The sequence below is a fragment of the Streptomyces sp. NPDC017225 genome (genome assembly GCF_044331465.1).
Lineage (GTDB): Bacteria > Actinomycetota > Actinomycetes > Streptomycetales > Streptomycetaceae > Streptomyces.
Genome location: NZ_JBIRNE010000028.1, coordinates 6,053 through 63,723 on the forward strand (window position 1 = coordinate 6,053; position 57,671 = coordinate 63,723).

44 protein-coding genes, 10 tRNA genes, 1 other RNA gene and 1 riboswitch (1 of these 56 cut by a window edge) are annotated in these 57,671 nt (G+C 70.5%); of the genes, 29 read left to right on the forward strand and 26 right to left on the reverse strand.

The genetic code is table 11. From position 1 onward, the window contains the following. Nucleotides 1-160: 160 nt before the first annotated feature. The 4 genes from ACH4NX_RS34940 to ACH4NX_RS34955 form a co-directional block, all read right to left on the reverse strand. Nucleotides 161-3,310, reverse strand: coding sequence for a type I restriction endonuclease subunit R (locus ACH4NX_RS34940; RefSeq protein WP_398130061.1), 3,150 nt, complete (start codon nucleotides 3,308-3,310; stop codon nucleotides 161-163). Between the two features lie 4 nt (nucleotides 3,311-3,314). Continuing rightward, nucleotides 3,315-4,304, reverse strand: coding sequence for a hypothetical protein (locus ACH4NX_RS34945; RefSeq protein WP_398130060.1), 990 nt, complete (start codon nucleotides 4,302-4,304; stop codon nucleotides 3,315-3,317). Nucleotides 4,305-4,498: 194 nt separating this feature from the next. After that, the gene (locus ACH4NX_RS34950) at nucleotides 4,499-6,469 is read right to left on the reverse strand and encodes an N-6 DNA methylase (RefSeq protein WP_398130059.1); all 1,971 of its coding nucleotides are present in this window, start codon (nucleotides 6,467-6,469) and stop codon (nucleotides 4,499-4,501) included. A gap of 395 nt (nucleotides 6,470-6,864) precedes the next feature. After that, nucleotides 6,865-6,952 (reverse strand) — tRNA-Ser (locus ACH4NX_RS34955). A 73-nt stretch (nucleotides 6,953-7,025) separates the two neighbouring features. Here ACH4NX_RS34955 and ffs point away from each other — a divergent pair. From ffs to ACH4NX_RS34985, 6 genes are all read left to right on the forward strand, one after another. Continuing rightward, nucleotides 7,026-7,124, forward strand: an RNA gene (gene ffs / locus ACH4NX_RS34960) — signal recognition particle sRNA small type. Between the two features lie 64 nt (nucleotides 7,125-7,188). Beyond that, a complete protein-coding gene (locus ACH4NX_RS34965; RefSeq protein ID WP_398130058.1) occupies nucleotides 7,189-9,582 on the forward strand; it encodes a DNA polymerase III subunit gamma and tau in 2,394 nt (797 codons plus the stop codon). Between the two features lie 243 nt (nucleotides 9,583-9,825). Next, nucleotides 9,826-11,103 (forward strand): phosphoribosylamine--glycine ligase, encoded by a 1,278-nt coding sequence (gene purD / locus ACH4NX_RS34970; protein ID WP_398130057.1) that lies wholly within the window; start codon nucleotides 9,826-9,828, stop codon nucleotides 11,101-11,103. A 290-nt stretch (nucleotides 11,104-11,393) separates the two neighbouring features. Further along, nucleotides 11,394-13,631 carry a hypothetical protein gene (locus ACH4NX_RS34975; protein WP_398130056.1) on the forward strand — a complete coding sequence of 746 codons (2,238 nt, stop codon included), beginning with the start codon at nucleotides 11,394-11,396 and terminating at the stop codon, nucleotides 13,629-13,631. A 177-nt stretch (nucleotides 13,632-13,808) separates the two neighbouring features. Then, nucleotides 13,809-15,311 (forward strand): N,N-dimethylformamidase beta subunit family domain-containing protein, encoded by a 1,503-nt coding sequence (locus ACH4NX_RS34980; RefSeq protein WP_351398016.1) that lies wholly within the window; start codon nucleotides 13,809-13,811, stop codon nucleotides 15,309-15,311. Nucleotides 15,312-15,400: 89 nt separating this feature from the next. After that, the gene (locus ACH4NX_RS34985) at nucleotides 15,401-16,309 is read left to right on the forward strand and encodes a phosphoribosylaminoimidazolesuccinocarboxamide synthase (protein WP_351398014.1); all 909 of its coding nucleotides are present in this window, start codon (nucleotides 15,401-15,403) and stop codon (nucleotides 16,307-16,309) included. 53 nt (nucleotides 16,310-16,362) lie between these two features. Here the strand turns inward: ACH4NX_RS34985 and ACH4NX_RS34990 are convergent. From ACH4NX_RS34990 to ACH4NX_RS35025, 8 genes are all read right to left on the reverse strand, one after another. After that, nucleotides 16,363-16,438: transfer RNA gene (locus ACH4NX_RS34990), tRNA-Gly, on the reverse strand. A 23-nt stretch (nucleotides 16,439-16,461) separates the two neighbouring features. Continuing rightward, nucleotides 16,462-17,076 (reverse strand): response regulator transcription factor, encoded by a 615-nt coding sequence (locus ACH4NX_RS34995; RefSeq protein WP_351398012.1) that lies wholly within the window; start codon nucleotides 17,074-17,076, stop codon nucleotides 16,462-16,464. After that, nucleotides 17,073-18,350 (reverse strand): sensor histidine kinase, encoded by a 1,278-nt coding sequence (locus ACH4NX_RS35000; RefSeq protein WP_398130055.1) that lies wholly within the window; start codon nucleotides 18,348-18,350, stop codon nucleotides 17,073-17,075. The genes ACH4NX_RS34995 and ACH4NX_RS35000 overlap by 4 nt, the downstream gene beginning before the upstream one ends. Nucleotides 18,351-18,418: 68 nt before the next feature. Next, nucleotides 18,419-19,234 (reverse strand): ABC transporter permease, encoded by an 816-nt coding sequence (locus ACH4NX_RS35005; protein WP_351398008.1) that lies wholly within the window; start codon nucleotides 19,232-19,234, stop codon nucleotides 18,419-18,421. After that, a complete protein-coding gene (locus ACH4NX_RS35010; protein ID WP_351398006.1) occupies nucleotides 19,231-20,202 on the reverse strand; it encodes an ABC transporter ATP-binding protein in 972 nt (323 codons plus the stop codon). The genes ACH4NX_RS35005 and ACH4NX_RS35010 overlap by 4 nt, the downstream gene beginning before the upstream one ends. A 179-nt stretch (nucleotides 20,203-20,381) precedes the next feature. After that, nucleotides 20,382-20,454 (reverse strand) — tRNA-Gly (locus ACH4NX_RS35015). Nucleotides 20,455-20,534: 80 nt separating this feature from the next. Continuing rightward, nucleotides 20,535-20,606 (reverse strand) — tRNA-Gly (locus ACH4NX_RS35020). 245 nt (nucleotides 20,607-20,851) lie between these two features. Further along, nucleotides 20,852-21,169 (reverse strand): Lsr2 family protein, encoded by a 318-nt coding sequence (locus ACH4NX_RS35025; protein ID WP_279565961.1) that lies wholly within the window; start codon nucleotides 21,167-21,169, stop codon nucleotides 20,852-20,854. 350 nt (nucleotides 21,170-21,519) lie between these two features. Here ACH4NX_RS35025 and purS point away from each other — a divergent pair, with 350 nt between their 5' ends. The 3 genes from purS to purL are packed head-to-tail and all read left to right on the forward strand — an operon-like array spanning nucleotide 21,520 to nucleotide 24,748. Then, nucleotides 21,520-21,792 (forward strand): phosphoribosylformylglycinamidine synthase subunit PurS, encoded by a 273-nt coding sequence (gene purS / locus ACH4NX_RS35030; RefSeq protein WP_053133538.1) that lies wholly within the window; start codon nucleotides 21,520-21,522, stop codon nucleotides 21,790-21,792. Further along, entirely contained in the window at nucleotides 21,789-22,493 is a 705-nt protein-coding gene (gene purQ / locus ACH4NX_RS35035; RefSeq protein WP_351398003.1) for a phosphoribosylformylglycinamidine synthase subunit PurQ, read from the forward strand. The genes purS and purQ overlap by 4 nt, the downstream gene beginning before the upstream one ends. Beyond that, nucleotides 22,490-24,748, forward strand: coding sequence for a phosphoribosylformylglycinamidine synthase subunit PurL (purL, locus tag ACH4NX_RS35040; RefSeq protein ID WP_398130054.1), 2,259 nt, complete (start codon nucleotides 22,490-22,492; stop codon nucleotides 24,746-24,748). The genes purQ and purL overlap by 4 nt, the downstream gene beginning before the upstream one ends. Before the next feature lie 91 nt (nucleotides 24,749-24,839). Here purL and ACH4NX_RS35045 read toward each other — a convergent pair whose 3' ends face one another. Next, entirely contained in the window at nucleotides 24,840-25,154 is a 315-nt protein-coding gene (locus ACH4NX_RS35045; RefSeq protein ID WP_351397999.1) for a hypothetical protein, read from the reverse strand. Between the two features lie 160 nt (nucleotides 25,155-25,314). Here ACH4NX_RS35045 and ACH4NX_RS35050 point away from each other — a divergent pair, with 160 nt between their 5' ends. The 6 genes from ACH4NX_RS35050 to purM all read left to right on the forward strand — a co-directional run bounded on the left by ACH4NX_RS35050 (nucleotide 25,315) and on the right by purM (nucleotide 31,098). Continuing rightward, complete coding sequence (locus ACH4NX_RS35050; protein WP_398130053.1) at nucleotides 25,315-25,818, forward strand: helix-turn-helix domain-containing protein; 504 nt, start codon at nucleotides 25,315-25,317, stop codon at nucleotides 25,816-25,818. Nucleotides 25,819-25,878: 60 nt separating this feature from the next. Further along, on the forward strand, nucleotides 25,879-26,715 hold the full coding sequence (locus tag ACH4NX_RS35055; protein ID WP_398130052.1) for a M23 family metallopeptidase: 837 nt from the start codon (nucleotides 25,879-25,881) through the stop codon (nucleotides 26,713-26,715). Between the two features lie 9 nt (nucleotides 26,716-26,724). Next, nucleotides 26,725-27,522, forward strand: coding sequence for a sterol carrier family protein (locus tag ACH4NX_RS35060; RefSeq protein WP_398130051.1), 798 nt, complete (start codon nucleotides 26,725-26,727; stop codon nucleotides 27,520-27,522). 46 nt (nucleotides 27,523-27,568) lie between these two features. Next, on the forward strand, nucleotides 27,569-28,390 hold the full coding sequence (locus ACH4NX_RS35065) for an META domain-containing protein (protein WP_398130050.1): 822 nt from the start codon (nucleotides 27,569-27,571) through the stop codon (nucleotides 28,388-28,390). Between the two features lie 62 nt (nucleotides 28,391-28,452). Then, nucleotides 28,453-29,979 (forward strand): amidophosphoribosyltransferase, encoded by a 1,527-nt coding sequence (gene purF / locus ACH4NX_RS35070; protein ID WP_279565955.1) that lies wholly within the window; start codon nucleotides 28,453-28,455, stop codon nucleotides 29,977-29,979. Nucleotides 29,980-30,030: 51 nt separating this feature from the next. Next, nucleotides 30,031-31,098: a phosphoribosylformylglycinamidine cyclo-ligase gene (gene purM / locus ACH4NX_RS35075; RefSeq protein ID WP_398130049.1), complete on the forward strand. Its 1,068-nt coding sequence runs from the start codon at nucleotides 30,031-30,033 to the stop codon at nucleotides 31,096-31,098. 132 nt (nucleotides 31,099-31,230) lie between these two features. Here purM and ACH4NX_RS35080 read toward each other — a convergent pair whose 3' ends face one another. Further along, nucleotides 31,231-31,482, reverse strand: coding sequence for a DUF3073 domain-containing protein (locus ACH4NX_RS35080; RefSeq protein ID WP_345594926.1), 252 nt, complete (start codon nucleotides 31,480-31,482; stop codon nucleotides 31,231-31,233). A 334-nt stretch (nucleotides 31,483-31,816) separates the two neighbouring features. Beyond that, complete coding sequence (locus ACH4NX_RS35085; RefSeq protein ID WP_351397986.1) at nucleotides 31,817-32,911, reverse strand: Glu/Leu/Phe/Val dehydrogenase dimerization domain-containing protein; 1,095 nt, start codon at nucleotides 32,909-32,911, stop codon at nucleotides 31,817-31,819. Nucleotides 32,912-33,131: 220 nt separating this feature from the next. On the opposite strand from ACH4NX_RS35085, the gene ACH4NX_RS35090 reads away from it, so the two are divergent. Together ACH4NX_RS35090 and bldC are read left to right on the forward strand one after the other, a co-directional pair. Beyond that, nucleotides 33,132-33,983: a hypothetical protein gene (locus ACH4NX_RS35090; protein WP_351397984.1), complete on the forward strand. Its 852-nt coding sequence runs from the start codon at nucleotides 33,132-33,134 to the stop codon at nucleotides 33,981-33,983. A gap of 544 nt (nucleotides 33,984-34,527) precedes the next feature. Continuing rightward, nucleotides 34,528-34,734, forward strand: coding sequence for a developmental transcriptional regulator BldC (gene bldC, locus ACH4NX_RS35095; protein ID WP_003949541.1), 207 nt, complete (start codon nucleotides 34,528-34,530; stop codon nucleotides 34,732-34,734). A gap of 473 nt (nucleotides 34,735-35,207) precedes the next feature. Here bldC and ACH4NX_RS35100 read toward each other — a convergent pair whose 3' ends face one another. The 7 genes from ACH4NX_RS35100 to ACH4NX_RS35130 form a co-directional block, all read right to left on the reverse strand. After that, on the reverse strand, nucleotides 35,208-35,402 hold the full coding sequence (locus ACH4NX_RS35100; protein WP_351397982.1) for a DUF6274 family protein: 195 nt from the start codon (nucleotides 35,400-35,402) through the stop codon (nucleotides 35,208-35,210). A gap of 206 nt (nucleotides 35,403-35,608) precedes the next feature. Continuing rightward, nucleotides 35,609-35,683, reverse strand: a tRNA-Asp gene (locus tag ACH4NX_RS35105). 151 nt (nucleotides 35,684-35,834) lie between these two features. Next, nucleotides 35,835-39,815 carry an ATP-dependent RNA helicase HrpA gene (gene hrpA / locus ACH4NX_RS35110; RefSeq protein WP_398130048.1) on the reverse strand — a complete coding sequence of 1,327 codons (3,981 nt, stop codon included), beginning with the start codon at nucleotides 39,813-39,815 and terminating at the stop codon, nucleotides 35,835-35,837. A 131-nt stretch (nucleotides 39,816-39,946) separates the two neighbouring features. Next, nucleotides 39,947-40,020: transfer RNA gene (locus tag ACH4NX_RS35115), tRNA-Phe, on the reverse strand. 24 nt (nucleotides 40,021-40,044) lie between these two features. Then, a tRNA-Asp gene (locus ACH4NX_RS35120) sits at nucleotides 40,045-40,119 on the reverse strand. 35 nt (nucleotides 40,120-40,154) lie between these two features. Continuing rightward, nucleotides 40,155-40,227, reverse strand: a tRNA-Glu gene (locus ACH4NX_RS35125). Between the two features lie 80 nt (nucleotides 40,228-40,307). Next, complete coding sequence (locus tag ACH4NX_RS35130) at nucleotides 40,308-41,969, reverse strand: metallophosphoesterase (RefSeq protein ID WP_351397978.1); 1,662 nt, start codon at nucleotides 41,967-41,969, stop codon at nucleotides 40,308-40,310. Between the two features lie 161 nt (nucleotides 41,970-42,130). Between ACH4NX_RS35130 and ACH4NX_RS35135 the strand changes: the two genes are divergently transcribed. The 5 genes from ACH4NX_RS35135 (at nucleotide 42,131) to ACH4NX_RS35155 (ending at nucleotide 47,712) form a co-directional block, all read left to right on the forward strand. After that, on the forward strand, nucleotides 42,131-42,481 hold the full coding sequence (locus tag ACH4NX_RS35135) for a metallopeptidase family protein (RefSeq protein WP_133889865.1): 351 nt from the start codon (nucleotides 42,131-42,133) through the stop codon (nucleotides 42,479-42,481). Nucleotides 42,482-42,646: 165 nt separating this feature from the next. Further along, nucleotides 42,647-43,204: a hypothetical protein gene (locus ACH4NX_RS35140; protein ID WP_351397975.1), complete on the forward strand. Its 558-nt coding sequence runs from the start codon at nucleotides 42,647-42,649 to the stop codon at nucleotides 43,202-43,204. Between the two features lie 349 nt (nucleotides 43,205-43,553). Further along, nucleotides 43,554-45,833, forward strand: coding sequence for a DEAD/DEAH box helicase (locus ACH4NX_RS35145; RefSeq protein WP_398130047.1), 2,280 nt, complete (start codon nucleotides 43,554-43,556; stop codon nucleotides 45,831-45,833). Between the two features lie 162 nt (nucleotides 45,834-45,995). Continuing rightward, entirely contained in the window at nucleotides 45,996-47,531 is a 1,536-nt protein-coding gene (locus ACH4NX_RS35150) for an amino acid permease (RefSeq protein WP_398130046.1), read from the forward strand. A 108-nt stretch (nucleotides 47,532-47,639) separates the two neighbouring features. Continuing rightward, nucleotides 47,640-47,712: transfer RNA gene (locus ACH4NX_RS35155), tRNA-Lys, on the forward strand. Between the two features lie 308 nt (nucleotides 47,713-48,020). On the opposite strand, the gene ACH4NX_RS35160 is transcribed toward ACH4NX_RS35155, so the two are convergent. From ACH4NX_RS35160 to ACH4NX_RS35170, 3 genes are all read right to left on the reverse strand, one after another. After that, a complete protein-coding gene (locus ACH4NX_RS35160) occupies nucleotides 48,021-49,283 on the reverse strand; it encodes a PP2C family protein-serine/threonine phosphatase (protein WP_398130045.1) in 1,263 nt (420 codons plus the stop codon). Further along, the gene (locus ACH4NX_RS35165) at nucleotides 49,283-50,095 is read right to left on the reverse strand and encodes an alpha/beta hydrolase (RefSeq protein WP_351397967.1); all 813 of its coding nucleotides are present in this window, start codon (nucleotides 50,093-50,095) and stop codon (nucleotides 49,283-49,285) included. Before ACH4NX_RS35165 ends, ACH4NX_RS35160 begins: the two co-directional genes overlap by 1 nt. A 93-nt stretch (nucleotides 50,096-50,188) precedes the next feature. Then, nucleotides 50,189-50,449: a winged helix-turn-helix domain-containing protein gene (locus ACH4NX_RS35170; RefSeq protein WP_351397965.1), complete on the reverse strand. Its 261-nt coding sequence runs from the start codon at nucleotides 50,447-50,449 to the stop codon at nucleotides 50,189-50,191. Between the two features lie 182 nt (nucleotides 50,450-50,631). Here ACH4NX_RS35170 and ACH4NX_RS35175 point away from each other — a divergent pair, with 182 nt between their 5' ends. From ACH4NX_RS35175 to ACH4NX_RS35205, 7 genes are all read left to right on the forward strand, one after another. Further along, a complete protein-coding gene (locus ACH4NX_RS35175; RefSeq protein WP_351397963.1) occupies nucleotides 50,632-50,952 on the forward strand; it encodes a hypothetical protein in 321 nt (106 codons plus the stop codon). After that, nucleotides 50,952-51,266 carry a hypothetical protein gene (locus ACH4NX_RS35180; RefSeq protein ID WP_351397961.1) on the forward strand — a complete coding sequence of 105 codons (315 nt, stop codon included), beginning with the start codon at nucleotides 50,952-50,954 and terminating at the stop codon, nucleotides 51,264-51,266. The genes ACH4NX_RS35175 and ACH4NX_RS35180 overlap by 1 nt, the downstream gene beginning before the upstream one ends. 100 nt (nucleotides 51,267-51,366) lie before the next feature. Beyond that, the gene (locus tag ACH4NX_RS35185; protein ID WP_398130044.1) at nucleotides 51,367-52,497 is read left to right on the forward strand and encodes a dihydrofolate reductase family protein; all 1,131 of its coding nucleotides are present in this window, start codon (nucleotides 51,367-51,369) and stop codon (nucleotides 52,495-52,497) included. A gap of 67 nt (nucleotides 52,498-52,564) precedes the next feature. Beyond that, a tRNA-Met gene (locus ACH4NX_RS35190) sits at nucleotides 52,565-52,638 on the forward strand. Between the two features lie 190 nt (nucleotides 52,639-52,828). Then, the gene (locus ACH4NX_RS35195) at nucleotides 52,829-54,052 is read left to right on the forward strand and encodes a PP2C family protein-serine/threonine phosphatase (protein WP_351398140.1); all 1,224 of its coding nucleotides are present in this window, start codon (nucleotides 52,829-52,831) and stop codon (nucleotides 54,050-54,052) included. Between the two features lie 243 nt (nucleotides 54,053-54,295). After that, a riboswitch (cyclic di-AMP (ydaO/yuaA leader) is annotated at nucleotides 54,296-54,452 on the forward strand. 11 nt (nucleotides 54,453-54,463) lie between these two features. Further along, a complete protein-coding gene (locus tag ACH4NX_RS35200; protein ID WP_351397957.1) occupies nucleotides 54,464-55,498 on the forward strand; it encodes a M23 family metallopeptidase in 1,035 nt (344 codons plus the stop codon). A 168-nt stretch (nucleotides 55,499-55,666) separates the two neighbouring features. Continuing rightward, nucleotides 55,667-56,611 carry an aldo/keto reductase gene (locus tag ACH4NX_RS35205; RefSeq protein ID WP_351397955.1) on the forward strand — a complete coding sequence of 315 codons (945 nt, stop codon included), beginning with the start codon at nucleotides 55,667-55,669 and terminating at the stop codon, nucleotides 56,609-56,611. 15 nt (nucleotides 56,612-56,626) lie between these two features. Here the strand turns inward: ACH4NX_RS35205 and ACH4NX_RS35210 are convergent, their stop codons facing one another. Beyond that, a protein-coding gene (locus ACH4NX_RS35210) for a PrsW family intramembrane metalloprotease (protein WP_398130043.1) crosses the window boundary here: on the reverse strand, nucleotides 56,627-57,671 show its 3' portion. The gene runs 230 nt beyond the window's last position; the window shows 1,045 of its 1,275 coding nt (coding positions 231-1,275); the start codon falls outside the window, past its right edge; its stop codon occupies nucleotides 56,627-56,629.

Sequence of the window (57,671 nt, forward strand, 5' to 3'; positions counted from 1 at the left end):
ACCCCTGCAATGACCCCCCCCCCCCCGCTTGGTTAGCCCACTGGGGCCCCCCCCGGGGCCCCCGGCGGGGGGGGTTTTTTTGGGCTATGACCCACACCCCCAAACCCAACGCCTTCTCATGCGCCGCCCCGACTCGCGTTCCGAGAGTGCGCCACCTGTATCACTGATTGGTCGGCTCCGCGGCCTCACGGGCCTTCTCCGCCTCATCGACGACAACGGCGTAGAACCACTTGGCGATCTCCGCGACCAGCTGTGTCCGGCCCATGGTGCTGGTGAAGAAGTAGTCGCTCATCTTGTTGTGTGCGCCCTGGTTGTCCGCGACCGCACCCGTGACGGCATCGTCGAAGTCGGGGGATTCGGCGAACTGGTTCGGGCTGTTGACCTTGGCCTGCTGCACGAGGTCCTCGTCGCCCAGCAGGGTGCCCAGGAGCGCCTCGAGGAAGGACACCTTCTGGGTGGCGGTGAAGTCCTCATTGCCGAACAGGTCGTTGAGCCGGTCGAGGACGGCCTGGAACGCGACCAGCTTCGGGTCCTTCTTGCTTGCCGACCCCGCGCCCGACACACCCTTGAGTCCGATGTCCTGCCCGCCCAGTGCTATGTCGGTCTTGCCCTTGTCGATCTGCTTGACGTTCTGCAGCACGATGTCGGACAGGTCAATTGGGGCGGTGAAGTTGTCAGGCTGGATCCGGCGGGCCAGCAGCCGAAGGTAGATGCTGCGCTTCTCCAAGTCCCCATCGCCGTAGTTGACGATCTGGCTCATGAAATCGTAGAGGCGCACGAAGGTGCCGACGTCCTTGCGGAACATGTCGAGCTCTTCCAGAGCAGCCTTGTCTCCCTCGCCGCCGTTCGCGGCGAGAGCGGACGTGTACCGGGCCTGGAACCGCTGCTTTCCTGGGCTTACCGCGGCCGTCAGGGCGTTGTTGCCCTTGTTCTTCACGAATGCTTCGGCGCACTGGTCGATCTCGGCGAGCGTGTAGATCCCGAAGGTGTCCAGCTTGGCAGACAGGTCGTGCACCAGGTTCGGGTCGGTGGACTGCTCCAGGTGTGCGTCGGTGTAGTACGGCTCGAACGCCTCCTGGATGCTGTTCGGCGGGTTTACGAAGTCCACGATCTGGGTCACCGCTGAGGTCTTGTGGACGCCTGACGGGGTGACGTAGGTGCGGTTGAGGCGCGAGAGCGTCTGCACTGCCGTCACGCCTGACAGCAGTCGGTCGACGTACATGGCGCACAGCAGAGGCTGGTCGAAACCGGTCTGGAACTTGTTGGCGACGATCATGACCTTGTACTCGTTGCCCTTGAAGGCGGACCGCAGGTCGTGTATGCCCGGGTTCATCGAGGACTCGGTGAAGTTCGTCGGCCCAGACTCAGGGTCGTCGACCTTGCCGGAGAAGGCCACCAGGGTGCCGTAGCCAAGGCCCTTTTTGGCTATGTAGTCGTCGATAGCCAGCTTGAAGCGCACGGCGCCCTTACGGGAGTCGGCCACCACCATCGCCTTGGCGTGTCCGTCCAGCAGGTGCGCCACGTTGGAGCGGAAGTGCTCGACGATGATCGCGGCCTTCTGCGCGATGGTCTGCGGATTGAGCTTCACCCATCGCATGACCTGCTTGGTCGCCTCGCTCTGGTCGACCTCCGGGTCGCCGGCGGCGACGTTTTGACCGACCTGGAAGGCCAGCTTGAACGAGTGGTAGCCCCGCAGGACGTCCAAGATGAAGCCCTCCTCGATGGCCTGCTTCATCGAGTACACGTGGAACGCCTGCGGCGGCAGAGATGTGCCGTCCGGTGCCCGGCCGAACAGCTCCAACGTCTTGCCCTTGGGCGTGGCTGTGAATGCGAAGTAGGAGATGTTCTCGCTGGCGGCCCGCTCGGACGCCTCGGCAGCCAGGACCGACTCGATGTCGACCTCGCCACCCTCCTCGATCTCCTTGAGCTCCTCGGACGTCAGGACCGCCTTCAGCTTGGCAGCGACCTGCCCAGACTGAGAGGAGTGGGCCTCATCGGCGATGACCGCGAACTTCTTGCCCTTCAGCCCCTTGGACTGCCGGATCTCGGCCATCGCGTGGGGGAAGGTCTGGATTGTGACCACGATGATCAGCTTGCCGTCGGCCAGGGCCTTTGCCAGCATCCCTGACTTGGAGGAGCCCTCGCGGGCGGCTTGCTTCCGATCGATGGCCAGCACGATGCCCTGGTCGTTGTCGATCTGTTTGATCGCGTCCTGCAGCTGTCCGTCCAGCACGGTGCGGTCGGTTACCACGATGACCGAGTCGAAGACCTTGGTGTTGTCCACCTGCAGGCGGGCCAGGCGGTGGGACAGCCAGGAGATTGAGTCAGTCTTGCCCGAGCCTGCCGAGTGCTGGATCAGGTAGCGGCGGCCGGCGCCTTCCTCGATCACGGCGTCGGTGACCTTGGTGACGGCCTCCCACTGGTGGAAGCGTGGGAAGCGCAGTGTCGCCGATCGTGTCGTCTTTCCGGAGATCGGATCGGTGTGCCGGTCGTGCTTGATGTACATGAACCGGCCGAAGATGTTCAGCCACGCGTCCCGCTGCAGCACCCGCTCCCACATATAGGAGGACGGCGACCCCTCCGGGTTGAGCGGGTTGCCGGCCCCACCCTCCTCGGTGCCCCGGTTGAACGGAAGGAAGAGCGTCTTCTCGCCGGCCAACTTCGTCGTCATCCAGACCTCGTCGTTGGACACCGCGAAGTGCACCAGTGCGCCTCGTCCGGAGGTGAACAGCGGCTGCACGTGCTTGGTGCCGGGGTCCTTCGGGTGCCGACTGCTCCTGTACTGCAACTTGGCATCCTCGACCGTCTGCGTGAAGTCAGTCTTCAGCTCGGTCGTGGCCACCGGAAGGCCGTTGACGAAGAACACTAGGTCGACGCTGCGCTGGTCAGCGGTGGAAAAGTGGACCTGCCGCATCACGCGCAGGCGGACCTTGTCGTAGTCCGCCATCGTCGTAGCATTCAGGGTGGACTCGGGCTTGAACTGGCACATGCGCAGCTTGGCCGACAAGTGCTTGAACCCGTGGCGTAGCACGTTCAGAGTGCCGCCACCGTTCTCCACGTCGATCGCGAGGAACTTCACCAGCCGGTCCAGCACTTGCTCGCGCTGCTTGGCCTCGTCTGCGGTGCCGGCTTTGATGACCTTGGCCAGTTCGGTCCTCTGCGTGTCCTGGAGCCACCCGAAGAAGTCCTCTGGGAACAGGGCACGCTCACGGTCGTAGCCGCTGTCATTCTGGGAATACAGCCAGCCCTGTGAAGCCAGGTACTCGCACAGCTCCTTCTCGAGTTCGATCTCGTTGTGCTGCTGGCCCATCAATTCAATCGTCCCCCAATGCTTCAATCTCGCCGGTCACGGCCGCAGTGATGAGCGCAGCGCGACGCTCCTGCGATAGCTCGATCAATCGCTCGGACTCCCCGATTAGGATTTCGGTTCGGGTAGTCTGCTCGCGAATATCGCGAACCACTGCCCTCTGTGTTGAGGGGTCGGGGAGGCTGAGAGGAATGCGCCCGAATGTGGCCCAGTTCCGAAAATCAACCGCGCGTTGCCGAACGTTAGGAGCCTGGGTGGCGAGAAAGCCACTGGTTCCCAGGTAACGAAGGAGCAAAGCCACGTACTCAGGTTCGTCGCCCGCGATTGCCTCGCAGGCGTGGTAAACGGGAGTTGCGTTTCCATGGCTATCAGAAATTCCGACTGCGCCTGAAAATCCATCAAGGCCGTGGAATACGAGATCGCCGGGACGAATTTCCTGGTAGCCTTCCTCCCTCTCTGAGAATGTGTACCCCTCCTCTCGGCGATTCGATCTGAGTGTCACTTCCCCATCTCGATAGGCGGTCACGACGCCCAATCCTGGAATTGGGGGACGGTCGACTCGTCGCAAAACGCGCTTTAGGAGCACGGTGCGCTTGCCGGTGGTGCCATAAAAGCACTGGTCAGTGAATGAAAAGATTCTCTGCTTTAGCATCTGGACGAGTTGCTGCTGCTCGTCGATCAAGGTGTCAATCTGAGAAGTCTCGCGGTCGATAAATGCAAGCGCCTTCCTTTGGTACTCCAGCGGAGGAACCGGCACCGGGAGTTCTGCGAGAGTCGCCCACCTCCTGAAGTCTGCGCCTCCTTCGCGGATGCCGCGAGCCATCGCCTTGGTGTAACCAGACTCTGCCTGTGCCCGGATTGCGTGTGCCACGAAGCGTGGCTCGACCAGCGGTCCAGGCTTGCACACCGTGCAGACCGCAGAGATGGCTCCTGAAGAGTCAGAGACCCCCACGGACCCTCGAAGGATGTCGAGACCGTGTACGACGAAATCGCCCACCTCCACTCCCCGATAACCAGAGAGGTCTGCGGCCTCGTGGTATCCGACCTTCGCCCGGTTCGACCGGAGTGTCACCTGGCCATTCGTGTATGCAGTGACGATCTCTGCGTCAGGAGGAATTGGTCGGCTGAGAGGTTCAAACAACCGTCGGAAGGGAAGCTGTCGAACCTTGGGGGCGCCAGGCCAAGCAATGCTCACCTGGCTTCCACCTCCCGTAGCAGGCCCAGAATCTTGGCGATTTGTGCCTCCAGGTCGCGATCGATCTTCTCCAGGGGACGCGGTGGGGTGTACGTGTAGAAGAGCCGGGCGAACGGGATCTCGTAGCCGACTTTCGTCTTCTTTATGTCGACCCAGGCATCCGGCACGTGCGGGGCCACCTCGGCCTCGAAATATGCCTTGATTGTCTCGCTCCGGCCTGCGTCGCCGAGCGTGTTGCCGGCGTAGGTGAATGGGATGTTCTCCGTGTCGCGCTTAGCGTTGTCCGGCTCGGGATTGCCCTTGGCGTCCGTGACGACTTGTGCCGACTCGTCGGGTTCGCCCAGGGCCGTGGCCAAGTGGCGATACTGGGCGGGGGTCAGCCTCAGACCGGCCGTGGCGAACTCCTCGCGGACGGTCTCGATGAACTTGTCTTGGCTTAGGTAAATCTGCTCGCCCATACGCTCCAGCACGAGTAGGTACGGCGCCGGGTCAGTGGTCTTACCGAACGCCTTGGCCAGCGCCTTGTGGTCCAGGCCAGCGGTACGGAACGCTGAGTAGTTCAGGCGCAGCGGGCGCTCGACTGTGATGGTCCAGTATCCGAAGTCAGAGTTCTTCAGGATCTTGGAGTTCTCGATCTCGGTGAAGGCGTCGTAGATCTTCACGATCCGCTCGCGGGCAGCCGCGTCGATGTCACGGCGCTTCGCCCCAAGGCTCTTGCGTCGCCGGGTCCACATGTCCGAGGCATCAATCAGCTGGACCTTGCCGCGACGCTCGGCTGGCTTGGCGTTGTCAAGGAGCCAGATGTAGGTGGAGATGCCGGTGTTGAAGAAAATATCTGTGGGTAGTGCGATGATCGCGTCCACCAGATCAGTCTCCAGCAGCCATCGACGAATCTCCGACGGGCCAGACTCTGCGGCGCCGTTGAAAAGCGGGGAGCCGTTCAGGACGATGCCTGCGCGACCACCCCCCTCGTGGGCAGGGCGCATTTTGTGGGCCAAGTGCGTCAGGAAGAGCATCTGACCGTCCGAGACCTGAGGCAGGCCAGGGCCAAAACGGCCGTCTGGCCCGCTCTTCTTACGCTCCTCCCTGACCGCATCTTCCGAGGCTTTCCAATCCACACCGTACGGTGGGTTGGACATGCAGAAGTCGAACGTCTTGTTGAAGAATTTGTCGTCGGCCAGGGTGTCTCCGAGCCGGATGTTGCCGACGTCCTGCCCCTTGCCGATCATGTCTGATTTGCAGATGGCATAGGACTGGTCGTTGATCTCCTGCCCGTACAGGCGCAAGCGGGCTCGGGGATTGCGCTCTAGCAGGCGTTCCTCGGCAACTGAGAGCATGCCGCCTGTGCCGACGGTGGGGTCGTAGATCGTGCGGATAGTGCCGGGCTCCAGCAGGGCCTCGTTCTCCTCCGCGAAAAGCAGGTCCACCATGAGACGAATCGCGTCGCGCGGCGTGTAGTGTTCGCCGGCTTCCTCGTTGGAGGCTTCCGCGAACTTGAAGATGAGGTGTTCGTACAGGTCGCCCATTTCCGCGTTGGGGACGGCGTCGGGATGCAGGTCCACCTTGGCGAACTGGGAGACGATCAGGTACAGCCGGTTCTTCTCTTCGAGCTTATTGATCTCGGCCTCGAAGCCGAAGCGCTCAAAGACGTCGATGTTTCCGGAGAAGCGAGAGATGTAGTCGATCAGGTTGGCGCGGAGGCCCGCCGGGTCCAAGAGCAGCCGAGCGAAGTCGTACTGCGACGTGTTGTAGAAGGTCAGATTAGTCTTGCGCTTGACCTGGACGTCCAGGGCGCCGCCTTCGAACTTCTCGGCCAGGGCGCGGACGTCGTCGCGGGTGGGCTCGAGCAGGCAGTCCAGGCGGCGCAGGATCGTGAACGGGAGGATGATGCCGCCGTACTGGTGCGGCCTGTAGACGCCTCGGAGCTGGTCGGCGATCGACCAGACGAGGCCACCCAAAGTGCTCAATTCAGTCCTGCTCTCTGACTTCCGGTGGGGTTGGGCCAAGCATGTCAGAGGCCATCGTCACCATCTGCAGGTTCGTCGACCTTCAGTGGGTGAAGGCCGCGTCTTCCATGTCGGCCACAACCCACGGGGACGTCGACAGGAAGGAGACCAACGGCCTCAGGTGGTGGATCCTGACGGCACCCGGGCACGCTTGCGGGCGCACCGGTACCACCGGGCGGGTGTCGGACGCCGCCTACGAGCTTCCGGTAGGGGTGACGGGAGCCCTGGCGCCTGCGCCCTGTCCTGGCGGCTCGACCACGACCCAACGACCAACTGAGACCAAAACTGAGACCAGGCACGTCGAAGGGCCCCGCTGCCAGCAGCGGGGCCCTTCGACATCGTGCCCGGTGAGGCACTGGCGGAGGATACGAGATTCGAACTCGTGAGGGGTTGCCCCCAACACGCTTTCCAAGCGTGCGCCCTAGGCCTCTAGGCGAATCCTCCGCAGAGAACATTACATGACGTCGGAGAGTGCTTGCGAACTCGTTCTCGGGGCCCCACATCGGGTAACGTGTGGCTCAGCCCCTCACGCGGCGCTATCTGACTGAACTCCCCCAGGGCCGGAAGGCAGCAAGGGTAGGTCGGCTCTGGCGGGTGCGTGGGGGGCGCTTGCGTTCGCGGGGCGGTCAGGTCGTCGCGGGGCGGACCGGTTGTCGGTGGGCGCCTATAACCTCGTATGCGTGTCGTCTCTCGCGCTCTACCGCCGTTACCGCCCGGAGTCCTTCGCCGAGGTCATCGGTCAGGGGCATGTCACTGACCCGCTGCAGCAGGCGCTGCGGAACAACCGGGTCAATCACGCGTACCTGTTCAGCGGTCCGCGAGGATGCGGCAAGACGACCAGCGCCCGGATCCTGGCGCGCTGTCTGAACTGCGAGCAGGGCCCCACCCCGACGCCGTGCGGCGAGTGCCAGTCGTGCCGCGACCTCGCGCGCAACGGACCGGGTTCCATCGACGTCATCGAGATCGACGCCGCCTCGCACGGTGGCGTGGACGATGCCCGTGACCTGCGCGAGAAGGCCTTCTTCGGGCCCGCCTCCAGCCGGTACAAGATCTACATCATCGACGAGGCCCACATGGTCTCCCCGCAGGGTTTCAACGCCCTGCTGAAGGTCGTCGAGGAGCCCCCGGAGCACCTGAAGTTCATCTTCGCCACCACCGAGCCCGAGAAGGTCATCGGGACCATCAGGTCGCGGACCCACCACTACCCCTTCCGGCTCGTGCCGCCCGGCACCCTGCGCGACTACCTCGCCGAGGTGTGCGGCAAGGAGGAGATCCCGGTCGAGGACGGCGTGCTGCCGCTGGTGGTGCGGGCCGGCGCGGGCTCCGTCCGGGACTCCATGTCCGTCATGGACCAGCTGCTCGCGGGCGCCGCCGCCGACGGTGTGACGTACGACATGACGACCTCCCTGCTCGGCTACACGGACGGCTCGCTGCTCGACTCCGTCGTCGAGTCGTTCGTCTCCGGGGACGGCTCGGCCGCCTTCGAGGTCGTGGACCGGGTGATCGAGGGCGGCAACGACCCGCGGCGCTTCGTCACCGACCTGCTGGAGCGCCTCCGTGACCTGGTGATCCTCGCCGCCGTGCCCGACGCGGCGGAGAAGGGGCTCATCGACGCCCCGGCCGACGTCCTCGAGCGGATGCAGGCCCAGGCGCGGTCCTTCGGCGCCGCCGAGCTCAGCCGCGCCGCCGACATCGTCAACGAGGGACTCACCGAGATGCGCGGCGCCCACTCGCCCCGTCTCCAGCTGGAGCTGATCTGCGCGCGCGTGCTGCTGCCCGCCGCGTACGGCGACGAGCGCTCGGTGATGGCCCGCCTGGACCGGATCGAGCGCGGTGTGCAGTTCTCCGCGGGCGCCGGGGCGCCTGCCATGGGGTACGTGCCCGGACCCGAGGCGCATGGGCATGCGGGCGCCGGGGCAGGGGCCGGGGGCGTCGCGGACGTCGCCGCGCCGGTTCCGCCGGGCGGCGGGCCCGCCGCGGCCCGCGCGGCGGTACGGGCCCCCGGGCCCGGTGGCGGTGCTCCGGCGCCCGGTCGGAGCGGCTCGCCCTCAGAGGTGGCTGCCGGTGCCGGTGCCGGTGCCGGTGCCGCTGTCGGCGCGGGGCCCGTTCCTGACGAAGGTGGCGGTTCCGCTGGAGGCGGGCAGCCGCAGGCCGCCCCCGCGTCTCCCGCCGCCCCCGCCCCTCCTTCCGCTCCCGCTGCGGCGCCTGCCCCGGCGGCCGCGCCCGGTGCCTGGCCGACCACGGCTCCCGCGGGTGGCGGGCGGCGCCCCGGAGGGTGGCCCACGGCGGCACCCGCGGGCGGCGGCCAATCCCGGACGCCCGCCGATCCCGGTCCCGGGTCGGCCCAGTCACCGGCTACGACTCCGGCTCCGGCTCCGGCCGTGGTTCCGGCATCCGATCCGGCCGCTTCCGCGGCCTCACAGGCCCCCGTCTCTCCGCCGCCGGGCGCGGGAGTCGACCCCCGCACGATCTGGCCCAACATCCTGGAGGCGGTCAAGAACCGTCGCCGGTTCACCTGGATCCTGCTCAGCCAGAACGCCCAGGTGACCGGCTTCGACGGCACGTCCCTCCAGATCGGGTTCGTCAACGCCGGTGCTCGCGACAACTTTCTGAGCAGCGGCAGCGAGGACGTGCTGCGGCAGGCCCTGGCCGAGCAGTTCAACGTGCAGTGGAAGGTCGAGGCGGTCGTCGACCCCTCCGGCGGCTCGGCATCCCCGCCTCCGGCCGGGCCCTCCGGCGGTCATGGCGGTGCCGGTGGTGGCGGCTTCGGTGGTGGTGGCGGTGCCGGTGGTGGCGGCTTCGGGGGCGGTGCGCCCGCGCAGCGCCCGTCGGCGCCCTCGCCCGCGGCCCCGCCTCCACAGGCCGCGCCCACCGCGCCGGGACCGACGTCGGGACCGGCGTCCGCATCCGCCCCCGCGTCCCGGCCCTCGGCGCCCGAGCCGCGCCCGGTCTCCCCCGAGGACGACATCCCCGAGGACGACGACCCCGACCTCGACGAGTCGGCCCTCTCCGGCAAGGAACTGCTGGTGCGCGAGCTGGGGGCGTCGGTGGTCGAGGAGATCCCGCACGAGTAGCGGACGGTCTGCGGATCCGGCGGCCCGGGCGATCCGGGCGGTCCAGGCGGCCCGGGGTGGTTCGAGCGGTCCGGGCGGTCCAGGCGGCCCGGGGTGGTTCGAGCGGTCCGGGCGGTCCAGGCGGTCCGGGGTGGTCCCGGGCAGTCCTCCAGGGCCGCCCTGGAGGAACGTACGAGCCCGCGAGCCCCACCCCTTCGGAAGCCCGCACAAACCGCGCCGGCCCGTTCCCATTAGGCTGACCCCGTGAAGGTCCTTGTCATCGGCGGCGGCGCCCGCGAACACGCCCTGTGCCGTTCCCTGTCCCTCGACCCCGACGTCACCGCGCTGCACTGCGCACCCGGCAACGCCGGTATCGCCGAGGTCGCCGAACTGCACCAGGTCGACGCCCTCGACGGCGCGGCCGTCACCGCGCTGGCCACGCGGCTCGGCGCCGAACTGGTCGTGGTCGGTCCCGAGGCGCCCCTCGTCGCCGGGGTGGCCGACGCCGTACGCGAGGCGGGCGTCCCGGTCTTCGGCCCCTCCGGGCAGGCCGCGCGGCTGGAAGGCTCCAAGGCCTTCGCCAAGGACGTCATGGCCGGCGCCGGAGTACCCACGGCCCGTTCCTACGTCTGCACGACCCCGTCCGAGGTCGACGCGGCCCTCGACGCCTTCGGGGCCCCCTACGTCGTCAAGGACGACGGGCTGGCCGCCGGCAAGGGCGTCGTCGTCACCGACGACATCGAGGCGGCCCGGGCGCACGCGAACGCCTGCGACCGCGTCGTCATCGAGGAGTTCCTGGACGGCCCCGAGGTCTCCCTCTTCGCCGTCACCGACGGCGAGAACGTACGCCCCCTCCAGCCCGCCCAGGACTTCAAGCGCGCGCTCGACGGCGACGAGGGTCCGAACACCGGCGGCATGGGCGCGTACTCGCCGCTGCCGTGGGCCGACCCCAAGCTGGTCGACGAGGTCGTGGAGAGTGTGCTCCAGCCGACGGTCGACGAGATGCGCCGCCGCGGCACCCCGTTCTCCGGTCTGCTGTACGCCGGTCTCGCGATCACCTCGCGCGGTGTCCGCGTGATCGAGTTCAACGCCCGTTTCGGCGACCCCGAGACCCAGGTCGTACTGGCCCGCCTGAGGACGCCGCTCGCCGGTCTGCTGATGGCCGCAGCCACCGGCAACCTCGCCGACCTCGAGCCCCTGCGCTGGAGCGACGACGCGGCCGTCACCGTGGTGATCGCCTCTCACGACTACCCCGCCACCCCGCGCACCGGCGACCCGGTCACCGGGCTCGGCGAGGTGGCCGCCGAGGACGCTCCGCACGCCTACGTGCTGCACGCCGGCACCCGGGCCGAGGGCGACGCCGTCGTCAGCGCCGGCGGCCGCGTCCTGTCCGTCACGGCCACCGGCGCGGACCTCACCGAGGCCCGCGACCGTGCGTACCGGGCCGTCGCCCGCATCGGCCTCGACGGCTCCCAGCACCGTACGGACATCGCGGCGAAGGCGGCGGCGGACGCCGCGGCGGAGACCGCAGCCGGGCAGTAACCGGACAGCACCCTTCCGCACCGAACCCGACAGGCCCCGGATCCTCCCAGGAACCGGGGCCTGATCCTTGCTGTCCGTCATCCACCTTTCCCCAAAGCCATTCCATCGAGTGACCGATGCGCCATACGGCTGACGGGCGTGAAGGCCCCAACTAGGGTGCCGCGCAAGCGTTCCGGCACTTGGCCCACCGGCATTGCGATGTCAGTGGCGGGTGCCACAGTGGGGGAGTGAACAAGAGCCGGAGAGCAGCAGGAAAGTCCAGGGCAGCAAGGAGGGGGTGAGGTCCGGCCGTGACCGGTATCGGTGGTGTGGAGATGGGCGCGCAGGCCGCGCGTTCCCGGGCGCTGGCCGTGCTGCGCATCCGCAGCAGGGCGCTGGCCGTCGCCCTGTTGCCCGCTGCCGCCGCCGTGATCCTGCTCGTGGGCGGCTCCACCGGGCACCTCGCGGGCGGGGGCTGGGACGTCGTCCGCTGGACCGTGTCCGGGCTCGCTCTCCTCGTCCTGGCGGCCGCCGCCGGAGTCGCCCTGGTCGTGGCCCGTTCCCGGCCGGCCGTGACCCCCACGGTCACGATCGCCGAGGAGTCGGCGCCGGACCTCTACCGGATGGTGCGCGACCTGGCCGACCGGCTCGATGTCCCCGCCCCCTCCGCGATAGCGCTCACGCCGGACTGCGACAGCTGGCTGGAGGACCGCACCCACCCGGCGCACGGCCCGCCGCCCGTGGAGGAGCACGACGACGTGGCCGGCCTGGGCGGCCCCGCCCACCGCAGGACCGCCGCCGCGCCCGTGCTCGTCATCGGCTCACCCTTCCTGTGGTGGATGCGCGTCGGCGAGCTGCGCGCCGTCCTCGCCCCGGTCGTCGCGGGTACGGGGCCCTCGGCGCACCCCGACATAGCCGCGGCCCGCCGCTTCATACGGGGCCTGGACGCCGCGGTGGCGGTGGCCGCCACGGGCGGGCGCGGCCCGCTGTCCCGCGCCGTGCGTGGGGGTCTCGGCTGGGTGTCCCGGCTCCTGCTGCGCGGCTGCCGCGTCCACGCGGCCGAGATGGAGCGCGGGGTCGCGGCGGCCGCCGCCGAGCGCGCACAGGCTGTGGACTACGGTCTGCGGATCGTCGCACAGGAGCAGGTCGGGCTCGCCTACGCGGGCTGGGACCGTCTGCTGACCCGGGTCGCGCTGCCCGCCTGGCGGATGGGCCGCTGGCCCTCCCGGCTGGACGTGGGCGTCGTCGCCGCGCTCACGGAGCTGTCCCGCCGCGACCGCCTGGCCGAGGGCTTCGCCTCCCGACTGGGTGAGCGCCCGGCCTGCGACCTGCTGGAGGAGCCCGGGGCGATGGACGAGGCGGTCTCCCTCCTCGCCGCCCGCCTCTTCCACGGAGGGCCCGCCGAGACCGGCCCGGACTGGGCGCCGGTGGGATGGGACGAGTACCCCGAGGAGGTCGTCGACCGGACCTGGCGCACGGACGCGGCCCGCCTCCACCGCGTCCTGGACGCCCTGGGCGTCCGCCGCGCCGCGGAAGGCGCCCCACCGGGCACCGACGGCCCCACCCTGACCCGCGTTCTGGACCACCTCACGACGTCGCCCGCTGCGTACGCCGAGGGCCCTTCGGACCCACGGGGCACGGAAGCCGCAACCGACACAGGCCTCGCAGCCCCCACCGACGCAGGCCTCGCAGCCCCCACCGGCACAGGCCTCGCAGCCCCCACCGGCACAGGCCTCACAGCCGCAACCGACGCAGGCCTCACAGCCCCCACCGACGCAGGCCTCACAGCCCCCACCGGCACAGGCCTCACAGCCGCAACCGACGCAGGCCTCACAGCCGGGACCGGGACGGGGACCGAGGCCGCCCCCGACCCCGACCCCGACCGCGCCCCCGACCCCACGACGGAGACCGGGGCCGGCGAGGCGGCCGAGCCCGCTACCCACACCAGCAGCACCGACTCCCGGACCGGCACCGGCGCCCCCACCGACCACCCCGGCGCCCACTCCGCTCCCACCGTCCACCCCGCCACCCACCCCACCCACGGCGACGTGAGCCTTTCCGGCGGCGACCACGCGGCCCACCACCCGGACCACCCCGCCGCCGACGATGACGACCTCGCCGGCACCACCGTCCGCGGCGCCGCGCTGGCCGCCGGACTCAGTGCCCAGCTGGCCCGCGAGGACGCGCGGGCGCAGCCGGCCGGAGCGCGGTCGTCGACCCCTGGGGCAGCCGCCGGACCGGCCGGACCCGACGCCGCCCTCTGGGACGACGGCGCACTCCCCCTCCTCCCCCTGCAACCTCCGCGCACCGGCCGCGAGATCCTCACCGCCCACATCACGGCGATGGTGTGCTGCGCGGCGATGGACACCGCCGGCGCGGCCCCCGGCCTCGACTGGCTCGACGGACCGTCCCTCCTGGTCAACGGCGCCCGCGCCGCGGATCTGGGCCCCCGCGTCCGCAGCCTCGTGGAGACCGGCGACCCGGGTCCCCTGCGCGACTGGATCAGCGAGCTCGGCGTACGCCCGGAAAAGCCGGTGCGTCTGGTCTGACCCCCGGCCCGGTCCGCCCCGGCCGCCAATCCGGATCCTCTGATTCCACTTTCTGCCACTTCGCAACGAACAGTGACAGCACGCGCGCGAAATGTGATGTGCTGGGACCGATCGCGCACATGGCAAGGACGTCAGTCATACGCACGACCACGGGGGCACGAGGGAGGGGGCTGTCCCATGGGGCCCGAGCAGATTCGCCGCTGGGAGTCGGGAGCACTCGCGCATGCCGTGACGGACCCCTTCGGTCAGGGGCCCGTCCCCTGGCTGCGCGGCGGCGAGACGTACTTCGGCGACACCGGCCAGGTCGTCCCCTGGTACGCGGACCAGGACGCCGTACCGGACCCGGACGGCAGACCCGGCAGGAGGAAGCCCCAGCGGCACACCGACGGCGGCGGTCCGCGCGCCGCCGACGACGTCCGCCGTCAGATCAAGGGCTTCACCGCGACCGGAGCCGCCGCCCCCGGCGAGGCCATCGACTTCCACATCACCGTCGACCCGCCCCAGGAATTCAGCGTCGACGTCTACCGGATCGGCCACTACGGCGGTGACGGCGCCGCCAAGATCACCACCAGTCCCCGCCTGTCCGGCATCGTCCAGCCCCCGCCGCTGACCGCCGACCGCACGGTCTCCTGCCACCACTGGTGGCTGTCCTGGCGGCTCCAGATCCCGTCGTACTGGAACATCGGCGCGTACGTCGCCGTCCTCACCACCTCCGACGGCTACCGCTCCCACGTGCCCTTCACGGTCCGCGACAGTCACCCCGCCGACCTGCTCCTCCTTCTGCCGGACATCACCTGGCAGGCGTACAACCTCTACCCGGAGGACGGCCGCACCGGCGCCAGCCTCTACCACGCCTGGGACGACGACGGCCGGCTGCTGGGCGAGGCGGACGCCGCGACGACCGTCTCCTTCGACCGTCCGTACGCGGGCGCCGGTCTTCCCCTGCACGTCGGCCACGCCTACGACTTCATCCGCTTCGCCGAGCGCTACGGCTACGACCTCGCCTACGCCGACGCCCGCGACCTGCACTCCGGCCGCGTCGACCCGACCCGCTACCGGGGGCTGGTCTTCCCGGGCCACGACGAGTACTGGTCCGTCCCCATGCGCCGCACCACGGAGCTGGCCCGCGAGCAGGGCACGTCCCTGGTCTTCCTCTCCGCCAACACCATGTACTGGCAGGTGGAGCTGGCTCCCTCCCCGTCCGGCGCCCCCGACCGCCTGCTGAGCTGCCGCAAGCGCCGGGGCCCGGGCCGGCCGGTGCTGTGGCGGGAGATCGACCGTCCGGAACAGCAACTGCTCGGCATCCAGTACGCCGGCCGCGTCCCCGAACCGCACCCGATGATCGTCCGCAACGCCGGTCACTGGCTCTGGGAGGCCACCGGGGCCCACGAGGGCGACGAGATCGAGGACCTGGTCGCGGGCGAGGCCGACCGCTACTTCCCGCGCACCGCGCTCCCCGTGCACGACGAGCGGGTCCTGCTCGCGCACAGCCCGTACACCGACGCCGACGGCGCCCGGCGCCACCAGGAGACGTCGCTGTACCGGGCTCCGTCCGGCGCCTGGGTCTTCGCGTCCGGGACGTTCGCCTGGTCCCCGGCCCTGGACCGTCCGGGTCACGTCGACCCACGCGTCCAGCGGGCCACCGCCAACCTCCTGGACCGCATCTGCAAACGAGACTGACCCGCACCCGGCGCCCCCGGCCCCGCCGTCCCCGATCCCCCGCCCGTACGGGACAATCGGAGCATTGGACAGAACCACGGGGAGGAACCGTGTCCGGATTCGTTGAAAAGCCCGAGCCGATCCAGGTTCCGGGTCTGGTGCATCTGCACACCGGCAAGGTGCGCGAGCTGTACCAGAACGAGGCGGGCGACCTCGTGATGGTCGCCAGCGACCGCATCTCCGCCTACGACTGGGTGCTGCCGACCGAGATCCCCGACAAGGGCCGGGTGCTCACCCAGCTCTCCCTGTGGTGGTTCGACCAGCTCGCCGACCTGGCGCCGAACCACGTCCTGAGCACCGAGCTGCCCCCCGGCGCCCCCGCCGACTGGGAGGGCCGCGCGCTGGTCTGCAAGTCCCTGCGCATGGTCCCCGTGGAGTGCGTGGCCCGCGGCTACCTCACCGGATCGGGGCTGGCCGAGTACAAGGAGACGCGTACCGTCTGCGGTCTCGCCCTCCCCGAGGGCCTCGTCGACGGCTCGGAGCTGCCCGCCCCGATCTTCACCCCGGCCACCAAGGCCGAGGTCGGCGAGCACGACGAGAACGTCTCCTACGAGGAGGTCGCCCGCCAGGTCGGCGCGGACACCGCGGCCGCCCTGCGCCAGCTCACCCTGGCCGTCTACTCCCGCGCCCGGGACATCGCCCGCGACCGCGGCGTCCTCCTGGCGGACACCAAGTTCGAGTTCGGCTTCGCGGGCGGGAGCGCCGAGGACCTGGTCCTCGGCGACGAGGTCCTCACCCCGGACTCCTCCCGCTTCTGGCCGGCCGACCAGTGGCAGCCGGGCCGTGCGCAGCCGTCGTACGACAAGCAGTTCGTGCGGGACTGGCTCACCTCGGCGGAGTCCGGCTGGGACCGGAAGAGCGAGCAGCCCCCGCCGCCGCTGCCGCAGCGGGTCGTGGACGCGACCCGCGGCAAGTACGTGGAGGCGTACGAGCGTCTGACCGGCCTGACCTGGTCGTAGGCACGCCAAGGCGGACACGAGAAAGCCCCCGGCCCAAGCCGGGGGCTTTCACATGGAGCGAACGACGAGGTTCGAACTCGCGACCTCAACCTTGGCAAGGTTGCGCTCTACCAACTGAGCTACGTTCGCACTGCGCCGTGGCGCGACAGCCACTATACCCAACCCCGCTCCCGCGCGAGCCGCACCGCCGTGTGCCGGTTCTCCGCCCCGAGCTTGCTCGCGGCCGACGACAGGTAGTTCCGTACGGTCCCCTCCGCGAGCGAGGCGCGCTCGGCGATCTCCGAGATGGGCGCCCCGTCGGCGGCGTGCTCCAGCACCTCGGCCTCGCGCGCGGTCAGCGGCGAGTCCCCGGCGGAGATCGCGTCGGCGGCCAACTCGGGGTCGACGTAGCGGTTTCCGGCGTGCACCGAGCGGATCAGCTCGGCGAGCCGCTGGGCGCTGACCGTCTTGGGGACGAACCCGCGCACACCTGCCGCGAGCGCCCGCTTGAGATGGCCGGGACGTCCGTGACTGGTCACGATCAGCACCCGGCAGGCGGGCAGCTCGGACCGCAGTGATGTGGCGACCTTCACACCGTCCGCGCCGGGCATCTGGAGATCCAGTACGGCGACGTCCGGCACGTGCGCCCGTGCCATCGCCAGCGCCTCCGGCCCGGTGGCCGCCTCGGCGACCACGACGAGGTCGTCCTCCAGGGACAGCAGGGCCGCCAGCGCCCCGCGGATGAGGTGCTCGTCGTCGGCGAGCAGCACGCGGACGGGGGTCGTCACGACGCGACTTCCAGCACGGCCCCGGCCGTGGTCGGCGGCAGCGGCACCTCGGCCGTGAGCCGGAACACCCCCTGGCCGGTGTCCCCGGCCTCCAGCGTGCCGTCCACGGCGGACAGCCGCTCCCGCAGCCCCGCGAGCCCGGAGCCGCCCGTAGCGGCGGGGCGCCCCGAGCCGTCCGAGCCGACGGCGGGGTTCGCCCCGGCCGCGTCCGACACCCCGTCGTTCTCCACCGTCAACACCACACGTCCCTCCGACGTCCGCACCACGACGGCGACCTTCTCGGCGTCCCCGTGCCGCAGCACGTTCGTGGTCGCCTCCCGCACCACCCAGCCGAGCGCCGACTGCACCTCGGCGGGCAGCCCGGACGTCTCGCCGCTCATCTCGCAGTCGATCCCGGCGGCGGTGAGCACGCCCCGGGCGCCGGCGAGTTCGACCTGCAGGTCGGTCTCACGGTAGCCGCGGACGACGTCCCGGACCTCCCGCTGTGACTCCTGCGCGATGCGCTGCACCTCGATCATCTGCTCCACCGCTTCGGGCCGTCCGCGCCGGGACAGCTGGACGGACAGCTCGCTTTTGAGCGCGATCACGGCCAGGTTCCGCCCCATCACGTCGTGCAGGTCCCGGCCGAACCGCAGCCGTTCCTCGGCGACCGCGAGCCGGGCACGGGTCTCCTTGGCCTCGTCGAGTGTGTAGACCGCGTTGAGCAGCCAGACGGAGAAGATCGAGGTGAAGGCGAGGAACCCGCCGGCCACCAGCACGAGGCCCGCCACCGCGGCCGAGGCGATGCCCGGCATGCCCAGCGGGAACGAGACGACACCGGCCCCCAGCGCGAAGCCGCCGACGACGGCGACCACGTGCCGCCGGTTGCGTACGCCGAGCGTGATGGTGCCGGCGCCGAAGCACAGGACACCTGCGAAGACGGAGCCCACCGCGGCGTTCACCCCGTCGCCGCCCGGTCCGCGCTCCGCGATCCCGATCGCGCCGATCGCGAACACCGCCGTGAGCACGGCGAGCGCCCACAGCAGCCGCAGGGGCTGCGCACGCCGGCCGCGCGTCCAGTCCAGTGCCCGGGAGGAGAAGAGCATGCAGACCGCGGCGTGCGGGATGACCAGCAGGGACAGCCCGGTCGCGAGCCGGGGCCCGACCTGGCCGAAGGCCGACACCCCGATCATCAGGATCTCGATGATCCCGAAGAAGTGGAACGACCACCGGGTGTACGTCTCCACCTTCGCCGGTGTGCTCTTCCGCCCCCACCAGCGCCTTGGCCTGCGCATGCCCTCACTCGCCCCGCTCTTCCTGATCGCGGCCCCGGCCCTGGTCCCGGTCCGGGCCCTCCCGCACCTCAGTGCCGCGGCTCCCAGCGGAACCGCCGCTGTACAGCAAACACCGCGACCGTGGTCCAGGCCACCGCCGTCGCCACGGCGCCCAGCGCCTCGTACGCGGACAGGTCGCCGGTCCAGCCGCCGCGCACCAGGGTGATGACGGGGGTCAGCGGCAGCAGCTCGCAGAGGGAGGCAGCGAGGTCGGGGAGCACCTCCAGCGGGACGAACATGCCGGAGCCGAGCATCGAGGCGAACATGAACGGCATCGGTGTGACCTGCGCGCTCTCCCCGGTCCGGGTGAAGCTCGCGGTGACGGCCGCGAGCGCGGCGCACATCACCAGGCCGAGCAGCAGGCCGAGGACGGCCAGATGGGGAGCGGACGGCGCGGACAGGTCCAGCAGGACGAAGCAGCCCGCCGCCAGCAGCAGGCTCTGCACGAGCCCGGTGAGCACGGACGGCAGGGCGGAGCCGCCCAGGATCTCGGCGTCCCGCAGTTCGCCGGTGCGCAGCCGCTTGAGGACGAGTTCCTCGCGCCGGACGACGAAGACGCCGACGAGGGCCGAGTAGACGGCGAACAGCAGGGAGAAGCCGATCGCTGCGGGCAGCACGAGCGTGCCGGTGGTCAGCCCGGCCTCGGCGAGGTCCATCTCCTTGGACGCCGACCACACGCTGACCGGCAGCACCAGCGGTACGAACAGCGCGGCGAAGACGGTGCCCTTGTTCCGTCCGAGCAGGGTCAGTTCGGCGCGGGCGAGCGCGGTCATCCGGCTCATCGGTGTGGTGGCCGCCGCCTTCGTGGTGCGTGCCGCGTGGGTGTCCGTGTCCGTGGCGCTCATGCCGCGTACTCCTTCGTGGTCGTTCCCTCGGCCGTTCCCGCGGCCGCCTCCTTGGCGATCCCCAGGAAGGCCTCCTCCAGGGACGCCGACCGCATGTCCAGGCGGCGCAGTTCCACGCCGGCCTGTCCGGCCCACACCAGCAGCCCGGTGGCCGCGCGCTGGAGTTCGTGGGTGCGCAGCTTGACGATCCGGCCGTCGACCTCGTGGCCGCTGACGCCCAGTTCGCCGAGCGGCGGCAGGTCGCCGACGAAGAAGCCGTCGGGCAGCTCGAAGGAGATCCGGGAGGGCCGTGAGGCGGTCACCTCGGCCGGGGTTCCGGTGGCGGCGATCCGGCCCTCGTGCATGATCGCGAGCCGGTCGGCGAGCTGCTCGGCCTCCTCCAGGTAGTGCGTGGTCAGCAGTACCGTCGTGCCGCCGTCGCGCAGCGCGCTCACCAACTCCCAGGTCTCCCGGCGGCCTTCGGCGTCCAGTCCGGTGCTGGGCTCGTCGAGGAAGAGCACCTCCGGGTCGCCGAGCAGCGCGAGCGCCAGGTCCAGGCGGCGCCGCTGGCCTCCGGACAGCTGCTTCACGCGGGTGTCGGTCTTGGTCTGCAGCCCGACCACCTCCAGGACCTCCATCGGCGGGCGGGCCCCGCTCACACATCCCGCCCACATCCGAGCGGTCTCGGCGACGGTCAGCTCGGAGGGGAAACCGCCCTCCTGGAGCATCACCCCGGTGCGGGGGCGTACGGCGGCGCGCTCGGTGTACGGGTCGTGCCCGAGGACGCGCACGCGTCCGCCGGCCGGAGCGGCGAGGCCCTCCAGCAGCTCGACCGTCGACGTCTTGCCGGCGCCGTTGGTGCCGAGCAGCGCGAAGACCTCCCCGCGGCGCACGGAGAAGTCGATTCCGCGCACGGCCTCGAACCCGCCCCCGTACACACGCCGCAGGTCGGTGACCTCAATCACGTGTTCGTGTTCGTTTGATTGCATGCCTCAAGCATTCCGGACCACCGGGCCGGACAACAGTGCGGCCCCTCATCACCCGGCATGACAAATGTCAGACACCGCCACCCGCACTCGGCCCGGGAGCCGCGCTTCGTGCGTCCGCGCGCCGGGGCCCGGACGCACGAAAAGACCCCGGCCCTTGGAGGACCGGGGTCTGATTCCCGAGCGGACGACGAGGTTCGAACTCGCGACCTCAACCTTGGCAAGGTTGCGCTCTACCAGCTGAGCTACGTCCGCATTGCCTCCGACCGGCCTTCACCGATCGGTGCGAGCACCAGCCTACCTGATCGACATCAGTGATCGGTACGGTGATGCAGAGCGGGTGACAGGAATTGCACACTGCGCCTTCCCCCTGGAAGGGGGATGTTCTACTACTGAACTACACCCGCATGTTCCGTGAGCTGGGCCTTTCGGCCTTGCCCCTCGGCGTGCTCCAGACTTTAGCTGATCACCCGGGGTGCTGCGCAAGTCGGTTGCCGCGAGGGGCGGCTGAGCGGCAGTCGGCGGCCGGCCGCTCAGCCCGTGGGTCAGTCCTGTGGGACAGCCGCGCGTGTCGGCCCCGGGTGCCGGCCGGACGGGTCGATCGTGGGCGTCGGCCGTGGGTGTCAGCCGTTGACGTCGGCCGGCGTGCGGCTCACCGCGCCTCGGCGAACGCCTCGTACACCCGCTTCGGGATCCGGCCCCGCGCGGGCACGTCCATCTTGTTCGCCTGCGCCCAGGCCCGCACCGCCGCCGGGTCGGGGGCGACCTCCGTCTGCCGGTACGTCCTGCCGGAGCGCGACCGCTTGCGGCCGGCCGAGACGTACGGCTCGAGCGCCTCGCGCAGTTCCCGGGCATTGGTTTCGTTCAGGTCGATCTCGTACATCCGGCCGTCGACACCGAAGGCGATCGTCTCCGCCGCTTCCGAGCCGTCGATGTCGTCAAAGAGAGTGACTACGACACGCTGCGCCACGAATATCGGTCCCTTCGTGCGGCATCTCCGCGATGACGTGCCAAGACGTGTCAAGACGCCGCGATGATGCCGACTGTTCGCCTGTAATTGGGCAAAGTATCGGCTAATGACATTTCATTTGTACAGTGCCCGGCATTGCAATGGGAAGCCCGACTAAATCTCTCCGCGTGTCCGCCGCGCAATAGGCGTCCGGGCCAGATCCGGGATCTTTCCCGAAGCTTTTCGTGACCGACTCCCGCCGATGCCCGATCGTGACGGTGCTCACGTAGTTTCCTCCAAGGCTACGCGCGTAGAAATTTTGTACGGGTAGTCTGAAGGGACCTGCTCAGCACCACACACCGGGAGTGCCAGTGGCACGCGTCGTAGTCGACGTCATGCTCAAGCCGGAGATCCTCGACCCCCAGGGCCAGGCGGTGCAGCGCGCACTGCCGCGGCTGGGTTTCGAGGGGATCTCGGACGTACGTCAGGGAAAGCGATTCGAACTGGAAGTGGACGGGCCGGTCGACGACGCCGCCCTCGCCCGCATCCATGATCTTGCGGAATCCTTCCTCGCCAACACCGTGATCGAGGACTTCACCGTCAAGGTCGAGTCCGATGACGTAGTCGCGGGAGCCGTGAAGTGACCGCTCGTATTGGCGTCGTCACTTTCCCCGGCAGTCTCGACGACCGGGACACGCAGCGCGCGATCCGCGTCGCCGGCGCCGAACCCGTCGCCCTCTGGCACAAGGACAAGGACCTGGGGCAGGTCGACGCCGTGGTGCTCTGCGGCGGTTTCTCCTACGGCGACTATCTGCGCGCCGGCGCCATCGCGCGCTTCTCGCCGGTGATGGACACCCTCATCGACCAGGCGAAGGCCGGCCTCCCGGTACTCGGCATCTGCAACGGCTTCCAGATCCTCACGGAGGCCCACCTGCTGCCCGGCGGGATGCTCGGCAACGACCACCTGCACTTCGTCTGCCGCGACCAGAAGCTGCGGGTGGAGAACGCGGACACCGCCTGGACCAGCGACTACACCGCCGGCCAGGAGATCCGCATCCCGCTGAAGAACATGGACGGCCGCTACGTCGCCGACCGTCGGACGCTGGACGAGCTGGAGGCCGAGGGACGCGTGGCCTTCCGCTACGTCGTCGACGGCGACGCCGCCGACGGATGCGGCAACCCGAACGGCTCGCTCAACGACATCGCCGGCATCACCAACGCCGCCGGAAACGTCGTCGGCCTCATGCCGCACCCCGAGCACGCCGTCGAGCCGCTGATCGGCACCGGCCGCACCGACGGCCTCCCGTTCTTCACCTCGATCCTCAAGAAGCTGGTCAACGCATGAGCCGGACGCCTCTGGACACGGTCGAGCACGCGACCGCGACCCCCGACGTCGAGCTGCCCTGGGCCGAGCTGGGCCTGAAGAAGGACGAGTACGAGCGGGTGGTGGAGATCCTCGGCCGCCGCCCGACCGGTGCGGAACTCGCCATGTACTCCGTCATGTGGTCCGAGCACTGCTCGTACAAGAGCAGCAAGGTCCACCTGCGCCAGTTCGGCGAGAAGGCCCCCGAGTCCGACGCGATGCTCGTCGGCATCGGCGAGAACGCCGGGGTCGTCGACGTCGGCCAGGGCTACGCGGTCACCTTCAAGGTCGAGTCCCACAACCACCCGTCGTACGTGGAGCCCTACCAGGGCGCGGCCACGGGCGTCGGCGGCATCGTCCGCGACATCATCGCGATGGGCGCCCGCCCGGTCGCCGTCGTGGACCCCCTGCGCTTCGGCGCCGCCGACCACCCCGACACCAAGCGCGTCCTGCCCGGCGTCGTCGCCGGCATCGGCGGCTACGGCAACTGCCTGGGCCTGCCCAACATCGGCGGCGAGGTCGTCTTCGACGCCTGCTACCAGGGCAACCCGCTGGTCAACGCCGGTGCCATCGGCGTCATGCGGCACGAGGACATCCACCTCGCCAAGGCCTCCGGCGCGGGCAACAAGGTCATCCTCTACGGCGCCCGCACGGGCGGCGACGGCATCGGCGGCGCGTCGATCCTGGCCTCCGAGACCTTCGACGACGCCAAGCCCTCCAAGCGCCCGGCCGTCCAGGTCGGTGACCCCTTCCAGGAGAAGCTCCTCATCGAGTGCACCCTGGAGGCGTTCGCCGAGAAGCTGGTCGTCGGCATCCAGGACCTCGGCGCGGCGGGCCTGTCCTGCGCCACGTCCGAGCTGGCGTCCAACGGCTCCGGCGGCATGCGCGTCACCCTGGACGACGTACCGCTGCGCGACTCGACCCTCTCGCCCGAGGAAATCCTCATGAGCGAGTCGCAGGAGCGCATGTGCGCGGTCGTGGAGCCGGAGAAGGTCGACCGCTTCCTCGAGATCTGCGACAAGTGGGACGTCATCGCGACCGTCATCGGTGAGGTCACCGACGGCGACCGCCTGGAGATCTTCTGGCACGGCGGCAAGATCGTCGACGTCGACCCGCGCACCGTCGCCCACGACGGCCCGGTCTACGAGCGCCCCTACGCCCGCCCCGAGTGGCAGGACGCCCTCCAGGCCGACGACGCGAACAAGCTGCCCCGGCCGGAGACGGGCGAGCAGCTCAAGGACCAGGTCCTGAAGCTGGTCGGGTCCCCGAACCAGGCGTCCAAGCAGTGGATCACCCAGCAGTACGACCACTTCGTGCAGGGCAACACCGTCCTCGCCCAGCCCGAGGACTCGGGCATGATCCGCGTGGACGAGGAGTCCGGCCTCGGCGTCGCCATCGCGACCGACGGCAACGGCCGGTACGCCAAGCTCGACCCGTACACGGGCGCGCAGCTGGCCCTCGCGGAGGCCTACCGCAACGTCGCGACGACCGGCGCGAAGCCCCTCGCGGTCTCCGACTGCCTGAACTTCGGCTCGCCGGAGGACCCGGCGGTCATGTGGCAGTTCGCGGAGGCCGTGCGCGGTCTGGCGGACGGCTGCCTCCAGCTCGGCACCCCGGTGACCGGCGGCAACGTCTCGCTCTACAACCAGACGGGCGAGGCGGCCATCCACCCCACCCCCGTGGTGGCCGTGCTGGGCGTCATCGACGACGTGGCCCGCCGCACGCCGGTCGCCTTCCAGGAGGAGGGCCAGCTGCTCTACCTCCTCGGCGACACCCGTGAGGAGTTCGGCGGCTCGGCCTGGTCCCAGGTCATCCACGACCACCTCGGCGGCCTGCCCCCGAAGGTCGACCTGGAGCGCGAGCGCCTCCTCGGCGAGATCCTGATCTCCGCCTCCCGCGACGGCATGATCGACTCCGCGCACGACCTCTCCGACGGCGGTCTGGTCCAGGCGGTCGTCGAGTCGGCGCTGCTCGGCGGGAAGGGCGCACGCCTGGTCGTACCGGACGGGCTCGACGCCTTCACCTTCCTGTTCTCGGAGTCGGCGGGCCGCGCGGTCGTCGCCGTCCCGCGCTCGGAGGAGCTCCGCTTCACCGACATGTGCGGCGCGCGGGGCCTGCCGGCCACCCGCATCGGTGTCGTGGACGGGGACGCGGTGGAGGTCCAGGGCGAGTTCTCGCTGGCCCTGACCGAGCTGCGCACGGCGCACGAGGAGACGATCCCGGCGCTGCTCGCGTAGGTTTCGCCGACGACGAAGGGCCGCCCGGAGGTTCCCGGGCGGCCCTTCGCATGTTCTGGGGCCTTAAGGACGCGGCCGCGTCAGGGCCGGATCAGCACAGCACGGTCTTGTCGTAGTCGCCCAGCCCGTCGTACGTCCACGACCGGCTGGCCCCGGGCTTCAGCGTCCAGCACGAGCCGTCGCTCCCCCAGGAGATGACGATCTTGACCTTCTTGGTCGTGCTGCAGTTGTTGGTCAGCTTGATCCACACGTAGGCGTTGGTGGACGGCCGCTGCACGTTCCGGTCGATGCACGACGGTGCCGTGTCTCCCGCCGCCGCGTGGGCGGCCGGTGCGGCGGCCACGACCGAGAGCGGAGCGGCGAGCAGGGCGGTCAGGGCGACGGCGGACTTCTTGATCAAGGGCATGGGGCGAGCCTTTCCCGTATGCGACGGAACGGGTGTCACGCACGTCGAGGCGTGATCCCTGAGCCATTGAACGGGCGAACGGTGCGAACGAGTACCTGGATAGTTGCAGGGTGGGCGCTCACTCTTGCGCATGATTACGTAATTACGTAATCTCCAAGGAATGGAGGAACTGGAACACCGTGTCGCCGATCTCGAACGGCGTATTGCCGCGCTGGAAGCCGCCGACCGACCCGCGCCCCGCCTGCCGGAGGGCGACTTCTGGGCCCTGGAGGGGCTGAAGGAGCAACTCGCGGAGCTGGGGGCGGTGGACGGAGGGGTCCTGTTCACGGGGGTCGTGCGCCTGCCGACCGGGGAGCAGTACCGGTGGCAGCACGGCGCGCTCACCGAGGGCCTGATGGACGCCGACTGGGCCGAGTCCGCCGAGGCGTTCGCCGCGCTCGGTCACCCCGTCCGGCTGCGGCTGCTGCGCGAGATCCTCGGCGGCCGGCGCACCGCGGCCGAGCTGGCCGAGTCGGCCGAGGCGGGCACGACCGGCCAGATCTACCACCACCTCCGCCAGCTCACCGGCGCCGGCTGGCTGCACACCACCGGACGGGGCCGCCACGAGGTGCCGCCGGGGCGGGTCGTACCGCTGCTGGTGGCGCTGTCGGCGGCCCCGGGCTGACCGGAAACGGCGCGGACCGGTCCGATCAGGGTCCGATCGAAGTCCGATCAAGGGGGAACCATGTCCGCACGCAAGCTAGCCATGAGCACCTTCCGGGCGCTGCAACTGGGCTTCATAGCCCTGGTGACCGCCCACATCCTCTTCGGCTTCGGGTATCCGTGGTGGTGTGACTTCCTGCCACTGGTCCTGGCATACGTCCTGATCGCCGTGGTCAACCGGTGGGGCGGCGGTGCCCCGGACGCCCCGGGCGCCGCCCGTGAACCCGTCGCGGTCGGCCCGCCCGTGACCGGCCGCTGGTCCGCGCTGAACGGCCCCGCCGACCGCACCCCGAGCCACGGCACGCACGCCTACGGCCAGACCTTCGCCATCGACCTCGTCGCCGAGCCGGAGCCCGGCGCACGGCCCGCCTTCCGTGCCCTGTGGCCGATCGCCCGCCCGAGCCGCGACTTCCCGGCGTTCGGCGCCCCACTGCTCGCGGTGGCCGACGGCACGGTCGTCCGGGTCGATGACACCCAGCGCGACCACCTGAGCCGCGACTCGCTGCCCGCACTGCTCTACCTGATGCTCGCGGAGGGCTCGCTCCGCGAGATGGGCGGGGTCCGCCGGATCGTCGGCAACCATGTGGTGCTGGACCTCGGCGACGGCACGTACGCGATGTACGCGCATGTGCGGCGCGGTTCGTTCGCCGTCCGTGAGGGCGACCGGGTGCACGCCGGTCAGCTGCTGGCCCGGTGCGGCAATTCCGGCAACTCCTCAGAGCCGCACGTCCACTTCCAGCTCATGGACGGTCCCGACCCGGACACCGCACGAGGCGTCCCCTTCACCTGGCACGGGATTGGCGTCCCGCGCAACGGCGAGGTCTTCGAGGCGCCCTCGCCGACGGCCACGCCCGCATAGGCTCCCCTCATGCCCCCGGCCAGAAAACGCCCCCGCGCCTACGACCCCGCCCGGACCCGCGCCGCCGTACTGGCCCAGTTCGGGAACGTACAAGCGGCCGTCCGCACCCTCACCCCCGAGCAGCTCGCCCTGCCGACGCGCCTCGGGGACTGGACCGTACGGGAGCTGGTGGCGCACGTCGGAACGGCACTGACGGCCGTGGACCGGCTGCTCGGCGAGCCCGAGCCGGCGCGGAGGGACGGGCGCCTGCCCGACTGGCCGTTCGCCATCGCCGCCGACTCGGACGCCATCGCCGGCACCGCCCGCCGGCTCGCCGCCGAGCACCCCGACCTCGACGCCCACCTCGCCGAGGCCGAGCGGCGCTTCACCGACCGTCTCGACGCCCACCCCGGCGGCCGGCTGCTGCCCACCAGCGCGGGCGCCCTGCCGCTGGCCGACTACGTCGTCACCCGCACCGTCGAGCTGGTCGTCCACACCGACGACCTGAACGCCGCCGTGCCCGGCCTCGACATCCCGTACGACCGGCAGGCCCTGGCCGCCGCGACCCGGCTGCTGGCCGACGCGCTCGCCGCGAAGGCGCCCGGCGGTTCGACGGAGGTGCGGATCCCGCCGTACGCCGTCGTGCAGTGCGTCGAGGGCCCCCGGCACACCCGCGGCACCCCGCCCAACGTCGTCGAGACCGACCCGCTGACCTGGGTCAGGATGGCCACCGGACGGCTGGCCTGGAAGGACGCCGTGGCCGGGGCGAAGGTGAGCGCCAGCGGGGAGCGGGCCGACCTGGGGGAACTGCTGCCACTGCTCGGGTGAGCAGGTGGGGGGGGAACCGGATCCTCCGTGCCTCCGTCGAATCGGCATGTACAGGCAGAAGCAGCAGAAGCAGCCGAAGCAGAAGCAGCGGCGACAGAAGCGCGGCATGCGCCTGACCGTCGCGGCCGTCCTCGTGCTCGTCCCGCTCGCGGCGGCCTGCGGCAGCGAGAAGGCGGACGGCGGCAGCGGCTCCGTCGGCGCGGACAAGCCCGTCACCGGTGTCCGGTGGAGCATCGACAGCGTCACCGTGAACGGCACCACCCACAAGGCCCCGGACGCGGCGCGCGTCCGGATCGACGACAGCGGCGAGGCGGTGGGCAGCACCGGCTGCAACACCTTCAGCGCCCGCGCCGCCGTCGACGGCGAGCGGGTCCGGCTGAGCGACGCCGTGTTCACCGAGAAGGCCTGCGACAAGACGCCCATCGACTTCGAGAAGTCCCTCGGCCGCACCCTCACCGCCGGTGCGCTCACCACCGACACGACGGGCGAGCGCCTGACCCTCACCACGTCCGACGGCGACACCGTCCGGCTCAGCAGGCAGCCGGACGCGTCCCTGTACGGCACGAAGTGGACCGTCACGGCCCCCGGACAGAAGGGCCGCACCCACCTCACCTTCGACCGGGACGCGGAAACCGTCGCCGGCCGCCTGCCCTGCAACCACGTCAACGCCAGGGCCACCGTCAGCGACGGACATATCACCCTCGGCGCCCCGTCCACCACCCGAATGATGTGCGAAGGCTCACTCATGGACGCCGAGAAGCGGATGCTGCGCTTCTTCGACGGCCGGGCCGACTACCGGATCGATCATGAAACCCTCACGCTGACCAGCGAAGACGGCACCACCGTCCGAGCCGTCGCCGGCCAGTGACCCACGCGTGAGCCGATGTCCCCAATTCGGACCAGTGGTCGACCTCGCCTACACTCGGAGACGTGCCACGTGGTGACGGTCGACTCAATCACGATCTGCTTCCCGGCGAGAAGGGCCCCCAGGACGCTTGCGGCGTCTTCGGTGTCTGGGCCCCGGGCGAAGAGGTCGCAAAGCTCACGTACTTCGGGCTGTACGCCCTCCAGCATCGGGGCCAGGAATCCGCGGGAATCGCGGTCAGCAACGGCTCCCAGATCCTCGTCTTCAAGGACATGGGCCTGGTTTCCCAGGTCTTCGACGAAACCTCTCTCGGTTCGCTCCAGGGTCACATCGCGGTCGGTCACGCCCGCTACTCGACCACCGGTGCCTCCGTGTGGGAGAACGCCCAGCCGACGTTCCGCGCCACCGCGCAGGGCTCCATCGCGCTCGGGCACAACGGCAACCTCGTCAACACCGCCCAGCTCGCCGAGCTGGTCGCCGACCTGCCCAAGCAGGACGGCCGCTCCACGCGGGTCGCGGCGACCAACGACACCGACCTGGTCACCGCGCTCCTCGCGGGCCAGGTGGACGACGACGGCAAGCCGCTGACCGTCGAGGAGGCGGCCGGCAAGGTGCTGCCCCAGGTGCGCGGCGCCTTCAGCCTCGTCTTCATGGACGAGCACACCCTCTACGCCGCCCGTGACCCGCAGGGCATCCGCCCGCTGGTCCTCGGCCGGCTGGAGCGCGGCTGGGTCGTCGCCTCCGAGTCCGCGGCCCTCGACATCTGCGGCGCCTCCTACGTCCGCGAGATCGAGCCGGGCGAGTTCGTCGCCATCGACGAGAACGGCCTGCGCACTTCCCGATTCGCGGAAGCGAAGCCCAAGGGCTGCGTCTTCGAGTACGTGTACCTGGCCCGCCCGGACACGGACATCGCCGGCCGCAACGTCTACCTCTCGCGTGTCGAGATGGGCCGCAAGCTGGCGAAGGAGGCCCCCGCCGACGCCGACCTGGTCATAGCGACCCCGGAGTCCGGCACCCCCGCCGCCATCGGGTACGCAGAGGCCTCCGGTATCCCGTTCGGCGCCGGCCTGGTGAAGAACGCCTACGTCGGCCGCACCTTCATCCAGCCCTCGCAGACCATCCGCCAGCTCGGCATCCGCCTCAAGCTGAACCCCCTGAAGGAAGTCATCAAGGGCAAGCGGCTGGTCGTCGTCGACGACTCCATCGTCCGCGGCAACACCCAGCGGGCCCTGGTCCGCATGCTCCGCGAGGCGGGCGCCGCCGAGATCCACATCCGGATCTCCTCCCCGCCGGTGAAGTGGCCCTGCTTCTTCGGCATCGACTTCGCGACCCGCGCCGAGCTCATCGCCAACGGCATGAGCGTCGAGGAGATCGGCACCTCCATGGGCGCCGACTCCCTGGCGTACATCTCCATCGACGGCATGATCGAGGCGACCACCATCGCCAAGCCGAACCTGTGCCGCGCCTGCTTCGACGGCGAGTACCCGATGGACCTCCCCGACCCCGAGCTGCTCGGCAAGCAGCTCCTGGAGACCGAGCTGGCCGCCGGGCCCGCCGGTACGGCCGCCACCGACGCCATCCGTCGCCCGTAGCCGTCCGCCTCCCTGGCCTCCCTGCCGTACGACACGAAGGTTCTCATCGTCATGCCTGACACAACTGGTGCCAGCTACGCAGCCGCGGGCGTCGACATCGAGGCGGGCGACCGCGCCGTCGAACTGATGAAGGAGTGGGTGAAGAAGACGCAGCGCCCCGAGGTCCTCGGTGGCCTCGGCGGCTTCGCCGGCCTCTTCGACGCCTCCGCCCTCAAGAACTACGAGCGTCCCCTGCTCGCCTCCGCCACGGACGGCGTCGGCACCAAGGTCGACATCGCCCGGCAGCTCGGCGTCTACGACACCATCGGCCACGACCTGGTCGCCATGGTCATGGACGACATCGTGGTGTGCGGCGCGGAGCCGCTCTTCATGACCGACTACATCTGCGTCGGCAAGGTGCACCCCGAGCGTGTCGCCGCCATCGTCAAGGGCATCGCCGAAGGCTGTGTACTGGCCGGCTGCGCCCTGGTGGGCGGCGAGACGGCCGAGCACCCCGGCCTGCTCGGCGCGGACGACTTCGACGTCGCCGGCGCCGGTACCGGTGTGGTGGAGGCCGACCGGCTGCTGGGCCCGGACCGCATCCGCAAGGGTGACGCGGTCGTCGCCATGGCAGCCTCCGGGCTTCACTCGAACGGGTACTCGCTCGTTCGCCACGTCGTGCTGAACGAGGGCGGCCTGTCCCTGGACGCGCACCTCGACGGCCTCGGCCGCACGCTCGGCGAGGAGCTCCTGGAGCCGACCAAGATCTACTCCCTGGACTGCCTGGCCCTCATGCGCACCACCGAGGTCCACGCCTTCAGTCACGTCACCGGTGGCGGACTCGCCGCCAACCTGGCCCGCGTGATCCCCGAAGGCCTGCACGCCGTCGTCGACCGCTCCACCTGGACCCCGGGCGCGATCTTCGACCTCGTCGGTACGACGGGCCGGGTGGAGCGCCTGGAGCTGGAGAAGACCCTCAACATGGGTGTGGGCATGATCGCCATCGTCCCCGAGGAGTCGACGGACGTGGCGCTGGCGACCCTGGCCGACCGCGGCGTGGACGCCTGGGTGGCCGGCGAGATCACCGACCGCGACGACCACGAGACGGGCGCCGCCCTCGTCGGCGACTACGCCGGCTGAGACGACGACCGTGCGGGCGATGACGACCGTGCGAGCAGTGCGCGCAGGTGCACAGCGCCCGACGACCGTGCGGGTAGCACAGAACCCGGTCGGTGACGTGAGTCACCGACCGGGTGAGTGTTCAGTGCAGGGTCAAGCGCCGCGTCGCTGTTGCGGGGACTGGCCGTCCTCGTCGTGGTCGTCGTCCTCATAGAGGTCGGCGTACCGTGCGTACACGTCATCGTCCTGCTCATCGTCCTCGAATTGCTCGCCGTTAGGCGGTTGCGGATTCGACGGCGATGCGCCCAGCTCCTCGGCCAGGCGGGAGAGATCAGTCCCACCGCTGTTGTACTTCAGCTGGCGGGCGACCTTCGTCTGCTTGGCCTTGGCCCGGCCGCGCCCCATGGCTCGACCCCCTCAACGACGGGGCTCGACGGCCCCAGAGTCTTGACACGCGTTCATGGTCCGGAACGGACTCTCCGTGGAGAGACCGGTCCGTAGGGCTTCCACGGTACCTGAGCCCACGCCCATACGGTACGTCGCCCGTAGGACGTGGCCACGCCCAGGACCATCGAGGCGCCCCGTCCTCGCTGGTCAACGGCGATTTTAACCACCTTTCGACGGTCGACCCGCCGGGATAAGTGAGAGTTCTCTCTAACTGCCCCCCGGCGGGTACCGGTCAAACCTTCGAGGACCCCTCCCCGGACCGGCCCGGGATCACCGCCGGACGGCCACGGGATCACCGCCGGGTACGTGCCTCCGCCATCCGCTGCTCGGCGATCCGGTCGGCCGCAGCGGCCGGCGGAATACCGTCCTCCTTCGCACGTGCGAATATGGCCAGCGTGGTGTCGTAGATCCTCGCGGCCTTCGCCCTGCACCGGTCGAAGTCGAAGCCGTGCAGCTCGTCGGCGACCTGGATGACACCGCCGGCGTTCACCACGTAGTCCGGCGCGTAGAGGATCCCGCGGTCGGCGAGGTCCTTCTCGACGCCGGGGTGGGCGAGCTGGTTGTTGGCCGCGCCGCACACCACCTTGGCGGTCAGCACCTGCACGGTCTCGTCGTTCAGCGCGCCGCCGAGCGCGCAGGGGGCGTAGATGTCCAGGTTCTCCACCCGGATCAGCGCGTCGGTGTCGGCGACGGCGACCACCGACGGGTGCCGCTCGGTGACGGACCGCACGACGTCCTCGCGTACGTCGGTGACGACGACGTGGGCGCCCTCCGCGAGCAGGTGCTCGACCAGGTGGTGGCCGACCTTGCCGACACCCGCGATGCCGACGGTGCGGTCGCGCAGCGTCGGGTCGCCCCACAGGTGCTGAGCGGCGGCGCGCATGCCCTGGTAGACGCCGAAGGAGGTCAGCACGGAGGAGTCACCCGCGCCGCCGTTCTCCGGGGAGCGGCCGGTGGTCCAGCGGCACTCGCGCGCCACGACGTCCATGTCGGCGACGTACGTACCGACGTCGCAGGCGGTGACGTACCGGCCGCCGAGCGAGGCGACGAAGCGGCCGTAGGCGAGGAGCAGCTCCTCGCTCTTGACCTGCTCCGGATCACCGATGATCACGGCCTTGCCACCGCCGTGCCCGAGACCGGCCATGGCGTTCTTGTACGACATCCCGCGCGCGAGGTTCAGCGCGTCGGCGACGGCCTCCGCCTCGCTCGCGTACGGGTAGAAGCGCGTACCGCCGAGCGCGGGGCCCAGGTCGGTGGAGTGGATGGCGATGACGGCCTTGAGGCCGCTCGCCCGGTCCTGGCAGAGCACGACTTGCTCATGTCCCCCCTGGTCCGAGTGGAACAGGGTGTGCAGTACATCAGCAGGTGCGCCGGTTACGTCGGTCACGGTGGTGACTCCTGTGTAGTTGCGGCGGGTGGAGAGGCGTCCCCGTGCGGGTGGCGGGGACTGTGGCATGAGATTAGGGCCTGGGGGCGTCAGCCCGCCGCACAGTGCTCAGGATCACCTCCGCACGGAGTACGGGCGTGCGACGATTCGCGGAGGTTCCCGCGCGTTTGTGATCGGCTTCCGCAGGTTTTCGCCGCGGTGAGCGGGGGAGGGAGCAGGCGTGCCCAAGGTGTCCTCGGTGGTCGTCCCGTACGCGGCGTACCTGCGTGTGTACGAGCCGCTGGCCGCCTTCCCGCAGGAGGAGCGCGGCCACTGGACCCGCTACGCCCGCCGCGCCGACCTGCCCTCCTACCAGGACGAGCTCCGCCGTTCCCTGGCCGACCTGCTGCCCACCCCGCCCGTGGCCGTACCGGTGCACGAGAGCGCGGACGCCTTCGTGACCGAGGTCGACGGAGTGGTCTGCGTCTGCCCCTGGCGGACCCGGCTGCGCGGCTGGCAGGCCCTCGCGGAACTGTCCGAGGACTTCCCGGAACCGGTGCTGGACGCCCTGCTTCCGCCGGTCGTACGCCGAGAGAGCGCCCAGGACTACGAGCGCTGGCTGGAGCGCAACCCGGACGCCCGCCCCTGGATCCGCACCGCGACCTGGCAGGTGCCGATCAACTGGTTCGTGCTGGTCTCCGACGCGGAGCGCGAGTACGACGAGGGCGGCGACGGCGAAGGGGCGATCGCGCCCGTGCTGCGTTACCGGACGCCGATGGTGCAGGCCCGCCGGCGCGTGGCCCGGGGGCTGCGAGCCCTGAAGGAGGCCATGGACGAGGGGCCGCTCATCGACGGCCTGGTGGACGTGGGGCGCTGGCTGGAGGAGTTCCATCCGCGCTCCCTGGTGGAGTTGGACTACGGCGGGCTCGTGCACGCCCTGCCGGCCGGTGAGTTGGAGGACGACCACTCCGCCGCGGACGTGGCCGAGGGCATCGAGGCGCTCCGGCACGGCGACGGGGTCACGGCGGGGGCGGCGTACGGGCGGCTCGTGGAGCGCTGGCGGACGGTGCGGGACCGGCGGTCGGCGAACTGACGTTTGACGTACCGCCCGATGTGGGGTTTCGTCTTCCGGTCCGACACTCGCCCGGAGTGAGCTGATCTTCTGGCATCGCGGGACGTAGGTCCCGATCCGGGCGTATGCGTCAAGCGTGACGGACCGCACGTACAGCACTCTTGCGCCGCTTCCCCCTCCTCATGCCAAAATAGGACAAGGAGTCCGGGGAGGGCTCCTTCCGTCCTGCTGTGATGCACTGTGGGCGGAATCTACGCATTGCACGCTTTGGGGGGTCTGATGTCAGGTCTGGTGACCCCTGATCGCCCTGTGACTGATCGTCACAGTGGCGTGACTGTCCGCTATGGCATGGTCCATCGGCTTCCGTCGCTGATGAACACCTGGGAGGGCAATTCCATCGGTTTGGCCGACGCGGCTGGACGGATGGTGTAGTTGTAGTGCCGAGGACAAGCCGTTCGTCCTATAACCGACTCGACTCGCGTCCGCCATTTCGGGCAACGCGGGTCAAGGTGCAGAATTTAGAGGAAAGAACCGAGAAGGTTCGGTTCTCCCGAGGAGGCCGCTCATGACCGCTCGCACCCCTGATGCCGAGCCGCTGCTGACCCCGGCTGAGGTCGCCACCATGTTCCGCGTCGACCCGAAGACGGTCACGCGCTGGGCGAAGGCCGGCAAGCTCACGTCGATCCGCACGCTCGGCGGGCATCGCCGCTACCGCGAAGCAGAGGTCCGCGCTCTGCTCGCGGGCATTCCGCAGCAGCGCAGCGAGGCCTGAACAACCGAATAACCGGGCAAAACGGCAGGTCCCCCAACCTGTCGGGACGCTCGGCACCACAGCTCCAAACGATGCCGTTCCTGCCCCAACAGGGGTGCGTCGTGTGATCGCGCTGGACTCCGCCGGGTCCAGCGCGATCTTTTTTGTGGCCGGCCTCGCGTCCGGCCCCGGGCCCGGCCCGATCCGGTGTCCGGTCCTGTGCGGGCCGGCGGGTCCGGGGGCAGGCCCTGTGGGCGGCCTTGTCGGAGTCTGGGGAGGGGTGTCGGATCCGTTGTGCGGGGACCACGGAGACCGGTGCCATTGCACATATTAAATTGACTACTTGTAGGAGAGCTGTAAGTGCCACGGTTTCAAAAACTCATGCGGTGACACCCGTCACACGGCGCGCTGCTTGTTGGCTCTGGCATATGTGCGCTATTGGAGGCGAGGACTCCAGCAGGTCGGTGTGGCAAGGGCGTTGAGGCCGGCGGGCTTCACCCGGTGGGCGCGCTTCCGTCCGAGGGGCCCTCTTGACGGCCCGTCGGAGACTGTGGGCCGGGCGAGTCCAACGCCAGCCGCAGCAGCCGGTGGCAGATCGGACAGTGGCGCGTCAGATGCCCGTACGACGACGCGGCCGACAGATGCGCGCGGAGCAGGGCCCGCGTCTCGTGCCTGACCGATGCCGCCATACGCCACCTCCAGGGGCCACACGGGCAACGTGCCCTGTCTTTGGAGTACCGAGCGAACGTGACGCCGTCAAGGCCGCGGGGCGGGCGCTGAGGGCTTTTGGTGGGCGCGGGGCGGGAAGTGACGGAAGAGCAGCGGCGTACAGCGCCCCGGCCGCGGGCGCACACAAGAAGAGACCCGCACCGATCGGTGCGGGTCTCTTCTGCTGCGGTCCTGACGGGATTTGAACCCGCGGCCTCCACCTTGACAGGGTGGCGAGCACTCCAAACTGCTCCACAGGACCAGGCTTTGCGGCGCTTTTCTTGCGTTGCGCTGCGAGAAGAGACTCTACAGGAGGGTGAGCCCCTGGTCGAACTCACCCTCCGTACGGTCCTCGTCACGGAATCCGCTCGGGGTCGGTTACGGAACCCGCTACGGGAGCCGCTCGGGATTCGTCACGGCGCGAGCGCGTCGATCGCCTTCACGATCCGCTTGTCGGAGACGGGGTACGCCGTGCCCAGCGCGTGCGCGAAATAGCTGACCCGCAGTTCCTCGATCATCCAGCGGACGTCCAGGACCTGACGCGGGACCGGCCGGCCCTGCGGCATCTGCTCCAGCAGCCACGCGTACTCGTCCCGCATCTCGTGGACCTTCTCCATCCGGGACGTGTCCCGCTGGACACCGGTCGGCATCTGCTGCAGCCGCCGGTCGGCCGCGACCAGATAGCGCATCAGGTCCGGCAGCCGCCCGACCCCCGCCTCCGTGACGAAGCCGGGCTTCACCAACGCGTCCAACTGCCCTCGCACGTCCTGGAGGTTCGCCAGCAGCGCGGGGCTCTTCGTGGCCTTCAGACGGCGCTCACAGGCCTGCCAGGCGGCCAGCACCTGCTGCACCTGTCCCACCGTGCGGACGGTCGTGTCGACGATCTCCGCACGGACCTTGTCGTAGAGCTTGCGGTACGACTCCTCGTCCCACGCCGGCCCGCCGAAGTCCGCGATCAGTTTGTCCGCCGCGGCCGTCGCGCAGTCGTCGAACAGGGCCTGGATCGAACCGTGCGGGTTCGCGGACAGGTTCAGCTTCTGCTGGTTGGTCAGGCGATCGCTCGCGAACTTCGCGGGGCTGACCGGGATGTTGCGCAGGATCAGCCGACGCGTGCCCTTCCACATCGCCTGCGCCTGCTCGGCCTCGGTGTCGAAGAGGCGTACGGAGACGGTGTTCGCCGCCGGACCGTCGTCGACCAGGGCCGGATACGCCTTCACCGGCTGGCCCGCCCGTCGGGTCTCGAAGATCCGGGACAGCGTGCCGATCGTCCAGTCCGTCAGCCCGGCCCGCTCCAGGGACTCGCCGCCACTGCGTTCGGCGGTGGCGGCCGCGGCCTGCGACAGCGCCTTGCGCGCCTTCGGCCTCAGCCGGACCTTCAGGGCCTCCAGGTCCTTGTCCTCCGCCAGCTTGCGGCGCCGCTCGTCGACGATCCGGAAAGTGATCTTCAGATGGTCGGGAACCCTGGACCAGTCGAAGTCCTCCGCGTCGAACGGCACCCCCACCATGCGCTTCAGCTCCCGCGCCATGGTCACCGGCAAGGGCTCCTGAAGGGGCACGGCCCGGTCCAGGAACGCCTGCGCGTAGTTCGGCGCCGGTACGTAGTGGCGGCGGATCGGCTTGGGCAGGGACCGGATCAGCTCCGTGACGACCTGCTCCCGCAGGCCCGGGATCTGCCAGTCGAATCCCTCGTCCGTGACCTGGTTGAGCACCTGGAGCGGCACGTGGACGGTCACACCGTCGGCGTCCGCGCCCGGCTCGAACTGGTACGTCACCCGGAACTTCAGCGGCCCCTGCCGCCAGGAGTCCGGATAGTCGTCCTTGGTGACCGCACCCGCCTTCTCGTTGATGAGCATCTCGCGCTCGAAGTCGAGGAAGTCGGGCTGCTCGTGCCGCTTGTGCTTCCACCACGAGTCGAAGTGCGCACCCGAGACGACGTGTTCGGGCACCCGCTGGTCGTAGAAGTCGAACAGCGTTTCGTCGTCGACCAGGATGTCCCGGCGCCGCGCGCGGTGCTCCAGCTCCTCGACCTCGGTCAGCAGCCGGCGGTTGTCCGCGAAGAACTTGTGGTGCGTACGCCAGTCGCCCTCGACCAGGGCGTTGCGGATGAACAGCTCACGGCTGACCTCGGGATCGATCCGGCCGTAGTTCACCTTGCGCTGCGCCACGATCGGCACGCCGTACAGCGTCACCTTCTCGTACGCCATCACCGCCGCCTGGTCCTTCTCCCAGTGCGGCTCGCTGTACGTGCGCTTGAGGAGGTGCCCGGCGAGCGGCTCCACCCATTCGGGCTCGATCTTCGCGTTGACGCGGGCCCAGAGCCGCGAGGTCTCCACCAGCTCGGCGGACATCACGAAACGCGGGGGCTTCTTGAAGAGCGCCGAGCCCGGGAAGACGGCGAACTTGGCGCCGCGCGCGCCCAGGTACTCGTTCTTCGCGCCCTCCTTCACGTCCTTCATGCCGACGTGGGAGAGAAGCCCGGCCAGCAGGGACACGTGCACGCGGTCGTCGGGAGCGGCGTTGTCCTCGTCGCCGAGATGGAGGCCCATCTGCTTGGCGACCGTGCGCAGCTGCGTGTAGATGTCCTGCCACTCGCGGATCCGCAGGAAGTTGAGGTACTCCTGCTTGCACATCCGGCGGAAGGACGACGAGCCCCGCTCCTTCTGCTGCTCGCGGACGTACCGCCAGAGGTTGAGGAAGGCCAGGAAGTCGCTGCTCTCGTCCTTGAAGCGGGCGTGCTGCTGGTCCGCCTGCGCCTGCTTCTCCGCGGGCCGCTCCCGCGGGTCCTGGATGGACAGCGCCGCCGCTATGACCATGACCTCGCGGACGCAGCCGTTCTTGTCGGCCTCCAGGACCATCCGCGCCAACCGAGGGTCGACGGGCAGCTGGGCGAGCTTGCGCCCGGTGTCGGTGAGCCGCTTGCGTACGTCCTTCTGCGCCGGGTCCAGCGCGCCCAGCTCCTGGAGGAGCTGCACACCGTCGCGGATGTTGCGGTGGTCCGGCGGATCGATGAAGGGGAACTTCTCGATGTCGCCGAGGCCGGCCGCCGTCATCTGCAGGATGACGGAGGCGAGGTTGGTCCGCAGGATCTCGGCGTCCGTGAACTCCGGCCGCGCGGTGAAGTCGTCCTCGCTGTACAGCCGGATGCAGATGCCGTCGCTGGTCCGCCCGCAGCGGCCCTTGCGCTGGTTGGCGCTGGCCTGCGAGACCGGCTCGATCGGCAGCCGCTGCACCTTGGTGCGGTGGCTGTACCGGGAGATCCGGGCGAAGCCGGGGTCGATGACGTACTTGATGCCCGGGACGGTCAGCGAGGTCTCGGCGACGTTGGTCGCCAGCACGATCCTCCGCCCGGTGTGCTGCTGGAAGACGCGGTGCTGCTCGGCGTGCGAGAGCCGCGCGTACAGCGGCAGCACTTCCGTGCTGTGCCAATTAGCGCCTCCGGCACGGGTGTACTTCTTCTCCAGCGCGTCGGCCGTGTCCCGGATCTCCCGCTCACCGGAGAGGAAGACGAGGATGTCGCCCTTGCCCTCGCCCATCAGCTCCTCGACGGCGTCGGTGATCGCCGTGATCTGGTCCCGGTCGGCGTCGTCCCCGTCCTCTTCGAGGAGCGGCCGGTAGCGCACCTCCACGGGGTACGTCCGCCCGCTGACCTCGATGATCGGCGCGTCACCGAAGTGCCGGGAGAAACGCTCGGGGTCGATGGTCGCCGACGTGATGACGACCTTCAGGTCCGGCCGCTTCGGCAGCAGCTGGGCGAGGTAGCCCAGCAGGAAGTCGATGTTGAGGGACCGCTCGTGGGCCTCGTCGATGATGATCGTGTCGTAGGCGCGCAGCTCGCGGTCGGTCTGGATCTCGGCGAGCAGGATGCCGTCGGTCATCAGCTTGATGAACGTGCCGTCCGGATTCACCTGGTCGGTGAACCGCACCTTCCAGCCGACGGCCTCACCGAGCGGCGTGTCCAGCTCGTCCGCCACCCGCTCGGCGACGGTACGCGCGGCGATCCGCCGGGGCTGGGTGTGCCCGATCATGCCGCGGACACCGCGGCCCAGTTCGACACAGATCTTCGGGATCTGGGTGGTCTTCCCGGACCCCGTCTCACCGGCGACGATGACGACCTGGTGATCACGGATGGCCTCCGCGATCACGTCCTTCTTCTGGCTGACGGGCAGCTGCTCGGGGTAGCTGACGGCGGGCACCCGGGCCCGACGCTCACCGATGCGCCGCTCGGCCTTGGCCACCTCCGCCTCGATCTCGGCGAGAACGGCGGCGCGGGCCTCCGGTTTACGGATCTTCCGCGCGCCCTCGAGCCTCCGGCCGAGCCGGTGCGAGTCGCGCAGGGACAGCTCGGCCAGCCGGGGTGCGAGGGCGCCGAGCGCGGGGGCGGGGTGCGTAGACATACGGACTCCAGGATCTCATCCCGGCGAATTTCGTGGCGAACGATTTCCGTCCGGCCGTGCCGGCGCCAGCGCCGTGCCCGCTCAGCGGGCAACACAAAACCCCCGACGATGATCTCGACGGGGGTTGAATGTGGCTGGGGCCGGGGTCGAACCGGCGACCTATCGCTTTTCAGGCGATCGCTCGTACCAACTGAGCTACCCAGCCGCGAGGTTTCACGTGAAACCTCAGCGGTCCTGACGGGATTTGAACCCGCGGCCTCCACCTTGACAGGGTGGCGAGCACTCCAAACTGCTCCACAGGACCAAGCTTCGTACGACAGTGTCGCACATTGTGCTGCGTGCCCCCAACGGGATTCGAACCCGTGCTACCGCCTTGAAAGGGCGGCGTCCTAGGCCGCTAGACGATGAGGGCTATCGGCCCGCCTGGGCGCTTCTCAGCGCGTCGGGGACGTGAGAAGCATATGGGATGGCGGGAGGTATCGCCAAAACGGTTTACGGACGACTGGGGGACGGGCTGGGGGGCCGGCTGCCCGGGGAGGTCGTCGCGCCCGAGGGAGACGGGCCCGTGCCGCCGGGGGAGGGGCCCGTACCGGTGGGGGACGGGGTGGCGCCCGGCTGGTTCTCCTTGGGGAGGTGGCGGCTGACCTCCGCCGTCGTCAGGCCCAGACCGCCCAGCTTGATCTCGTCCCAGGCCTGGAGGCGCCGGCTGTCCCGGTCGAAGTAGAGGATCGACGTCTGGATCGGGTCGGGGTACTTGCCCTCGACCGCGCGCAGGCCGCTGCCGCCGGTGGAGCCCTCGATGCGCAGGCGGGTGCCGTACTCCATGACCTCCATGTCCTGGCGGTGGACGTGACCGGCCAGCACCAGCGGCACCTCGCCGTCGACCTCGCGGGCGGCCGACGGCTCGTGGGCGATGGCGACGTCCACGGGGGTACCGGCCGCGCTCTGGTCGCGCAGGGCGGAGGCCAGGCGGGCACCGGCCAGTTCCTGGGAGGCCTCGGCGCCGTCCGGCTTGGAGCGGTCGGGGGTGAACTGCGGGTCGCCGATGCCGGCGAAACGCAGTCCCGCGACGGTCCGGGCCCGGCCGTCGTCCAGGACGTGCACGTTCTTCAGGCCCTTCAGGTACTCCTGGGTGACACGGGAGTCGTGGTTGCCGCGGACCCAGACGTAGGGGGCTCCGAGGTCCTCGATGGGGTCGAGGAAGCCGTTCTCCGCGGCGGTGCCGTGGTCCATCGTGTCTCCGGAGTCGACGATCACGTTCACCTTGTACTGCTCCACCAGTGAGGCGATGATCTTCCAGCTCGCCGGGTTCAGGTGGATGTCCGACACGTGCAGGACGCGGAGCGTGGTCGGGTCGGGCTGGTAGGCGGGGAGCGTGGAGGTGACGTCGTAGAGCTTGGTGACGTTCGTGACCAGGCGGGCCAGCTCCTTCTGGTAGACGTCGAACTCGGTCACGATGCTGCGCGCGTCGCCGACGAGGGAGGGCGCGGAGGAGAGCAGGCCGGAGAACCTCGGCTCCAGGACGGAGTCCGGGTTCCAGGTCGCGTAGGCGGTGCCGCCGGAGGCGACCAGCAGGGTGAGGGCGAGGCCGCCTGCCGCGAGGGCGCGCCGGGGGCGGCGGTAGACGGCGAGGCCGAGGGCGGTGGCGCCGGTGACGACGGCGACGCAGGAGCGGACGGCGAGGTCGAGCGTGCCGTGTTCGACGTCCTGGGCGACCTCGTCCTGGAGTCCGGAGAGGCGTTCGGGGTGGTCGACGAGGGCCTGGGCGCGGTCGGGGTCGAGCTGGTCGACGTTGACGTCGAGGCGGACCGGGGCGATGTGGCTGTCGAGCTGGAGGGCGCCCAGCGGCGAGATGTTGATCTTCGTGCCGCCGGAGACCGACGGGCGCAGGGTCATCGTCGTGTTCATGGGGCCGACGGGGGCGCGTACGTCGCCCACGACCAGCAGGCCCAGCCAGGCGCCGAGCAGGACGACGGCGACGAGGCCGACGGCGCGGGTCCAGGGGCGCGACCGGGGGGCGAGTCCGACCGCGGTGGAGGGCCGGCGAGGGCGGTGTCGGTTTCGGTGGCGGTGGATGAGGGCGCGCGGGGCGTTGCGGATGGGCTTCATCACCTCGGCCAGGGCGTGCAGGGCTGCGGCGTGGACGCGGGCCATTGGTCCCGTATGCCCAAGGCCCGGGGCGGGTATGCGGGCGGCGGCCTCCGGCTGCCGTGCGGGGTGGGAGCGCGGCGCGGACACGGTGAGGCGCCCGCGGGACGGCTGTGTCGTACTCCATGGCTGTGTCGTACTCCACGGTCGTACCCGACAATGGGCCTGTGCTGGAGATGACGCGCGAGGAGTTCGAGGAACTGGTCGCCGAGGCCCTGGACCGGATCCCGCCGGAGCTGACGCGGCTGATGGACAACGTCGCGGTGTTCGTCGAGGACGAACCGCCGGCGGACGATCCCGAGCTGCTCGGGCTGTACGAGGGGACGCCGCTGACGGAGCGTGGGGAGTGGTACGCGGGTGTGCTGCCGGACCGGATCACGATCTACCGGGGGCCGACGCTGCGGTTCTGCGCGTCGCGCGAGGACGTGGTGGCGGAGACCGAGGTGACGGTGGTTCACGAGATCGCGCACCACTTCGGCATCGACGACGCGCGGCTGCACTCCCTCGGGTACGGGTGAGTCCTCTGGGCGCGGGCGACGCCTTGCGGTCACGGATGACGCCGCTGCGTGTCCCGGAGTACGGCTGACGCGGTCGGGTCAAGGTCCGAGGCGCGCGGCGCGTGTCCTCTTGTGGGTGACGGGAGTTGGGCACGGTGACTCCTTGACCCCCGGAGGTGGCCGCCCGTGCGCCCCTTGTACGTACCCGTCCGTCTGGCCGCCACGGCCGTGGCCGTCGCCGCTGCCGCCGGCTGCATGAGCGTCGGCGACGGCGTGTCCGGCGGGGGCGTCGAGCCGTCGCACTCCGCCGGGGAGCGGGGCGGCGAGGTGTCCGGGGGCGGGCCCGCGGTGTCGGGCGGGACCGCCGGGCACGGCGCGGCGGCGGCCGACGAGAAGCGCGGGCGCGGCAAGGGGGAGAAGGGCAGGAAGGCCGACGGCAAGGGCGGGAGCGAGGGCGCGGGCGAGGGCGCGAAGGGGAAGGACGCCTCCGCCTCGGCCACGCCGCCCGCGGCCCCGACCGGGACGACACCGGGCAACGGCGGGGACGACGGGCCGGCGCCCACCCGTACGCCGCCCGCGGAGCCCACCCGGACGGCCGAACCGGAGCCGACGCCGCCCCCGGAGCCGCCCGCCACTCCGACGCCTGAGCCGACGGAGGCGGAGCCGTCCTCGTCGGCGCACGAGCCCCCGGGGACACAGCTGGCGCAGCGGGAACCGGCCCCCGAGGCCGGGGCGCCGGTGTAGGGCCGACGGGTGCGGTACGCGCGCGAGTGCGAGTGCGGTGCGAGCGCGCTGCGGAGGCCGGCCGCGTCCGCGCCGGCTGGCGCTGTGGGGGCCGGTCGCGTCCGCGTCGGCATGGCCGAAAGCCTGTCTGACCTGGGCATGTGCTGTCCGGTTTGCCTTCGAGGGTGGGGGGTGCGTATGGTGGTAGATCGTTTGATCCCATTTGCCCGGCGCCACCGCAGAGCGCGCCGTGTGGCGCGTACTCTCCTTTGCCGTGGTGGACCGCATCGAGGCGGTCGTATTGCGAATCGCGATTCACGGAGTTGACGGGCGCGTGCCGACGAGAGACTCCGGAAGGTTTCGCATTCGCATGTCCATCATCAGTACTGATCACGTCGTCGTGCCCGAGAACGCCGACACCGATATCGACACCCCCGACACCGTCGAGACGGTCGAGGACACCGGGACGGAGGCCGTCGAGGCCGTCGAGACCGCTCCCGAGGTCACCTTCGCCAGTCTCGGACTGCCCGAGGGCGTCGTGCGCAAGCTCGCGCAGAACGGCGTGACCACCCCCTTCCCGATCCAGGCCGCGACCATCCCGGACGCCCTGGCCGGCAAGGACATCCTCGGCCGGGGCCGCACCGGCTCCGGCAAGACCCTCTCCTTCGGTCTGCCGGCCCTGGCCACGCTGTCCGGCGGCCGCACCGAGAAGCACAAGCCGCGCGCCGTCATCCTGACGCCGACCCGTGAGCTGGCCATGCAGGTCGCGGACGCGCTCCAGCCGTACGGCGACGTCCTCGGCCTGAAGATGAAGGTCGTCTGTGGCGGCACCTCCATGGGCAACCAGATCTACGCCCTGGAGCGCGGTGTCGACGTCCTGGTCGCCACGCCGGGCCGGCTGCGCGACATCATCAAGCGCGGTGCCTGCTCCCTGGAGAACGTGCAGATCGCCGTTCTCGACGAGGCCGACCAGATGTCCGACCTGGGCTTCATGCCCGAGGTCACCGAGCTTCTCGACCAGGTGCCGGCGGGCGGTCAGCGGATGCTCTTCTCCGCGACCATGGAGAACGAGATCAAGACCCTCGTCGACCGCTACCTGAACAACCCGGTCAGCCACGAGGTGGACGCCGCCCAGGGCGCCGTGACGACCATGTCGCACCACATCCTGGTCGTGAAGCCCAAGGACAAGGCGCCGGTCACCGCGGCCATCGCCTCCCGCAAGGGCCGCACCATCATCTTCGTCCGCACCCAGCTGGGCGCCGACCGCGTCGCCGAGCAGCTGTGCGACTCGGGTGTGAAGGCCGACGCGCTGCACGGCGGCATGACGCAGGGCGCGCGTACGCGCACGCTGGCCGACTTCAAGGACGGGTACGTCAACGTCCTGGTCGCCACCGACGTCGCCGCCCGCGGTATCCACGTGGACGGCATCGACCTGGTCCTGAACGTGGACCCGGCCGGTGACCACAAGGACTACCTGCACCGCGCGGGCCGTACGGCGCGCGCCGGCCGCACCGGCACGGTCGTCTCCCTCTCCCTGCCGCACCAGCGGCGTCAGATCTTCCGGCTGATGGAGGACGCGGGCGTCGACGCCACGCGCCACATCATCCAGGGCGGCGCGGCCTTCGAGCCGGAGGTCGCCGAGATCACCGGGGCCCGGTCGATGACCGAGGTCCAGGCGGAGTCCGCGGGTAACGCGGCGCAGCAGGCCGAGCGTGAGGTCGCCCAGCTCAACAAGGAGCTGGAGCGGGCCCAGCGGCGCGCGACCGAGCTGCGCGAGGAGGCCGACCGGCTGGTCGCCAGGGTCGCGCGGGAGCGCGGCGAGGACCCGGAGGCGGCGCTGGCCGAGGTGGCCGCCGCCGCGACCGAGGCGCCGGCCGAGGTCTCGCTGCCCGAGCAGCCGGGCGCGCGGGACGTGGAGAAGACCGAACGGAGCGGCGGCAACGGCCGAGACCGCTTCGCCGACCGCGGCGAGCGTTCGTACGACCGCGGTGACCGCGGCGGCGACCGTGGTGGCCGTTCCTTCGACCGTCGTGACGACCGCGGTGGTGACCGTGGTGGCTTCCGTCGTGACGACCGGGGCGACCGTGGCGGTGACCGTGGTGGCCGTTCGTTCGACCGTCGTGACGACCGTGGTGGCCGTTCCTTCGACCGTCGTGACGACCGCGGTGGTGACCGTGGTGGCTTCCGTCGCGATGACCGGGGCGACCGCGGTGGTGACCGTGGTGGCTTCCGTCGTGACGACCGTGGTGGTGACCGTGGTGGCTTCCGTCGCGATGACCGGGGTGACCGCGGTGGTGACCGTGGTGGCTTCCGTCGTGACGACCGGGGTGACCGTGGCGGCGACCGTGGTGGCTTCCGCCGTGATGACCGTGGTGACCGTGGCGGCGACCGTGGTGGCTTCCGCCGTGATGACCGTGGTGACCGTGGCGGTGACCGCGGTGGGCACCGCGGCAGCGACCGTCCGTTCAACCGTGACCGCCAGGGCGGCGACCGTCCCGGCAGCGACCGCCCGTTCAACCGTGACCGCCAGGGCGAGCGTCCCGGCTTCCGCTCCGGCGGCCACGACCGTCCGCAGGGCCGTCGTGACGACCACCGCGGTTCCTCCTTCGGCCGCCGTGACGACAAGCCGCGCTGGAAGCGCAACGGCTGACGGCTGACGTCTGAACGGCTGAACGGCTGAACGGCTGAACGCCTGCACAGAGCGCCGTGGCCTCCGCCCCAACGGGTGGAGGCCACGGCGCTCCGCTTTCCGAATCACTTTGCGCCACCGAGTGACGCATGTCACGTTCCCCGCACGGGCATTGCTGGGGGCATGACAGATGACGCCAAGGCAAGTGGGCTGTCTGACGAGGAACGGCTGGCCCAGCTCGGCTACACCCAGGTTCTGGCCCGCCGCATGTCGGCGTTCTCCAACTACGCGGTCTCCTTCACCATCATCTCGGTCCTCTCCGGCTGCATGACCCTCTACCTGTTCGGCATGAACACGGGCGGCCCCGCCGTGATCACATGGGGCTGGGTCGCGGTCGGCCTGATGACCCTCTTCGTCGGCCTGGCGATGGCCGAGATCTGCTCGGCGTACCCGACGTCGGCGGGCCTGTACTTCTGGGCGCACCGCCTCGCGCCGCCCCGTACGGCGGCGGCCTGGGCGTGGTTCACGGGCTGGTTCAACGTGCTGGGCCAGGTCGCGGTGACCGCCGGCATCGACTTCGGCGCGGCGTCTTTCCTGGGCGCCTACCTGAACCTCCAGTTCGACTTCGAGGTGACCCCCGGCCGCACGATCCTCCTCTTCGCCGCGATCCTCGTCCTCCACGGCCTGCTGAACACCTTCGGCGTCCGCATCGTCGGTCTCCTCAACAGCATCAGCGTCTGGTGGCACGTCGTCGGCGTCGCCGTCGTCGTCGGCGCGCTGACCCTCGCCCCCGACCAGCACCAGTCGGCGTCCTTCGTGTTCGGCGAGTTCGTCAACAACACCGGCTGGGGCAGCGGCGTGTACGTGGTCCTCATCGGCCTTCTGATGGCCCAGTACACCTTCACCGGCTACGACGCCTCCGCCCACATGACGGAGGAGACGCACGACGCCTCCACGGCCGGCCCCAAGGGCATCGTCCGCTCCATCTGGACCTCCTGGATCGCCGGCTTCGTCCTGCTCCTGGGCTTCACCTTCGCCATCCAGTCCTACGAGGGTGCCCTGACGTCCCCGACCGGCGCGCCACCCGCCCAGATCCTGCTCGACGCGCTGGGCGCCACCGCGGGCAAGCTGCTCCTCCTCGTCGTCATCGGGGCGCAGTTGTTCTGCGGGATGGCTTCGGTGACGGCAAACAGCCGCATGATCTACGCCTTTTCCCGCGACGGCGCGCTCCCCTACTCCCGCGTCTGGCACTCGGTGAACCCGCGCACCCGCACGCCGGTCGCGGCGGTCTGGCTGGCCGCGCTGTCCGCACTGGTCCTCGGCCTGCCCTACCTGATCAACGTCACGGCGTACGCGGCGGTGACGTCCATCGCCGTCATCGGCCTCTACATCGCGTACGTCATCCCGACCCTGCTCCGCGTCCGCAAGGGCGCCGCCTTCGAACGCGGGCCGTGGCATCTGGGCCGCTGGTCGCAGGTGGTGGGTGTGGTGGCGGTGACGTGGGTCGGCGTCATCACGGTCCTGTTCATGCTGCCCCAGGTCTCCCCGGTCACCTGGGAGACCTTCAACTACGCGCCGATCGCCGTCCTGGTCGTCCTCGGCTTCGCCGCGACCTGGTGGCTGGCCTCGGCCCGCCACTGGTTCCTCAACCCCGACCACGAGCGCACCCGCGCCCGCACGGCGGCCCGCGCGAACGCTCCCGAGCCGGTGGACCCGTAGCCCACGACTCCACGCCGCCGGCCCGACGTGGCCGGGACCCCGGTACCCGATCGGCGTCCCGGCCGCGTCGGGCTATGCTCGGTATGGCAACATCACGCAACACGCCCCGGGCCCTTAGCTCAATTGGCAGAGCAGTGGACTTTTAATCCATTGGTTGTGGGTTCGAGTCCCACAGGGCCTACCGGTGGCAGCCGAGGCGCAAGACCTCTGACCTGCCGCGCAGCGCCTCGACCGGCCTCCGCCGGGCGGGGCGCTGCGGCGTTCGGGCGCTGCGGCGCGTGAGACGCGAGCGGAGGGGCCGGGTCTCCTGCCATGGCGTCGGCGCCGGCGCGACCGGCGGCTCGTCTGTGGGTGCGTCAGGCGGTCAGCGCCGTCCGCGGATTCCCCAGCGTCATGTCCCGCGTCACCTCGCGCGTCACCTCGCGGGCCGCTTCGGCGAACGCCTCCGCGGGCCGGCCGGTGCCGGCGCGGATGGTCAGGGACGGGGGGTCACCGCTGCTCCTGCCCGGAGGGTCGGGGAACGTTGATGGCCAGGAGGGCGGTGTCGTCGTCCACGCCGGCGCCGAGGCTGTCGAGCAGGTTGCTCAGCGCCTGGATCAGGCCCGAGGCGGTGGTGGGGGCCAGTGACCGCGTGAAGTCGAGGAGCGCTTCGTCGCCGTAGCGGACGCCGGCCTGAGCGGTGTGGGCTTCGGTGAGGCCGTCGGTGTGGAGCAGCAGGGTGTCGCCGGCGGTCAGGCGGATGGTGGTGGTGGCGATCTGGGCGTCCGGCAGGACGCCGATGAGCTGGCCACCGGGGGTGGGCAGGTAGTCGGCGGTGCCGTCGGCACGCAGGAGGACGGCCGGCGGATGCCCACCGCTGGCCAGGGTGAGGTGGAAGTCGCCCTCGTCGCCGGCGGGGGCGAGCAGCCCGAAGATCACGGTGCAGAACCGTGGGTCGTCGCCGTTGTACTCGTGGTTCAGGACGGTGTTGAGGTTGCCGAGCACGACGGCGGGACGGGGGTCGTAGACGGCGGCGGCGCGCAAGGTGTAGCGGGCCAGGGAGGTGATTGCGGCGGCGGCGGCCCCCTTGCCGCACACATCACCGAGGAACAGGCCCCAGGAGCCGTGGGTCAGGGGGAACAGGTCGTAGAAGTCGCCGCCGACCTCGTCGGCGGAGGCGACGTGGTAGTGGGCGGCGACTTCCAGACCGGGCACGTCGTCCAGGGCCGGGGGCAGCAGGGTCCGCTGCAGCGTGGTCGCCAGGGTTCTCAGGCGGTCGCGTTCGCGGTCTGCTTCCTGCCGGGCGCGCAGCAGCTCGGTCTCGTAGGCGCGCCGGTCGCGCGCGTCCACGACGGTGGTGCGGATCAGCAGCGGCCGCCCGTCGCCGCCGGTCTTGACGGCAGAGGTCACCAGGACCGGCAGACGGGAGCCGTCGGCGGCCTTCAGTTCCAGCGCGATGCCGCTGACCTCGCCCTGCATGGACAGCAGCGGTGCGAAGTGGGTCTCGTGGTAGAGCTTGCCGCCCACGGTGAGCAGGTCGGAGAAGCGCATGTGTCCGACCAGGTCGTCGCGTCGGTAACCGAGCCAGTCCAGCAGAGTCCTGTTGACCTTGGCGATCCGTCCGTCCGGCATCGTGGACAGATATCCGCAGGGCGCGTTCTCGTACAGGTCCTCGACGCTGTCCTCCAGCAGCGCGGAGAACGACGCCTGCTCGCCGTCCGCGTCGTCGCCCGCGCCCCTCTCGTGATGACGTCCGTCGTCGGTCCCGCACATCACCGGGTGGTTCCGGCGGCGAAGGAGGCGATGGCCGCGGCGGTCGCCTCGGGGGCGCTCAGCTGCGGGCAGTGTCCCGTGGCGGGCAGGGTGACCAGCTCGCTGCCCCCGATCCGGGCGTGTACGAAGGCTCCCACCTCGGGTGGGGCGATCGCGTCGCTGGAGCACTGCGCGACCAGGGTGGGGACCGTGACCGCGTCGAGGTCGCCGCGGTTGTCGGACAGGAACGTGGCCCGGGCGAAGACGCGGGCCATCTCCGGGTCGGTGCGGCAGAAGCTGTTGGTCAGCTCCTGTCCCAGCTCAGGCCGCTCGGGGTTGCCCATGATCACGGGAGCCATGGCCGCCGACCACCCCAGGTAGTTCGCCTCCAGTGACTCCAGCAGTTCGTCGATGTCCTCGGGGCTGAAGCCGCCCCGGTAACCGGTGGCCGGGTCGTCGATGTAGCAGGGCGAGGGGGTCAGCAGGACCAGGCCGGCGAAGCGCTCCGGCTCCCGCGCGGCGGCCAGCACGCCCATCATCGCGCTCACCGAGTGCCCCACGAAGACCACCGGGCCCAGCGCCAGCTCACGGCAGATCTGCAGCACGTCCTCCGCGTAGCCGTCGAGGCCGGCGTAGCGCCGCTCGTCCCAGGCCGCCGGATCCGAGCGTCCCGCTCCCACGTGGTCGAAGAGGACCACCCGGAAATCAGGCTCCAGTGTGGGCACCACCAGGCGCCACATGTTCTGGTCGCATCCGAACCCGTGGGCCAGCATCACCACCGGTCCGTCAGCCCGGCCCGTCACCGTCACGTGGTTCCTGGCTCGTACGTCCATACGGCCCAGTCTTGCACCAGCGGCCTCCGACCGCTCCGCTCCGAGTTGCCGGTCCGGCCGTTTGACGGACCGGATCAGTCTTCGCCGGCTCCGTCAGTCGGCGGTCCCGTCCTCGTTTTCGGATGTACCGGGTTGCCCGACGACATATGTGCCCTTCGCGGGCAGCGTCGCGACGAGGCCTCGATTCCGCAGTTCGACGATCGCACGCCGCACGGTGCCGATGCTCACGCCGTAGAGCCCTGTCATGGCCCGCTCGCCAGGCAACGCCGCTCCCTGTTGAAGCTTGCCGGACGCGATCTCGGCGGCGATGGCGTCCGCGAGCTTCACGTACTCGTAGCGCGGTAGCTCAGTCATCTCTCCACGATGGTGCGCCCCTACGCAGCGCGCAGAAGCAGAACGCGGCCTGCCGCGTCGGGACGCGGTGGTACGGGGAGGGGTGCGGAGGGACGCGGTTGCGGGTATCGTCGCCGATATCAAAGACCCCGGCGGCCTGGCAGGGCCCCGGGGCATGGTCAACGCTGAGTAGGAGCGTCAACATGGTCAACCTTATCCACCGCATCACCCATTGGCTGGGCCTTCTCCTGGGCCCGGGCACCGGAACCCACCGCGCGGGCAGCGTCCCGCGCCCCCGTCCCCTGGCCGGCGCCGCCCACGCACGCCTCCCCCGCCACCACTCCCCGTACTGCCGTCACCTCCCCCTCGACGGCACCGCCTCCCGTCTCGTCCGCCCCTACCTCGCCGCCCATGAACGGGAGCAGGACCTACGGTGGCACCGCCGCCTCGCCCTCGTGCTCGCCGTCGACTTCGGCATCGACCTCGACCAGCACGTCGTCGGCGCGCGGAAGTCGGCCGCGTGATGGAGGCGTACACCGCGCTGCGGCTGCTCCCCTGGCTGTCGGCGGAGGGCAAGCCCTGCTTCCTCGCCCCCGGCGACGGAGGCGGGATCGTGTCCCGTCTCGCCGACGAGACGGAGGCCCGGCAGCTCGCCGAAGGGCTGGACGTCCTCCGCTGCGCCCGCCGGCTGCTGGCCGACCCCCTGTCCCCGAACGCCGAGGTCCGCTACACGGCGATCCGGCTGACCGAGTGCCTCGCCGACGTACTGCGGGTCGCGGAGTCCCGGGGGCGCCGCCTGCCCGGGGCGGACGACGAGGTCGACCACGGCTCGCCCTAGTGGCGGCACTGGAAGCTCCGCCAGGACCTGCCGGTCGTGCGCCGTCCCGGGCCTAGGGTTGCCCCGCCGGAACCCGCCGCTCGTCCCACCGGAGTGCCTGATGCCCCTCCCGTACGTCCTCCTCTCCGCCGCCGTCTCCCTCGACGGCTACCTGGACGACACCGGCCCCGAACGGCTGCTGCTCTCCTCGCCGGCCGACTTCGACCGGGTCGACGAGGTGCGGGCGTCCGTCGACGCGATCCTCGTCGGGGCCGGCACGATCCGGGCCGACAATCCGCGGCTGCTGGTGAACTCCGCCGAGCGGCGGGCCGAACGGGTGGCGGAAGGGCGGGCGGAGTACCCGATCAAGGTCACGGTCAGCGGCAGCGGTGAGCTGGACCCGGCGGCGCGGTTCTGGCACACGGGAGGGGAGAAGGTACTCCTCACCACGGACGACGGCGCCCGGCGGGCCCGCGCGCTGGGGATCGCCGCCGACGTCGTGTCCCTCGGCCCGGCCCTCGACTGGCGGGCAGCTCTGGAGTACCTGCACGACCGGCGAGGGGTGCGGCGGCTCATGGTCGAGGGCGGCGGGACCGTCCACGGCCGGCTGTTGCGGCAGGAACTCGCCGACGAACTGCAGCTCGTCCTCGCCCCGGTCCTCGTGGGGGACCCGGGCGCTCCCCGGCTGTTCGGGCCCGGTGGCTACCAGGGCGGGCGGCTGCGGCTGGTGGAGTCACGGCGTATAGAGGACGTCGTGCTGATGAGGTACAGGCCGACGGCTCCCGGCACCGGCGACCGCGTGTCCGCCGCCGACCGGCACTGGCTGGCGCTCGCCTGCGAGCTGGCGGAGCTGTGCTCGCCGTCACGGACGGCGTTCAGCGTGGGGGCGGTCGTGGTCGCCGCCGACGGGACCGAGCTGGCGCGCGGGCACTCGCGGGAGGGGGACGACCCCGTCGTGCACGCCGAGGAGGCCGCGCTGGCCAAGGTCGACCCGGTCGATCCGCGACTCCCGGCCGCCACCGTGTACAGCAGCCTCGAGCCGTGCGCCCGCCGCGCCTCCCGGCCCGCGCCCTGCGCGCGGCTGATCCTCGACGCCGGGGTGCGCCGCGTGGTCACGGCCTGGCGGGAGCCGGACACCTTCGTGCCGGGCGCCGACGGCAGCGGGGTGCTCGCCGCGGAGGGCGCCGTGGCCGTCGTACTGCCGGAGTACGAGGAGCGGGCGAAGGCGCCGAACCGCCATCTGGAGAGGTAGCGGGAGGGGCGGGGAGATACGGATGTGCATTCCACCTCCGGTGTGGGGTACAGTAAAGACACAACGGCGCGGGGTGGAGCAGCTCGGTAGCTCGCTGGGCTCATAACCCAGAGGTCGCAGGTTCAAATCCTGTCCCCGCTACTCAAGGCCGAAGGCCGGAATCCTTAAGGGTTCCGGCCTTCGGTGTGTTTGGGGTCGCGTTGGCGTCCTGCCCGCTGTCACCCTCACCCGTCCGGCCCTCACCGCTCGCCCCTCGCCCCCGCTCCCGGGAATCTGGAGGGCGGGACCGGCAAGCGGCGCGTACGTGCGGGGTGGCGGGAGACGAGTGGTGGTGCGGCCAGGTGACGTGGACGACGGCGAGGGAGCGTACGCCAGGGCCGGCGGCCGGCTCCCCGGCGACCCCGTGCCCGACCCGGGCCTCGGCGACCGTCCGCAGCCAGGGCCGCCGGCCGCCGGTCCATCGATCGCGGGCCCGGTGCGGCGGTGGCGCTCCTCGCACGGGCGGACCTTCGTGCGCATACTCCCCGTGCTGCTGATCGTCGTCGCCGTCCTGTACGACCTCTTCACCCCGAGGTACTTCACCGCCGGTCCCCTCTACACGGCCGCACCCCTGGTCGCCGCCCCGGTCTACTCACGGCGCGGCACGGTGCTCACCGGTGTCGCCGTGGTCGCCGCCGTCGTCGGACTGCAAGTGAGCATGGGCGTCATCCACTTCGTCGACTCCCTCACCGAGCTGATCACCATCGCGACGGTCGCCGTGCTCGCCGTCCTCGTCAACGCCTTCGTCCGCCGCACCGGCGAGCGGCTCGTCTCCGTCCGCGAGATCGCCGAGGCCGCCCAGCGGGCCGTGCTGCCCGAACCGGCCGAGCGGATCGGCGGGTTCGAGATCGCCGCCTGCTACGAGGCCGCGCAGGCCGACGCCTTCATCGGCGGCGACCTGTACGCGGTGCAGGACGGCGCGCGTGGCATCCGGCTCATCGTGGGGGACGTGCGCGGCAAGGGCATGGGTGCGGTGGCCGCCGTCGCCGTCGTGATCGGCGCCTTCCGGGAGGCCGCCGAGCAGGAGGCGACCCTGGAGGCCGTGGCGCAGCGACTGGAGCGGGCGCTGGCCCGCGAGGGCACCCGGCGGGACGGACTGGACGCGTTCGAGGGGTTCACCACCGCCGTACTGGCCGAACTCCCGCACGGCGACGGCGTCGTCCGCATCGTCAACCGCGGTCATCCGCCGCCCCTGCTGCTGTACGCCGACGGCACCCTGCGCCCGCTGGCCGCCCAGGAGGCGGCGCTGCCGCTCGGCATGGGCGAACTGGGCGTGTGGCCCGACCGCGCGGAGGAGGCGCCGTTCCCCGGCGGAGCCACGCTGTTGCTGTACACCGACGGGGTGTCGGAAGCCCGCGACGGCCGGGGCGAGTTCTACGATCCGCACGCCCGGCTGGCCGGCCGCGTCTTCCGTCATCCGGAGGAGCTCCTCGGCACCCTCGCCGACGACGTGCGCCGGCATTCCGGGGGCGGCATGGCGGACGACATGGCGCTGCTCGCCGTACGGCGACCTTGATCGACATCACCTGCCGTGACGGACCGACCCCCCTCCGCATAACAGCTGACACAACGTCAGAAAATCGTGGCGTGAAAGGGAATACCGAAGCCGGGTCAACTCGCCCGGGTTTAACCGGTCGTGAGGCGTACGTCCCGGCCGGATTCGTTAATGATCAAGAGGAACCGCTTGGATTCCGAGCCTCGCGTCTATTAACGTTCGATAACGCAGCGCGGTCGTCCCAGCCGTCACAGAAGGCGGCTCCGTGCGCACGCGCCGAATCCCGCAAGGGAACCGGGGAACCACCACATTGGGGTGAATCGGGCGTATGACGCCGTGGAGACACGGCGATATACGCGCGTAGGAGACCTTCCTCCTCCGAACCCGTCAGCTAACCCGGTAGGCGAAAAGGAAGGAAAGGAGTACGCCCACGTGGCGTCCAACAGGCCTGCCCCCGAGGCCCCGTTCGTGCCGAACCAGCACGACACCGACACCTTCGGCTACGACGGCTACCGTGCCGAAGAGGGCCCCTGGGAGGAATGGAATCCCACCGCGGAGTCCATCCGTCCCGTGCGGGGCAAGCACCGCGTCGCCAAGCAGCGCGGCGGACTCGCCCGCAGCTCCACCGTCCTCGGCGTCGGTGTCATAGCCGCCGTCGGCGCGGGCGGCATGGCCAGCGCGCAGACCGGCAAGCCGCCGGTGTCGATCTCCATGCCGGACCTGCCGAACGTCGGCTCGCTCATCTCCGACGAGGAGGAGCCGGAGCCCGAGGGCTCCGCCACCCCGCTCAGCGGCATCGGCACGGTCGCCGCCGACACCTCCACGCAGAGCGCCGCCGACGCCGGTGAGACGCTGCGGGCCCGGATCATGGCGCAGGCCGAGCAGCAGCAGGCCCAGGTCGAGGCCAAGGCCGCCGCCGAAGCCGCCGCCGCCGCCGAGAAGAAGGCCGCGGAAGCCGCCGCCAAGGCGGAGAAGGAGGCCGAGGCCAAGGCCGCCGCCGCCAAGAAGAAGGCGGAGGAAGAGGCCGCGAAGAAGGCCGAGGCCGAGCGGCTCGCGAAGCTGGCCAGGCAGTTCACGCTGCCGACCTCCTCGTACACGATCTCCTCCAGCTTCGGCCAGGCCGGCGCCTACTGGTCCTCCGGCTACCACACGGGCCTCGACTTCGCCGCCCCCACGGGCACCCTGCTCAAGGCGGTCCACAGCGGCACCATCACGTCGGCCGGCTACGAAGGGTCGTACGGCTACAAGACCGTGCTCACCCTCGACGACGGCACCGAGATCTGGTACGCCCACCAGTCCTCCATCAACGTCAGCGTCGGCCAGAAGGTCACCACCGGTGACGTCATCGGCCGCGTCGGCGCCACCGGCAACGTCACCGGCGCCCACCTCCACATGGAGGTCCACACCAGCGACGGCGGCGGCATCGACCCGATGGCGTGGCTGCAGAGCAAGGGCCTCACCCCCTGAGTCCCGCCTCGCGCGCCGCCCGCCCCCGCCTCCCCCTCTGATCACAGCCCGCCGCCTCTGATCCCCGGCGGTCCTGACGGCGACCCCCCGACGTCAGGGCTGCCGGTTTGCGCGTTCTTTGCGCCGTTCCCGGAATCACCGGGTCCGCCGCGCACGTTGACGCAGGACATGACTTCTCTGCGCAACCTCGGCTCCTCCGACCTGAAGGTCTTCCCCCTCGCCCTCGGCGGCAACGTCTTCGGCTGGACCGCCGACCAGGACGCCTCCTTCGCCGTCCTGGACGCCTACACGGCGGCCGGCGGCAACTTCCTCGACACCGCCGACTCCTACTCCGCGTGGGTCGACGGCAACAGCGGCGGCGAGTCCGAGACCGTCATCGGCGAGTGGCTCGCCTCCCGCGGCAACCGCGGCGACGTCGTCCTCGCCACCAAGGTCAGCCAGCACCCCGAGTACCCGGGCCTGAGCGCCGCGAACATCAAGGCCGCCGCCGACGCCTCGCTGCGCCGCCTGGGCACCGACCACATCGACCTCTACTACACCCACTTCGACAAGCCCGAGGTGCCGGTGGAGGAGATCATCGGCGCGCTCGACGAACTGGTGCAGGCGGGCAAGGTCCGGCACATCGCCGCCTCCAACATCTCCGCCGAGCGGCTCGAGGCCTCCCTCGCCTTCTCCGACCGCGAGGGCCTCGCCCGGTACGTGGCCCTCCAGCCCCACTACAACCTGGTCTCGCGCGACACCTACGAGGGCGAACCGCGCGACCTCGCGGAGCGGGCGGGCCTGGCCGCCGTGCCGTACTACTCCCTCGCGTCCGGCTTCCTCACCGGCAAGTACCGCAGCGGTACGACGGTCGACAGCCCGCGGGCCGGCGGTGCCGCGAAGCACCTGGAGACCGAGCGCGGCCGGCGGGTCCTCGCGGCCCTGGACGAGATCGCCGAGGCGCACGACGCCCCCGTGGCCACCGTCGCCCTGGCCTGGCTGGCCGCGCAGCCCACGGTGACCGCGCCGATCGCGTCCGCGCGCACGGTGGAGCAGCTGCCGGCGCTGCTGGGGGTGGCGGAGCTGAACCTGACGGAGGACGAGGTCGGAAGGCTGACACAGGCGTCGGCCTGAGCCCGGTCGCGACCGTCACGGCCGCCGGTGGGGGACGTACGCGCTGTACGGCCGGTACGGATGGCCCCAGGGCGGTACGGGCACCGGTGCGGGCGGCGCGGTGGCCCGGGACGCGTAGTCCAGGGCCGGGCGCGTCACGTCGCGCCGGTGCCACAGGGCGTCCAGCAGTTCCCGCTCCCGTACGGCGAAGTCGGCGCCCGCCTCGCCCCGGCGTCCGCGCTGCCGCAGGAACGCCAGTGAGGTCGCGTACGCCTCGTACTGCGCCACCGCCCGCGCCGCATCCTTCCCGGCGTGCCGGTGCGCGTGCTGCCGGGCGATGCGGCGGGCGCGCATCGAGCCGAGCGCGTGCGGCTCGGCCGGCGCCAGCCAGCCGGCCATGACGTACACGGGCAGTTCGGCCCGTACGGTGCCCAGTTCGCGCTGCCGGGACCAGATCGCCAGCCAGGTCAGCAGGCCGAAGGAGGGCACCATGAACGTCGCGTACACGGTGAGGAAGCCGTACTCGCCGAACGAGGCCGAAGCGTTCCACAGCGCGTGCGTGCCCATCGCGAGGAGCAGGCCGCACAGGGGGAGCAGGGCGCGGCGCAGGCGGTGACGGCCCGCGGAGAGCGCGGCGATGCCGAAGCCGATGCCGGTGAGCACGGTGAAGAGCGGGTGGGCGAACGGCGACATGACGATACGGACGAAGAAGGTCGCCGCGGTGACGGACGCGAGTCCGCTGTCGCCGGTGAGCTGGTCGGTGCCGAAGGCGTTGCCCAGGTAGAGGATGTTCTCGGTGAAGGCGAAACCGGTGGCGGTGACACCGGCGACGACCACGCCGTCGACGATGCCGGTGAAGTGGCGCCTGCGGAAGAGGAAGACCAGCAGGACGGCGGCGGCCTTGGCCGACTCCTCGACGACCGGGGCTATGACCGTGGCGCCCAGGGTGTCGGCGGCGGCCGGGTCGGCGGTCGTCGTCGCTATCCATCTCGTCGCGAAGCTGTTCGCGACGATCGCCATCAGCGCCGCCGCGCAGGCGCCCCAGGCGAAGCAGAACAGCAGGTTCCGCCAGGGCCCCGGC

Bases quoted from the DNA above. Each gene is read 5' to 3' on its own strand.
- ACH4NX_RS35080 (WP_345594926.1), bottom strand. From the start codon at position 31,482: ATGGGGCGCGGCCGGGCCAAGGCCAAGCAGACGAAGGTCGCCCGCCAG.
- ACH4NX_RS35175 (WP_351397963.1), top strand. From the start codon at position 50,632: ATGGTCAACCTTATCCACCGCATCACCCATTGGCTGGGCCTTCTCCTG.
- ACH4NX_RS35170 (WP_351397965.1), bottom strand. From the start codon at position 50,449: ATGACTGAGCTACCGCGCTACGAGTACGTGAAGCTCGCGGACGCCATC.
- ACH4NX_RS35150 (WP_398130046.1), top strand. From the start codon at position 45,996: ATGACAGATGACGCCAAGGCAAGTGGGCTGTCTGACGAGGAACGGCTG.
- purM (WP_398130049.1), top strand. From the start codon at position 30,031: ATGCCTGACACAACTGGTGCCAGCTACGCAGCCGCGGGCGTCGACATC.
- purL (WP_398130054.1), top strand. From the start codon at position 22,490: ATGAGCCGGACGCCTCTGGACACGGTCGAGCACGCGACCGCGACCCCC.
- ACH4NX_RS35000 (WP_398130055.1), bottom strand. From the start codon at position 18,350: ATGCGCAGGCCAAGGCGCTGGTGGGGGCGGAAGAGCACACCGGCGAAG.
- ACH4NX_RS34940 (WP_398130061.1), bottom strand. From the start codon at position 3,310: ATGGGCCAGCAGCACAACGAGATCGAACTCGAGAAGGAGCTGTGCGAG.
- ACH4NX_RS35130 (WP_351397978.1), bottom strand. From the start codon at position 41,969: ATGGCCCGCGTCCACGCCGCAGCCCTGCACGCCCTGGCCGAGGTGATG.
- ACH4NX_RS35055 (WP_398130052.1), top strand. From the start codon at position 25,879: ATGTCCGCACGCAAGCTAGCCATGAGCACCTTCCGGGCGCTGCAACTG.
- ACH4NX_RS35050 (WP_398130053.1), top strand. From the start codon at position 25,315: ATGGAGGAACTGGAACACCGTGTCGCCGATCTCGAACGGCGTATTGCC.
- ACH4NX_RS35045 (WP_351397999.1), bottom strand. From the start codon at position 25,154: ATGCCCTTGATCAAGAAGTCCGCCGTCGCCCTGACCGCCCTGCTCGCC.
- hrpA (WP_398130048.1), bottom strand. From the start codon at position 39,815: ATGTCTACGCACCCCGCCCCCGCGCTCGGCGCCCTCGCACCCCGGCTG.
- ACH4NX_RS35205 (WP_351397955.1), top strand. From the start codon at position 55,667: ATGACTTCTCTGCGCAACCTCGGCTCCTCCGACCTGAAGGTCTTCCCC.
- ACH4NX_RS35185 (WP_398130044.1), top strand. From the start codon at position 51,367: ATGCCCCTCCCGTACGTCCTCCTCTCCGCCGCCGTCTCCCTCGACGGC.
- ACH4NX_RS34980 (WP_351398016.1), top strand. From the start codon at position 13,809: ATGGGGCCCGAGCAGATTCGCCGCTGGGAGTCGGGAGCACTCGCGCAT.
- ACH4NX_RS35160 (WP_398130045.1), bottom strand. From the start codon at position 49,283: ATGTGCGGGACCGACGACGGACGTCATCACGAGAGGGGCGCGGGCGAC.
- ACH4NX_RS35060 (WP_398130051.1), top strand. From the start codon at position 26,725: ATGCCCCCGGCCAGAAAACGCCCCCGCGCCTACGACCCCGCCCGGACC.
- ACH4NX_RS35065 (WP_398130050.1), top strand. From the start codon at position 27,569: ATGTACAGGCAGAAGCAGCAGAAGCAGCCGAAGCAGAAGCAGCGGCGA.
- ACH4NX_RS35165 (WP_351397967.1), bottom strand. From the start codon at position 50,095: ATGGACGTACGAGCCAGGAACCACGTGACGGTGACGGGCCGGGCTGAC.
- ACH4NX_RS35005 (WP_351398008.1), bottom strand. From the start codon at position 19,234: ATGAGCGCCACGGACACGGACACCCACGCGGCACGCACCACGAAGGCG.
- ACH4NX_RS35145 (WP_398130047.1), top strand. From the start codon at position 43,554: ATGTCCATCATCAGTACTGATCACGTCGTCGTGCCCGAGAACGCCGAC.
- ACH4NX_RS35180 (WP_351397961.1), top strand. From the start codon at position 50,952: ATGGAGGCGTACACCGCGCTGCGGCTGCTCCCCTGGCTGTCGGCGGAG.
- ACH4NX_RS35100 (WP_351397982.1), bottom strand. From the start codon at position 35,402: ATGGCGGCATCGGTCAGGCACGAGACGCGGGCCCTGCTCCGCGCGCAT.
- ACH4NX_RS35010 (WP_351398006.1), bottom strand. From the start codon at position 20,202: ATGCAATCAAACGAACACGAACACGTGATTGAGGTCACCGACCTGCGG.
- bldC (WP_003949541.1), top strand. From the start codon at position 34,528: ATGACCGCTCGCACCCCTGATGCCGAGCCGCTGCTGACCCCGGCTGAG.